The sequence below is a fragment of the Pseudomonas sp. SJZ077 genome, from assembly GCF_007993905.1.
In the GTDB taxonomy this organism is placed as follows: domain Bacteria; phylum Pseudomonadota; class Gammaproteobacteria; order Pseudomonadales; family Pseudomonadaceae; genus Aquipseudomonas; species Aquipseudomonas mandelii.
In genome coordinates, this window is the sequence record NZ_VIUJ01000032.1 from 1 (window position 1) to 56,396 (window position 56,396).

Annotated in this window: 55 protein-coding genes and 1 pseudogene (1 of these 56 running past the window's edge); 36 read left to right on the plus strand and 20 right to left on the minus strand. The window is 58.8% G+C overall.

Translation table 11 applies throughout. From position 1 onward, the window contains the following. Window positions 1-265: 265 nt before the first annotated feature. Window positions 266-428, plus strand: a pseudogene (locus FBY01_RS29950) (NADPH:quinone oxidoreductase); the annotation flags it as partial. Between the two features lie 66 nt (window positions 429-494). Here FBY01_RS29950 and FBY01_RS29955 read toward each other — a convergent pair. The 4 genes from FBY01_RS29955 to FBY01_RS29970 form a co-directional block, all read right to left on the minus strand. Next, complete coding sequence (locus FBY01_RS29955) at window positions 495-1,298, minus strand: 2OG-Fe(II) oxygenase (protein WP_145310895.1); 804 nt, start codon at window positions 1,296-1,298, stop codon at window positions 495-497. 83 nt (window positions 1,299-1,381) lie between these two features. Then, window positions 1,382-2,188, minus strand: coding sequence for a glycosyltransferase family 2 protein (locus tag FBY01_RS29960; protein WP_145310893.1), 807 nt, complete (start codon window positions 2,186-2,188; stop codon window positions 1,382-1,384). A 736-nt stretch (window positions 2,189-2,924) separates the two neighbouring features. Further along, a complete protein-coding gene (locus tag FBY01_RS29965) occupies window positions 2,925-4,058 on the minus strand; it encodes an aminotransferase class V-fold PLP-dependent enzyme (protein ID WP_145310891.1) in 1,134 nt (377 codons plus the stop codon). A 490-nt stretch (window positions 4,059-4,548) separates the two neighbouring features. Next, window positions 4,549-6,258 (minus strand): penicillin-binding protein 2, encoded by a 1,710-nt coding sequence (locus tag FBY01_RS29970; RefSeq protein ID WP_145310889.1) that lies wholly within the window; start codon window positions 6,256-6,258, stop codon window positions 4,549-4,551. Between the two features lie 501 nt (window positions 6,259-6,759). Here FBY01_RS29970 and FBY01_RS29975 point away from each other — a divergent pair. The 3 genes from FBY01_RS29975 (at window position 6,760) to FBY01_RS29985 (ending at window position 8,365) form a co-directional block, all read left to right on the plus strand. Next, window positions 6,760-7,230 carry a hypothetical protein gene (locus FBY01_RS29975; protein ID WP_145310887.1) on the plus strand — a complete coding sequence of 157 codons (471 nt, stop codon included), beginning with the start codon at window positions 6,760-6,762 and terminating at the stop codon, window positions 7,228-7,230. 161 nt (window positions 7,231-7,391) lie between these two features. Beyond that, window positions 7,392-7,742, plus strand: a complete 351-nt coding sequence (locus FBY01_RS29980; RefSeq protein WP_145310885.1) for a hypothetical protein — start codon at window positions 7,392-7,394, stop codon at window positions 7,740-7,742. A 401-nt stretch (window positions 7,743-8,143) separates the two neighbouring features. After that, window positions 8,144-8,365: a hypothetical protein gene (locus FBY01_RS29985; RefSeq protein WP_145310883.1), complete on the plus strand. Its 222-nt coding sequence runs from the start codon at window positions 8,144-8,146 to the stop codon at window positions 8,363-8,365. Between the two features lie 218 nt (window positions 8,366-8,583). Here FBY01_RS29985 and FBY01_RS29990 read toward each other — a convergent pair whose 3' ends face one another. Next, entirely contained in the window at window positions 8,584-9,066 is a 483-nt protein-coding gene (locus tag FBY01_RS29990) for an HIT family protein (protein WP_145310899.1), read from the minus strand. 232 nt (window positions 9,067-9,298) lie between these two features. Here FBY01_RS29990 and FBY01_RS29995 point away from each other — a divergent pair, with 232 nt between their 5' ends. Then, window positions 9,299-9,643: a VOC family protein gene (locus FBY01_RS29995; RefSeq protein ID WP_145310882.1), complete on the plus strand. Its 345-nt coding sequence runs from the start codon at window positions 9,299-9,301 to the stop codon at window positions 9,641-9,643. 135 nt (window positions 9,644-9,778) lie between these two features. Here FBY01_RS29995 and FBY01_RS30000 read toward each other — a convergent pair whose 3' ends face one another. Then, complete coding sequence (locus FBY01_RS30000; RefSeq protein WP_145310879.1) at window positions 9,779-10,027, minus strand: hypothetical protein; 249 nt, start codon at window positions 10,025-10,027, stop codon at window positions 9,779-9,781. A gap of 207 nt (window positions 10,028-10,234) precedes the next feature. Here FBY01_RS30000 and FBY01_RS30005 point away from each other — a divergent pair, with 207 nt between their 5' ends. From FBY01_RS30005 to FBY01_RS30030, 6 genes are all read left to right on the plus strand, one after another. Then, a complete protein-coding gene (locus tag FBY01_RS30005; RefSeq protein WP_010459105.1) occupies window positions 10,235-10,576 on the plus strand; it encodes a hypothetical protein in 342 nt (113 codons plus the stop codon). 247 nt (window positions 10,577-10,823) lie between these two features. Then, on the plus strand, window positions 10,824-11,822 hold the full coding sequence (locus FBY01_RS30010) for an acyltransferase (RefSeq protein ID WP_145310877.1): 999 nt from the start codon (window positions 10,824-10,826) through the stop codon (window positions 11,820-11,822). A gap of 198 nt (window positions 11,823-12,020) precedes the next feature. Next, the gene (locus FBY01_RS30015; RefSeq protein WP_042932166.1) at window positions 12,021-13,010 is read left to right on the plus strand and encodes an MBL fold metallo-hydrolase; all 990 of its coding nucleotides are present in this window, start codon (window positions 12,021-12,023) and stop codon (window positions 13,008-13,010) included. Window positions 13,011-13,391: 381 nt separating this feature from the next. Further along, window positions 13,392-13,556, plus strand: a complete 165-nt coding sequence (locus tag FBY01_RS30020) for a DUF2986 domain-containing protein (RefSeq protein WP_010459110.1) — start codon at window positions 13,392-13,394, stop codon at window positions 13,554-13,556. A 90-nt stretch (window positions 13,557-13,646) separates the two neighbouring features. Further along, window positions 13,647-14,237 carry a DUF4157 domain-containing protein gene (locus FBY01_RS30025; protein WP_145310875.1) on the plus strand — a complete coding sequence of 197 codons (591 nt, stop codon included), beginning with the start codon at window positions 13,647-13,649 and terminating at the stop codon, window positions 14,235-14,237. 19 nt (window positions 14,238-14,256) lie between these two features. After that, window positions 14,257-14,715 (plus strand): metallophosphoesterase family protein, encoded by a 459-nt coding sequence (locus FBY01_RS30030; RefSeq protein ID WP_102593366.1) that lies wholly within the window; start codon window positions 14,257-14,259, stop codon window positions 14,713-14,715. A 93-nt stretch (window positions 14,716-14,808) separates the two neighbouring features. On the opposite strand, the gene FBY01_RS30035 is transcribed toward FBY01_RS30030, so the two are convergent. Then, entirely contained in the window at window positions 14,809-15,873 is a 1,065-nt protein-coding gene (locus tag FBY01_RS30035) for an alpha/beta fold hydrolase (protein ID WP_042932165.1), read from the minus strand. Window positions 15,874-16,153: 280 nt separating this feature from the next. Between FBY01_RS30035 and FBY01_RS30040 the strand changes: the two genes are divergently transcribed. The 6 genes from FBY01_RS30040 (at window position 16,154) to FBY01_RS30065 (ending at window position 21,696) form a co-directional block, all read left to right on the plus strand. Further along, entirely contained in the window at window positions 16,154-17,089 is a 936-nt protein-coding gene (locus FBY01_RS30040) for a Ppx/GppA family phosphatase (protein ID WP_145310873.1), read from the plus strand. A gap of 118 nt (window positions 17,090-17,207) precedes the next feature. Then, window positions 17,208-17,636 (plus strand): DUF1801 domain-containing protein, encoded by a 429-nt coding sequence (locus FBY01_RS30045; RefSeq protein ID WP_145310872.1) that lies wholly within the window; start codon window positions 17,208-17,210, stop codon window positions 17,634-17,636. Between the two features lie 304 nt (window positions 17,637-17,940). Continuing rightward, window positions 17,941-18,945 (plus strand): PdxA family protein, encoded by a 1,005-nt coding sequence (locus tag FBY01_RS30050; RefSeq protein WP_010459116.1) that lies wholly within the window; start codon window positions 17,941-17,943, stop codon window positions 18,943-18,945. Between the two features lie 41 nt (window positions 18,946-18,986). Next, window positions 18,987-19,865, plus strand: coding sequence for an alpha/beta fold hydrolase (locus tag FBY01_RS30055; RefSeq protein WP_010459117.1), 879 nt, complete (start codon window positions 18,987-18,989; stop codon window positions 19,863-19,865). A gap of 62 nt (window positions 19,866-19,927) precedes the next feature. Beyond that, complete coding sequence (locus FBY01_RS30060; RefSeq protein ID WP_102593370.1) at window positions 19,928-21,208, plus strand: MFS transporter; 1,281 nt, start codon at window positions 19,928-19,930, stop codon at window positions 21,206-21,208. Between the two features lie 152 nt (window positions 21,209-21,360). Beyond that, entirely contained in the window at window positions 21,361-21,696 is a 336-nt protein-coding gene (locus FBY01_RS30065) for a hypothetical protein (RefSeq protein WP_010459119.1), read from the plus strand. Window positions 21,697-21,847: 151 nt separating this feature from the next. Here the strand turns inward: FBY01_RS30065 and FBY01_RS30070 are convergent, their stop codons facing one another. Together FBY01_RS30070 and FBY01_RS30075 are read right to left on the minus strand one after the other, a co-directional pair. After that, entirely contained in the window at window positions 21,848-23,524 is a 1,677-nt protein-coding gene (locus FBY01_RS30070; protein WP_145310869.1) for a diguanylate cyclase, read from the minus strand. A 143-nt stretch (window positions 23,525-23,667) separates the two neighbouring features. Beyond that, window positions 23,668-24,561, minus strand: coding sequence for an AraC family transcriptional regulator (locus tag FBY01_RS30075; RefSeq protein WP_145310866.1), 894 nt, complete (start codon window positions 24,559-24,561; stop codon window positions 23,668-23,670). A gap of 138 nt (window positions 24,562-24,699) precedes the next feature. Here FBY01_RS30075 and FBY01_RS30080 point away from each other — a divergent pair, with 138 nt between their 5' ends. From FBY01_RS30080 to FBY01_RS30090, 3 genes are read left to right on the plus strand one after another with little or no spacing between them, the layout of a single operon-like run. Beyond that, on the plus strand, window positions 24,700-25,443 hold the full coding sequence (locus tag FBY01_RS30080) for an SDR family NAD(P)-dependent oxidoreductase (RefSeq protein ID WP_145310864.1): 744 nt from the start codon (window positions 24,700-24,702) through the stop codon (window positions 25,441-25,443). A gap of 18 nt (window positions 25,444-25,461) precedes the next feature. Beyond that, window positions 25,462-25,863, plus strand: coding sequence for a VOC family protein (locus tag FBY01_RS30085; protein WP_145310862.1), 402 nt, complete (start codon window positions 25,462-25,464; stop codon window positions 25,861-25,863). Continuing rightward, window positions 25,860-26,828: a trans-acting enoyl reductase family protein gene (locus FBY01_RS30090; RefSeq protein ID WP_145310860.1), complete on the plus strand. Its 969-nt coding sequence runs from the start codon at window positions 25,860-25,862 to the stop codon at window positions 26,826-26,828. The genes FBY01_RS30085 and FBY01_RS30090 overlap by 4 nt, the downstream gene beginning before the upstream one ends. Here FBY01_RS30090 and FBY01_RS30095 read toward each other — a convergent pair. Beyond that, window positions 26,825-27,130, minus strand: coding sequence for a hypothetical protein (locus tag FBY01_RS30095; RefSeq protein WP_010459128.1), 306 nt, complete (start codon window positions 27,128-27,130; stop codon window positions 26,825-26,827). The genes FBY01_RS30090 and FBY01_RS30095 overlap by 4 nt on opposite strands. 172 nt (window positions 27,131-27,302) lie before the next feature. Between FBY01_RS30095 and FBY01_RS30100 the strand changes: the two genes are divergently transcribed. The 4 genes from FBY01_RS30100 to FBY01_RS30115 all read left to right on the plus strand — a co-directional run bounded on the left by FBY01_RS30100 (window position 27,303) and on the right by FBY01_RS30115 (window position 30,067). Then, a complete protein-coding gene (locus FBY01_RS30100) occupies window positions 27,303-27,683 on the plus strand; it encodes a cytochrome c family protein (RefSeq protein WP_145310858.1) in 381 nt (126 codons plus the stop codon). Window positions 27,684-27,874: 191 nt separating this feature from the next. After that, window positions 27,875-28,126, plus strand: coding sequence for a hypothetical protein (locus FBY01_RS30105; RefSeq protein ID WP_145310856.1), 252 nt, complete (start codon window positions 27,875-27,877; stop codon window positions 28,124-28,126). A 134-nt stretch (window positions 28,127-28,260) separates the two neighbouring features. After that, window positions 28,261-29,469 (plus strand): MFS transporter, encoded by a 1,209-nt coding sequence (locus tag FBY01_RS30110; protein ID WP_145310854.1) that lies wholly within the window; start codon window positions 28,261-28,263, stop codon window positions 29,467-29,469. A gap of 118 nt (window positions 29,470-29,587) precedes the next feature. Next, the gene (locus FBY01_RS30115) at window positions 29,588-30,067 is read left to right on the plus strand and encodes a VOC family protein (protein ID WP_145310852.1); all 480 of its coding nucleotides are present in this window, start codon (window positions 29,588-29,590) and stop codon (window positions 30,065-30,067) included. Window positions 30,068-30,092: 25 nt separating this feature from the next. Here FBY01_RS30115 and FBY01_RS30120 read toward each other — a convergent pair whose 3' ends face one another. The 8 genes from FBY01_RS30120 to FBY01_RS30155 all read right to left on the minus strand — a co-directional run bounded on the left by FBY01_RS30120 (window position 30,093) and on the right by FBY01_RS30155 (window position 42,234). Continuing rightward, complete coding sequence (locus FBY01_RS30120; protein ID WP_145310850.1) at window positions 30,093-30,956, minus strand: hypothetical protein; 864 nt, start codon at window positions 30,954-30,956, stop codon at window positions 30,093-30,095. A gap of 63 nt (window positions 30,957-31,019) precedes the next feature. Beyond that, window positions 31,020-31,922 (minus strand): twin-arginine translocation pathway signal, encoded by a 903-nt coding sequence (locus FBY01_RS30125; protein WP_256664566.1) that lies wholly within the window; start codon window positions 31,920-31,922, stop codon window positions 31,020-31,022. Continuing rightward, entirely contained in the window at window positions 31,919-32,572 is a 654-nt protein-coding gene (locus tag FBY01_RS30130) for an alginate O-acetyltransferase AlgF (RefSeq protein WP_083377096.1), read from the minus strand. The genes FBY01_RS30125 and FBY01_RS30130 overlap by 4 nt, the downstream gene beginning before the upstream one ends. 8 nt (window positions 32,573-32,580) lie before the next feature. After that, entirely contained in the window at window positions 32,581-35,124 is a 2,544-nt protein-coding gene (locus FBY01_RS30135; protein WP_145310848.1) for a bacteriophage N4 adsorption protein A, read from the minus strand. Next, window positions 35,121-37,235 carry a glycosyl transferase family protein gene (locus tag FBY01_RS30140; RefSeq protein WP_102593378.1) on the minus strand — a complete coding sequence of 705 codons (2,115 nt, stop codon included), beginning with the start codon at window positions 37,233-37,235 and terminating at the stop codon, window positions 35,121-35,123. Before FBY01_RS30140 ends, FBY01_RS30135 begins: the two co-directional genes overlap by 4 nt. Window positions 37,236-37,247: 12 nt before the next feature. Continuing rightward, a complete protein-coding gene (locus tag FBY01_RS30145; protein ID WP_145310846.1) occupies window positions 37,248-39,461 on the minus strand; it encodes a hypothetical protein in 2,214 nt (737 codons plus the stop codon). A gap of 41 nt (window positions 39,462-39,502) precedes the next feature. Continuing rightward, window positions 39,503-40,741: a non-hydrolyzing UDP-N-acetylglucosamine 2-epimerase gene (gene wecB / locus FBY01_RS30150; RefSeq protein WP_256664570.1), complete on the minus strand. Its 1,239-nt coding sequence runs from the start codon at window positions 40,739-40,741 to the stop codon at window positions 39,503-39,505. Window positions 40,742-41,346: 605 nt separating this feature from the next. Beyond that, window positions 41,347-42,234, minus strand: a complete 888-nt coding sequence (locus FBY01_RS30155) for a LysR substrate-binding domain-containing protein (protein WP_145310844.1) — start codon at window positions 42,232-42,234, stop codon at window positions 41,347-41,349. A 134-nt stretch (window positions 42,235-42,368) separates the two neighbouring features. On the opposite strand from FBY01_RS30155, the gene FBY01_RS30160 reads away from it, so the two are divergent. Genes FBY01_RS30160 through FBY01_RS30175 form a run of 4 tightly spaced genes read left to right on the plus strand, consistent with a single transcriptional unit; the run spans window position 42,369 to window position 46,575 of the window. Then, window positions 42,369-43,421, plus strand: coding sequence for an agmatine/peptidylarginine deiminase (locus FBY01_RS30160; protein ID WP_083377092.1), 1,053 nt, complete (start codon window positions 42,369-42,371; stop codon window positions 43,419-43,421). Window positions 43,422-43,425: 4 nt separating this feature from the next. Then, window positions 43,426-44,334 (plus strand): N-carbamoylputrescine amidase, encoded by a 909-nt coding sequence (aguB, locus tag FBY01_RS30165; protein ID WP_145310842.1) that lies wholly within the window; start codon window positions 43,426-43,428, stop codon window positions 44,332-44,334. Window position 44,335: 1 nt separating this feature from the next. Further along, window positions 44,336-45,433: an extracellular solute-binding protein gene (locus FBY01_RS30170; protein ID WP_083377091.1), complete on the plus strand. Its 1,098-nt coding sequence runs from the start codon at window positions 44,336-44,338 to the stop codon at window positions 45,431-45,433. Next, window positions 45,430-46,575 (plus strand): agmatine/peptidylarginine deiminase, encoded by a 1,146-nt coding sequence (locus FBY01_RS30175; protein ID WP_145310839.1) that lies wholly within the window; start codon window positions 45,430-45,432, stop codon window positions 46,573-46,575. Before FBY01_RS30170 ends, FBY01_RS30175 begins: the two co-directional genes overlap by 4 nt. Window positions 46,576-46,624: 49 nt before the next feature. On the opposite strand, the gene FBY01_RS30180 is transcribed toward FBY01_RS30175, so the two are convergent. Further along, window positions 46,625-47,575, minus strand: coding sequence for an AraC family transcriptional regulator (locus FBY01_RS30180; RefSeq protein ID WP_145310836.1), 951 nt, complete (start codon window positions 47,573-47,575; stop codon window positions 46,625-46,627). 294 nt (window positions 47,576-47,869) lie between these two features. Here FBY01_RS30180 and FBY01_RS30185 point away from each other — a divergent pair, with 294 nt between their 5' ends. The 6 genes from FBY01_RS30185 (at window position 47,870) to FBY01_RS30210 (ending at window position 53,127) form a co-directional block, all read left to right on the plus strand. Beyond that, window positions 47,870-49,177, plus strand: coding sequence for a sugar ABC transporter substrate-binding protein (locus tag FBY01_RS30185; RefSeq protein WP_145310834.1), 1,308 nt, complete (start codon window positions 47,870-47,872; stop codon window positions 49,175-49,177). A 196-nt stretch (window positions 49,178-49,373) separates the two neighbouring features. Then, window positions 49,374-50,147 carry an L-iditol 2-dehydrogenase gene (locus FBY01_RS30190; RefSeq protein WP_145310832.1) on the plus strand — a complete coding sequence of 258 codons (774 nt, stop codon included), beginning with the start codon at window positions 49,374-49,376 and terminating at the stop codon, window positions 50,145-50,147. Window positions 50,148-50,374: 227 nt separating this feature from the next. Beyond that, the gene (locus FBY01_RS30195; protein ID WP_145310829.1) at window positions 50,375-51,301 is read left to right on the plus strand and encodes a Gfo/Idh/MocA family protein; all 927 of its coding nucleotides are present in this window, start codon (window positions 50,375-50,377) and stop codon (window positions 51,299-51,301) included. A gap of 91 nt (window positions 51,302-51,392) precedes the next feature. Further along, entirely contained in the window at window positions 51,393-51,695 is a 303-nt protein-coding gene (locus FBY01_RS30200; protein WP_010459152.1) for a helix-turn-helix transcriptional regulator, read from the plus strand. A gap of 64 nt (window positions 51,696-51,759) precedes the next feature. Next, the gene (locus tag FBY01_RS30205) at window positions 51,760-52,743 is read left to right on the plus strand and encodes a zinc-dependent alcohol dehydrogenase family protein (RefSeq protein WP_077750112.1); all 984 of its coding nucleotides are present in this window, start codon (window positions 51,760-51,762) and stop codon (window positions 52,741-52,743) included. 33 nt (window positions 52,744-52,776) lie between these two features. Continuing rightward, window positions 52,777-53,127: an antibiotic biosynthesis monooxygenase gene (locus FBY01_RS30210; RefSeq protein WP_145310827.1), complete on the plus strand. Its 351-nt coding sequence runs from the start codon at window positions 52,777-52,779 to the stop codon at window positions 53,125-53,127. Window positions 53,128-53,186: 59 nt separating this feature from the next. On the opposite strand, the gene FBY01_RS30215 is transcribed toward FBY01_RS30210, so the two are convergent. After that, on the minus strand, window positions 53,187-53,882 hold the full coding sequence (locus FBY01_RS30215; RefSeq protein ID WP_221109150.1) for a tRNA (adenine(22)-N(1))-methyltransferase TrmK: 696 nt from the start codon (window positions 53,880-53,882) through the stop codon (window positions 53,187-53,189). A 276-nt stretch (window positions 53,883-54,158) separates the two neighbouring features. Between FBY01_RS30215 and FBY01_RS30220 the strand changes: the two genes are divergently transcribed. Together FBY01_RS30220 and FBY01_RS30225 are read left to right on the plus strand one after the other, a co-directional pair. After that, window positions 54,159-56,018: an ABC transporter ATP-binding protein gene (locus tag FBY01_RS30220; protein WP_145310822.1), complete on the plus strand. Its 1,860-nt coding sequence runs from the start codon at window positions 54,159-54,161 to the stop codon at window positions 56,016-56,018. 254 nt (window positions 56,019-56,272) lie between these two features. Further along, window positions 56,273-56,396, plus strand: partial view of a cupin domain-containing protein gene (locus tag FBY01_RS30225; RefSeq protein ID WP_010459158.1) — the start only. It continues 371 nt past the right edge of the window; only the first 124 of its 495 coding nucleotides appear in the window; the start codon lies at window positions 56,273-56,275; the stop codon falls past the right edge of the window.

Genomic DNA, 56,396 nt, shown 5'->3' on the forward strand with positions numbered 1-56,396 from the left:
TCATGTGTGGACTCCTTCTCACGGTTGACTGCGGTTCGTGCCTTCAGTCTGGCACTCAAGATGCCGAGGTGAGGAGGAGTCCATCCCATTGCTTTGGGTCGATGTCTGCCCTTCGCGACGGGCAGACATCGGCCAAAAGCAGTCGGTCGGTCTAGTCTCCGAAATCTTTGGTTATTCAGAGCGTTCAAGGTTGTTCTAGTGAAGTCACATCGCAATTGTCATCCGGTTGGCCGAGTATCACCGCATAAACCCGGCGGTTACCCTTACCAGACACGACGTATCTGACGTTGTCGAAGAAGTGGGACCGGGTGTGATGGCCTTGGCACCAGGAGACGAAGTCTGGTACACCCCGGCCAGGAAATTATGCCGAGTGCCACGCTGCTGCAGAAAGCATTATCGGGAAGAAGTCTCCCTCGCCGAGCCATCTTTAGGCGGTAAGCCTGAGCCTGGTCGGCGGAACGGCGGGGGGGAGGCGTCCTCTCTAGCGATATAGCTTAGTTTCTCTTCTTGATTAGTTTGTTCAAATAGTACTTGAGGCTTAAACGATCTTTGGGCCTTGGCTTGTAATGTGTTTTATTTCTTTGTGCGGGGTCGGCCGCCATGGTTTGTGCGGTGTAATAATAAAGCGCTATAGACCTGCGCGTGATGTGCTCCGGAGTCGTTAAAGGCTCGGGGTGCCCATGATTACTGTCTTTGTCTGTGTTGAAAATGACACAGCGGTTATAAATTGGCAGGACTTTTTTAAGACAAGTCTTCATGTCGACATCCCAAAGTTCCAGGTTGCCGCCGTACTCCTCTTGCCAGTCTTCATTCAGATAAATTATGGCATTCAACCTGCGTTCAATATTAAGCTTTTTGTTGAGTCTGAAGTCCGAGTGAACACCTAGGAAGCCACCACTTTTCGTTTCATGCAGCCCGCCACCGATAAAGTAGGGGTCGGGTATCAAACCTTCGATGCCCGTGAGCTTTTCAAGAAACTGCAACATGGGGGCCGAGTTAAAGGCGTTGAAAACAGTCTTCAAATAGGGGGCGCATTCGTTGGGACTGATTTGTCGTTTGCGCTGACCTTTATAACCACGCTCGTAGAGCATTTCGTTGTTAGTTGGCTCGACTGGGAAGTGCGAACAGATACTCGCAATCAGGTCTTCCTGTAAAAAGTTATCGATGACTATATGCGGAAATGGCGTAGCCTGGATATAGCTACTGGCTAGCGAGTCACCCAAAGCGCTGGCGGCGCTCTGGTCGAAATCAAGCTCCGGGGAGAGGGTGATTGGTAGTGTTTGAGTGATGGGGGCCATTACCGCTCCAATAACTTAATATAAAAACCTAAGGATAATTTCAAGCCGTGTCGCACACACTACTCGCTCCGTGCCTTCAACGCTTAGCTTTGGCTGTTGTCTTTGTTAAGGCGCTTGAGAATGTTGTTGTACATTTTGGTTCGCCTATGAGTCTTTTCATAGCCACCAGCCGCTGCGACAGTGCCGGACTGAATGTGATCTAGATAGCTGAAAATTTTACGCGGCGATAACATTTCAATGACATAGCCAAGCTCGGTCATGCGGTCTTGGAGGGTGTAGCCGGGCACACGATCATCCATTGAGAAACGCAAGCCGTGCTGTTTGATAAGTTTGCAGTTCCACAATGTACAGAAACTCTTCAAGTAGACTTCTCTGTACGGTTTTGGTTCTCTGGAACGTAATCCCAAGGAGATTTTCAGGCGTCTGAAATGGTGCTTTAACAATCGTGAGCTAAACCGCCAAAGGGTTCTCGTGGTCCCACGATTTAGTTGCTCTACACAACCGACGGCTACAATGTTGTGGTTTTTCATGCATTTATTTAGCATCATTGGAAAAACATTTTTATCGAAAATAAATGTATCGGTGTGCATCAGGAGTAAATAGTCAGACTCAATCCGCTCCAACACCATGTCAAGTGCTTTGCCATGGGCGATATGGCCCTGCTCTGGTTCAGAAACAGTACGCTCGATTAAGTTGATCCAGTCAAGAGTCCGCAAGTACTCAGTACTTTCATCAGCGGAATAGTTGTCTACTACCCATATTGGAACGATACCACCCACATGCTGATGCAATAAATCCAAACATATCTTGGTAATTTCTGGTGTCTTGTAATTTACTATCACTATACTGAAGTTCTTAGCGCTTTCACCCAGAAAACTAGTGTTATTCATCGCTCAGGCACCCAGCGGTATTGTATGTAAATATAGAAATAACTGACCTATGGGCAGTTGCCGCTTATTTGTCTGCGAAAATTTTGCGTGACTATAAAACACAATTTGTTAATCCGTTTTGTCATACACTGAATAACCATAGCTTACTCAGACGTGATGGGCAGGAATAAATGCGGACTCCATCGTATAAGGACCTACTCCATCGGTAAATATCCGTGAATTAATTCGTCACATAAGGAGGCTGGTCAGGCGAGCTTCTCGGGGAAGGGTGAGCTGAGCTTACGTGTGGCGTTCACATTCGGTGTGTTAGCACCTACAGAGTCTTCCCAAGCAGGGACGTCATGCGTGTGCCGCGTTTGAGCGTGCATAGGGTGCACGCGATCCATTTTTAGGGTACGCCCACATCAGTGAATGTAACTTGGGGTTAAGGCACAAGCAGCGTCTGCTCTTGGCCGATTTTTGCCCGTTGCCACCGTCTGCAATGGGGAAATCCAAGACATTCAGCCGCCAATCATCCACCCCGCGTAAGGCTTCGTTGGAACCCTTTTCTGAGAGCGCTGAAGGGTGCACGTGTCAGTAAGACGCGTGCACGGGCGTTCCCTTGTGGTTCTAACATGACGTCCGGGCGACTAGCGTCAAATTTGTCGAAGATTAGCGCCATGGGCCGGCAGTGCCCGGGGCAGGATGCCTTCCTGGAATTCACAAGTCCGGCAGTTGCTGCGGGCACGATGAGGGCTTAGTTAACCAACACCTCGTCCAATGCCTGCTCGAGGGTGCGGACCGTGCGCTCGATATTGTGCAGCTTTTCGAGTCCGAACAGACCGATGCGGAAGGTCTGGAAGTCGGCCGGCTCGTCGCATTGCAACGGCACTCCGGCGGCGATCTGCAGGCCGTGGTTGGCAAATTTCTTGCCGCTCTTGATATCGGCATCATCGGTGTAGCTCACCACTACGCCAGGCGCCTGAAAGCCCGCTGCGGCCACGCTCTTGATGCCTTTGCCGGTCAACATTGCCCGCACCCGATCGCCCAGGGCCTGTTGTTCGTCGCGGACCTTGTCGAAACCGTAGGCTTGCGTCTCTTTCATCACTTCGTTAAATCGTGCGAGGGAATCGCTGGGCATGGTCGCATGGTAGGCATATCCGCCCTGTTCGTAGGCCTGCATGATCTGAAGCCACTTTTTCAGGTCGCAGGCGAAGCTGCTGCTTTGCGTCCGCTCGATGCGCTCGAGAGCCAACGAACTGAGCATCACCAGTGCGCAGCAAGGGGAGGCGCTCCAGCCTTTCTGCGGTGCGCTGATCAGCAGGTCGACTGCGCATTGCTGCATATCAACCCAAAGCGTGCCTGAGGCGATGCAGTCCAGCACGAACAGGCCACCCACCGCGTGCACGGCGTCGCCGACGGCCCGCAGGTACTCGTCGGGCAGGATAATCCCTGATGAGGTTTCAACGTGGGGGGCGAAGACAATCTGCGGCTTCTGCGCCTGAATGGCTGCCAGCACTTCGTCCAGAGGGGGCGGGGCGTAGGCCGCCTGGCGACCAGTCTCGACCGGTCGGGCTTTCAGCACCGTGGTGGCCGCCGGGATGTTGCCCATCTCAAGGATCTGGCTCCAGCGATAACTGAACCAGCCGTTGCGTATCACCAGGCATTGCTGGTCGGTGGCAAACTGGCGCGCCACCGCTTCCATGCCAAATGTGCCGCTGCCCGGAACCACCGCAACAGCCTGGGCGTTGTAGACCTGTTTCAAGGTCCTGGAAATGTTCTTCATCACGTCTTGAAATGACTGCGACATGTGGTTGAGCGAGCGGTCGGTGTAGACCACTGAGTACTCGACCAACCCCTCGGGATCGATACTGGGATATACCTTTGACATGGGGTGACTCCTTTGGCAGAGATGTCAGTGGTATCGACCCTGCCCTAAGCCTTGGCAAATGACAAGATTGCTCGGGATCGAATTGCGACTTCTGTCGAGCGGCTGGCATCACCTGTGGGCGGCAACGGGTTCTAACTGCGTAGATTGCGCACATGAAATACAACGGTAATAAGCAGGCAATTACCGATAACGAGTAAAACGGTGCAACTGCCCCCAGTCCGGTTGGCCGACAACGATGGTGCAACGCGGCAATCAGGTTACAACCAGTCTGTCCACTGACTGCTTATGACCGATTACAGCCTGTCGCGAAGGGCAGCAACCGACCCTCAGCGGTCGGTGGCGCGAGGTAATAAATGGCCGTGCTCTGCCGATCACTTCTTCGACGTGAATTGGCGGGTAGAATGCTAACGCGGATCAGCACACAGGGATTTGTGCTGATCAATAATCCGCACGACCGTCAGCGGCCTTACTGCTCTGACCCGACGGGTATCTAGACCGGGCCGGAACGTTCTGCGCCAACAGTGCGAGATACTGGTAAAGTTTGACTTTGGCTACTCGGTACATTTCTGATACGAAGGACATCATCAAGTACCTCCTTGAAAATCGGTGCTGCAATCGCTCCCCCGAAGTAACCCTTGGCGGAGGGCTCGTCTACCCATATAGCCATAATGAACTCAGGTGCATTGGCCGGAGCGATACCCACGAATATGGCTCTGTAGGTATTGCTTTGATATCCGCCACCGGATGCCTTGCGAGAGGTCCCGCTTTTACCCGCAATGACATAACCGTCGATAGCTGCGCGCTTTCCGCCTGCTCCAGGTCCATCGACTGCATGCACCAGCATGTCCAAAATACTGTTGGCAACCTCCGAGCTTATGACATTGCGGGGTTGCTGTGTCTCACCTTTTATTATCGATAATGGAACTAGGTTTCCATCATTGGCAAAGACGGTATATGCCTGAGCAAGTTGAGCCAGATTGACCGATAAGCTGTAGCCGTACGAAAGGCTTGCTGTGGCGATATCTGACCATACTCGCCTGGTTGGAACCGTCCCCACACTTTCCCCCGGAAAGTAGATCGAGGTGTTATCTCCGAATCCCAGCTCGATCAGTAATCGCGAAATGGCTGCTCCTCCCGTCGGTATCGCAACCTTACTCATACCCACATTAGAAGAGCGGCGGATAATACCCGGTAGGTCTAACTGTTTATCCCTACCTACATCTCGAATCGTATATCCATCAATCTTGATGAAGCCAGGTGCTATTTGAATAATTGCGTTCTTGTCAACGACGCCTGCTGTCAGAACAGCGGCCATACTGAATGGCTTTATCACTGAGCCTGGTTCATATACATCAGTAAATACGCGGTTTCGGATGGCGTCCGCGCTAAAGCTCTTACGCGCATTTGGATTGAATGAGGGCATCGTGGATAATGCTAATATCTCCCCTGTTTTGGCGTGGATTAGAATGGCACTTGCCGACCGGGCTGCATTCTCCTTAACGCTCTTCGATAATGCTTTTTCAACGTAGTACTGAAGCGTGGAGTCAATGGTTAAAAATAGATCGTCTCCAGGTATGACGGGTTTGTGCACAAGGATTTCGCGGGTGACTCGCTTGTGTAGGTTTAAGGTCCGTTCTTCCAGGCCGGCCATGCCGGAAAGTTGCTTGTTATACAGTAGCTCGATGCCTTCAATGCCTTTTTGATCAATGTTGGTAACGCCTAACGTCTGAGCCAACATCGAAGACTGGGGGTAAAATCGTTTGTAATCCTGGCGTTCATAAATGCCGGGAATAGATAATTTCAATATCTTGCTTGCCACCTGCGGATTAACCCTTCTGGCTAGATAAGCGAAGGACTTGCCTTGTGCATTCAAGCTCAAATGACTAATTAACGAGGCATCAATATCAAGATGCTCATTTAATAATATTGCCTGCTGCTTGGTTGGGGTGAACTGTTTAGGGTTTACCCACAAGGTGCTGACGGGTGTGGAAACCGCCAAGGGCTCATTGAATCGGTCAAATATAGTGCCGCGGATGGGGGCGATTTCACTAAGTCGCGTTGAGCGTTTGCGACCTTCGTTATTCAGGACTTCATGAGAAAAAATCGCAAGATAAGTAATTTTCGTCGCAAGTACGATTGAAAGGGCGTAAAAAATAGCTAAAACAATCGTAAATCGCGGATTTTGCCCGAAGAGCCTCATATAACATTCCATTTAAACGTACGGCAAAAAACCAGCTTAACTAACTAATTATTATTTTGCTTTGTAATATAAGGAAACGATTTTTCGAATGCGTATTGCTCTTCAGCTTATTGGTGGTGTGGTCTTGAATTGCGGGAATGATTACGCTGGCAACCCGGTCAGTAAAAGGGGACAGATTTATTTTTTCTGAGATGGAAAATGTCGTCGCGAAATACCGAGCTGCCGGCAACGATTGGCGGGTGCTAAATAGCGAGCTAAACCTTGGCGCAAAACTCTAGAGGGCCAAGGCATATATATCGTTAAAATCAAGCCTGACGACCCAAGATTCCGCTATGAAATGCCTAATGGAAAAGAAAATGGTGCGTACCCGAACGAATGGGTTCCTGGCGGGGAAACCAAAAGTGGGACAAAAGAAGCTGCTCTGATCGGATCAGAGAGCGTTTCCCATAATAGTGACGTGGGAACGCTGTTGAAAAATTTTGATGACTGGGAAAAGCTTCAATGAAAACCACTTTCGAAACGGCTCTAGATCAGCATGAAATCGCCGATTTTTTCAAAGGAAAAGGCATTTACTTCGCGAGGGGATCGGATTGGGGCGATCATCTTTATATCTGCAACTGGCAGGAAATGTGCGGCGTACTTAAAACGCAAAGCGCAGCGCGCAGCTTACTGACAAATATGTTTGAAGAGTATGCAAAGTACCTCGGCGAAAATTACGAAGACGCGGCAGGATTACTTTCGAACATCACAGCCTATTACGTAATAAAGCACAAGTTTGAGTTTTTATCTGCCGACAACTATGACCTTGTTAGCAGTCTCGACAGCAAAGCAAAAGAAAAAACAGGCAAGCTATTTAGACTTCTAAGGAGCGAGCATGACAAACAAAATAAAGACCTGCCAAACTACACATTCGAACAAGAAATCCAAAGGCTGGAAAAACTTGGTTGCACTACCGAGCTCGAATCCCTTTAAAGATTTAAATAAATAAAAACAAATAAAATAGGACAGGGCTAACTACGCTCCGCGTGCGCGACGTCGCCGATGAACACCTCTACAGGTCGCACGATGGTAACTACCAGAAAGACACCATGGGCAAACCACTTAACCCTCTTATCTCTGAGGACTTTTAAACCATGACCAAAATAAGCATTGCAGCGGCATCACCGACGAGTGATGAGGAAGCCACGAAATTTCTTCACCAACGCTTCAAAATGTCCCTTATTGGCTCTCAGAAGAAACTTGCCATGGGTGATAAGGGCTTCTTCTATGCCGGTGGGCTCTATGGAAATGATCACGTGCAACGCGAGAAAGAGATTCGCGACATCATCAGCTTCTTCCAGCTCAAAAAAATCGATTTGCTGATATTGGAAATTGATGATGATCAAGACTGGGGGGATCTGGGTATGGCGAACCTCGGTCAGTACGCTATTCCAGCTCAGGAATTGTTGAACGCCCTGGATTCTTCTGCGGGACTTTATCAGTAGCTCCTAGCTTATGGAAAGTAATCCCCGCAGTACACGCGGGGATTGAAACCATCTCACAGACCGGAATGGCTCCCTACATTTACCCTATTATTCAGAGTTTTCTGCAACAACTGAATCGCCACATAGATACCAAATCTGCTTGATGGCCGTAGTGCTGCCCCCGCCCCTGCATGGAGTGATGGTTGCCTGCGATTGAAGTTCGACACGCTGCAACTCTATAAGGACGACGTGCCAACCGTAAAAGTCCCATATTAGCTTGATGGTAAAAGTCCGAGTCTGGAACGCTTCACGAAAGCGTATGCTGGCTAAGGTGCAGGTGGTGGGCGATAACTCATTCCGAAACCAGGTACTACCACTATCATCAAAGTGGATGAGGTCACTGTCTTGCCGGAGAATTAACAGTGCTAACCGATCTAGAGGCGCGCGTAGCGCTCAAAGAACTGATTGAAAAATACCTCAAGGGAAACAATCCCGATTACGACCGTCTGATCGAAATTCTTCAGGATCCTTCGCGGCAGGTTCCGATCAGAGGTGTGCTTCAGAACATTAGACGGTACAACAAGGTCCAGTACACGCAGCAGGAGCTAGAGCTGATCGACGACCTTTTGTACATGTATGGGTGAGACAAAGCGTGTTGGTAGCGGGCGAATGGTTGAAATATGCACGCCGTCGATCAGCGTCAGCTTAAGCTTGGCGAGATCAACGCAAGCCGGTCGGCTCATTCTAGCCCCCATTCTGATATCTAGCATTACCCGATAGCTATCACTGATGACGGGCAGAAATCGACCAATAGCTACCGTTCACGAAGGACATCGACCCCAAACGAACAAACCCGCTCCCCCTATCTGAATGCTATTCGTAAATCATCAATAACCTGCTTGATTGACGGCCCTTGAACTTCAGGCGGCTCAGGGCTTTCTCCAAATTCACGCCAGATGAACAGCGTGAGTTCCGCTCCATCAGTCAGTGACTGGGCATTTTCGTCGCTGGCGAAAGTCTGCAAAAGCCTGTACCGGGCATCTTTCCAGAAAAGCGTCTCGACCCAGGCGTACACCGGAATGAAGTGAAAGTGGATGGGGTAGCCAGGGGCGTGACCGAATCGGCTGATGTAGAGCCATTTCGGCTTCAGCTGCCATTCAAGGGTTTTCTGGATGTTGGCCATCAGCCCACCCAACTCTGCGAGTGCACCTTCGGGAAGTTCAGCCAGTGAGTTGACCTGAGTTTTCGCCCCCAGCATCAAATAGCCGGGAAGCGCCGACGACCTATGATGATTGAGAAGCCAATGGGTGGTTTCAAGAATGACGAATTGTGGTGCTATTTCCATGTGCTGATGTCCATGGTCATGGGGCACACAGAGTATCAAGGCATCGACTGTTGTGAAGGCCACCTCTGTGCCTATGCGCTTCTCACATCGGATTAATGCCGATTCATCACTGTTTTTCAAAGGCTCGGGGCACATTCTTGGCCAAACCCCGACGCCGTACTGTGCGTCATTCTCCACCTGACGAAGCGCAAAAAAATGCGTATTCACTGACGTTTCAGTCGGCACCAATGATTTGAACAACGCCCGCCGTTTCTACGACAGCTTATTGGGCGAATTGGGCCAGAAGCGTATTGCCGACCTCGGCGACAACGGTTCTATTTGGGGCGAGAACGCACCGTTCTTCTTTGTTCTGATACCGGCGAACGACGCACCTGCCAGCGTCGGTAATGGGGTGACCATCAGTTTCGAAGCGCCGCCCCGTGCCGCCATCGACGCGTTCCATGCAGCCGCCTTGGCCGCTGGCGGTACCTGTGAATGCCTGCCGGGACCCCGTGGCTGGGCACCGAATGCCTACGCTGCCTATGCCCGTGATCTGGACGGCAACAAGAGGGCGGCCTATTGCTTCAGTCCCGATTAAAACCCGGTTCGCCTTGATTTTCGCCACCATGATCCTGTTGGACATACCCAGCAGGGCGTAGCGCGATTACCCCACTAGATGATCCACCAACGGGTGGACCGTCTCATCGACCGAGACCGGTGGCTGGGCCCGCTGTCATTGGTCGGGCGCTAGCCACGTATCCACCACCCGCCGATCCAGCTCCTCCCAACCCGCCATGCCCAACACTCGCGTGGTGTTCAACCCGCGCAAATAACCGCGCAGCTGGTTGGCGGTGGCGCGGACCAGCTCCGGGTCGAGTGGGTTTTCGCACAGCAGTACGGTTTCGTACTGGATCAAGTACTCGGCCACCCGGTCACGGAACTCGGGCAGGACGGCGTCGCGGATCAGGTCAAACGTTCTCAAGGAGAGGCCTCATCAATGTATTTCGGTTGTGATTGAGTGTGTACGAGTCTGCACGGCGCGCAACTATTGCGTGAGGTAATAGTGACAATCACGAAAGACAAGTTCTGCTTTTTCAGTAATCACCGGAAAATCGCCGCCATCGAACACAGCCCGTGACGCTGACCCGTCACGCGATGAACCGGACTTTTTATTTTCAGGATGACATCCATGCGCCCTTTATTTGTGCCTGCCATGGCGTTTGCCTCTTTATTGCTCGCCGGTTGCGCCTCTGCGCCGAACGACCCGACGCTGACCCTGCAGACCAGTAAGACACCTGCGCAATACGCCGACTGCGTCGTACCGAAATTGCAGGGCAGTGCGTTGAGCCCGACCGTCTCGCAGACCCAGCGCAGCTACCGGATCGTGGTGCCGAGCAAAGTCTCTGCGGACAACGTGCTGGAAGCCTACAAGTCCGGCAGTGGCGGCAAGGTGTTCATCTACGAGCGGCACTTGCTGGCCTCGAACTTCCTGCCGTCGAGTTTCGGACGCGCCGCCCAGGATTGCATCTGACCCCGGCCCGTAAACGTTTTTCAAGCGCTCCTTTGGTTGGCCGCAACCAACCAATTTTTTGCCCCGCACCGCCTTTCGGTCGCGGGGCTTTTTTTTGTCAGGGCCAATTCGAATCGCCATACGGCATCGATTGCCGGTCGATCTCACATGAATGAAAACAGGTTCCCGCGGCACGAAATAATCCTGTTCTCAGGACGCAAAGCATCGTAGTTTACGCGCCATAAATACAAGGACGTCAGGAGTGTAAGTGGGCGCTTATCGTTTGCTGTTGGCTATTCTTGTAGCCGTTTCTCATATGGGCAAAACGTTCGCGGGGCTTAACCCTGGCGTGGTTGCCGTGATTTCCTTTCTGATCATCAGCGGCTTTGTAATGACCTCGCTCATTGAGCGCAATTACAAGGCGCCGCAGAAAATCGGGCTGTTCTACATGGACAGGGCCTTGAGGCTTTACCCTCAATTCCTGTTCTACTTCCTGGCATCGTGCGCCGTGATTTATTGCCTGCTGCCCGGCACGCCTCAAGCCGCCGAGCTGACGCTCGGGAACATCGCGGCGAGCCTCACGATGGTGCCCCTCGGCTTCTACATGTTCGGGCTCGCCGGGCCGCTGATTCTGCCGCCGGCCTGGTCTCTGGGGCTGGAGATGTGTTTCTACCTGGTGATTCCATTCCTGTTGATCTACAAGGTGAGGGGCGTTGCGTTTGTCTTGTCTGTCGCCGTATTTATGACCGCGTGTCTTGGTTTCCTCAACACCGATGTGTACGGCTATCGCCTGTTGCCGGGCGTCTTGTTCATGTTCCTGTGCGGCAGCTACCTGTACAAACCGCAGGCGAAGGGTTTAGCGATCGCTGCCGGCACTGCCGTGGTGGCTGCCTTGATGTTTGCGGCCATCGAAGCGGGACTGATTGAGCGCCGACCGTTTAACGCGGAGGTGACGGCGGGCATCGCCTTAGGCATCCCGGCCGTGTACGTGCTGACGAAACTCAAGTTTCACCGGGTTGACGAATTCCTCGGGGACATCAGCTATGGCGTGTTTTTGAATCACTTTGTGGTGATGTACTTCCTGCGTGCTTTCTGGCCGGTTGCCTACGACGCGCACATCGTTGCCGCCGTTCTGATCCTGTCGTTCGGGTTGAGTTGCGTTTCGTACTACAGCATCGAACGGCCGGCGCTGAAACTCCGCCATGCGCTTCGGGCGGGCGCGAGGTTCAGCGTGGGTAAACGGCGAGGCGGCGAAAAGGTGGCTTAGTGCGTGTGACTTCGTAGAGCCCGTCTCCACACTTTTGCATGAAACGATCACGCTAAGGTGCAAGCTCACCATACCCAGGTATGGTAGCTGGCGTGGTGCGTCGCGATGCAGACTCGATTCCTGAACGATCAGTCCCTTTCACCTCGAGAGAGTGGCTTTCGCTTAAGACCCCTTGAGTCAGGCAATCGGAGAATAACCATGACGACCCATCTGAACATCCCCACCCCAAAGGATGGAGCATCTCAGCCAGTGAGCGGTCAGCCGGACTCCGGCTTAAGCTTGTACACCACCTCGAATTTCGGCGGAACGGGGGCGCAAGAGATGGTTTCTTCGCGCTATGCCCTGCGAGTCGGCGAGATTGACGTACTGGTGATCAGCGATGGGGTGCTGCCGCTGCCGACGTCGACGATGTCCACCAATGTCGACCCCGCCGATCGCGAGGCCTGGTTCAAGGATCAATACCTGGGGCCGGACGCATTCGATTGGCCGCTCAACGTTCTGGTGCTGCGCAGCGGCGACCAGACCATCCTGGTCGACGCTGGGCTGGGTGGGCAATTCCCCGGCTTTCCGCGGGCCGGGCAGTTCCCCAAGCGTCTGGAGTCGGCCGGCATCGACCTGGCGTCGGTGACCGACGTGGTGATCACCCACATGCACATGGACCATATCGGCGGGCTGCTCGTCGATGAGGTGAAGAACCGGTTGCGTCCTGATGTGCGAATTCACGTTTCGGCGACCGAGGTCGATTTCTGGGCGACTCCCGACTTCACCCAAACCACCATGCCGACGCCGGTGCCCGACGTTTTGCGGTCCACGGCCCAGCAGTTCATGGATGCCTTCCACAACCAGCTGAAGACGTTCGAAGACGAATATGAGGTGGCACCGGGCGTGGTCGTCAAGCTGACCGGCGGCCACACTCCGGGGCACAGTGTGGTCTACGTGAACTCCGGCGGTGAGCGGTTGACGTTCGCAGGCGACGCGCTGTTCCCGGTCGCCTTCGAGCACCCTGAATGGCACAACGGCTTTGAACATGACCCGGAGGAAGCGTATCGCGTGCGCGTTCGCCTGATGCGCGAGGCGGCGGCGAGCGGCGAGCTGTTTGTCGCCACACACCTGCCGTTCCCCTCCGTTGGTCGAGTGGCCATCGACGGTGATGCCTTTCGCTGGATCGCGGCCATCTGGGACTATTGATCGCTCGCCGGAGCCGGACCTCCGTTCAGGCCAAGGCCGCCCGCTGGTGCGGGAAAAGCCGGCTTGGCGGGGGGGCGCACCCTTTGCCGGGCCAGCACTAAGCTGGCCCAAGGCGTATCAACACGGCGCAATGCCGGGCACACGGTCCCTCGATGCGATCTCGAACGACGGCATCGCCTATCAGCCTACGGAACCGCCATTGCTCGACCCTCACCTTCTGAGAGAGGCCAACACTGCGCTTCTCCAGATCACAGGCGCATTGCGGGTCGTTCAGCAGCACCTGTCTATTTTCCGCGTTGTGCACCCTGTGCGCCCCCCGGGGATCGGGTCCGGCCATTTAAGCTGATATCATTCGGGCGCTGACACACCGAGTGGAAAACCATGAATCGTCAAAAGAAAATCAAGCAGCTATTAAAGGCGCATGCCAAAAAAGCCAGTGCCAAACTGGCACCGGCAAGCAAGTCTAAATACATCAGCAAGGCTGATCGATTGAAGCTCGCGGCTGAATCCACTCTCGACCCCACCACTTCCTCTGAGAGCGAGTGAGTTGCAGGAAACAGTGGTCTGTCGTGTCCAGCGATGTTTTGCCGACACGCCGATTCACTGTTAGCGCCGCATCCGTCCCTGGAGCGTCCAATGCCGCCCATCATCACGCGCCTGGTGGCGCTTGTTGTTCTTTGCCTGACGCTTGAAGTGCCAGCCCAGACCGGCGCCTGCCCGGCTGGCGAGAAGCAAGTGTGCCTGGACGGCTGCATCTGCCTGCCAGACATGGGACTGACGGATGACCTTTACCAGATCGCCGCGCCAGCCTTGGCGCTGTGGCTGACCCAAGCCCGCGCCGACGCCGCCGTCACCGGCCTGCAACCCATTCCACCGCACATCCGGGAGCAATTGCTGCGCTGGTACGATCCCGTCGTCCTTGATGCCGCACGCTACAAAGTCAGCGATAACGGCCAGTTCAACGCCGCCACTGCCATGCTGCAAAACCCCGATGTCGGTGCCGTGACGCTGATCGACATCATCCTCTTCCGGGATGCTGAAACCGCAGAACAGAACATCGTGCTCTGGGCGCACGAGCTCAAGCATGTGCAGCAGTTCCAGGAATGGGGGGTAGAAGGATTTGCCCAGCGGTATACACAAGATTTCAATGCGGTAGAGGCGCCGGCTTATGCCATACAGGCTGAGGTCAGGCGGACGTTGCGGGACGGAGCTGTCACTCATCCTTGAACCTGATCTGGAGCGGCGCATGAAAGTTGGTGTGATTTCCGATACTCACGGCTTGCTCCGTGCCGAAGCCCTGGCTGCCCTGGCGGGTTGTGAGCGGATCATTCACGCGGGTGACATCGGCAACGCCGACATTCTCGATCAACTCAAGGCTATCGCTGCGCTGTACGTTGTCCGTGGGAATAATGACCTGGACGCCCCGTGGGCAGAAAAACTTCCTGACCTTCTTCGTTTTGATCTCGACGGATGGGAAACGCTGCTGGTGCATGACATCGCCGATGTCCCGGCCGCGCTCGACTCAGCCATCAAGCTGGTGATCACCGGTCATTCGCACAAGCCACGGATAGAGTGGCGTGGCGACCGGCTTTACCTCAATCCCGGCAGTGCGGGGCGGCGGCGTTTCAAGCTGCCGGTGACGCTGGCGCTGCTGGATGTGTTCGAAACGTCCCTGGAGCCGCGTCTGGTGTCTTTGCTGGAATGATGTTCAGAACGGGGTCGGCGGAATTTTTTCCAACATAAAACGGCTCGTTGATAAAACGAGCCGTCGTTGTGAAAGGACTATTTCAGATCGGCCTCAAAGGTGATCCGCATCAATCACCGCCTTGGCGAACGCCTGTGGATCTTCCTGCGGCAAGTTGTGACCGATGCCGCCGCTGATCAGCCGGAATTCGTATTTGCCGGTAAAGCGCTTGGCGTAATCCTCGGGGGCTGGGTGCGGCGCACCGTTGGCATCGCCTTCAAGGGTGATGGTCGGCACGCTGATGGACGGCGCCGTGGCCAGTTTCTGTTCGAGCGCCTCGTATTGAGGCTCGCCCTGGACCATGCCCAGGCGCCAGCGGTAATTGAAGACGGTGATCTCGACGTGGTCGGGGTTGTCCAGGGCCTTGGCGCTGCGGTCAAACGTGGCGTCATCGAACGCCCATTTTGGCGACGCCAGTTGCCAGATCAGCTTGGCAAAATCATGAGTGTTTTTCTCGTACCCGGCACGACCACGGTCGGTGGCGAAGTAAAACTGGTACCACCATTGCAATTCGGCCTTGGGTGGCAGCGGGTTCTTGCCGGCCGCCTGATTACCGATCAGGTAGCCGCTGACCGAAACCAGCGCCTTGACCCGCTCTGGCCACAGCGCCGAGACGATGCCGGCGGAACGTGCGCCCCAGTCATAGCCACCGAGCACCGCTTGTTTGATCTTCAGCGCATCCATGAAATCAATGACGTCACTGGCCAATGCGGCCGGTTGGCCGTTGCGAAGGGTTTTATCGGACAGGAAATGCGTATCGCCATAACCACGCGCATATGGCATCAGCACGCGATAGCCCTTCGCTGCAAGCAGCGGGGCGACTTCGTCATAGCTGTGAATGTCATACGGCCAGCCGTGCAGAAGGATCACCACCGGACCATCAGCCGGGCCTGTTTCGGCGTAGGCCACGTTCAGCAGTCCGGCCTTGATGTGCTTCAGCGGGCCGAACGGGGAGGGTGTGGCCTGAGCGGCGTCGGCCTTGATCGCCGCCGGCTGCACGGTGGCGCTCGTTTGTGCGTGGGCCGCACCGAGCGCGCCGAACAGGGCGAATGCCAGGATCGACGAGCTGACCAGGTGGCGACGAGTCATGCCGGTTTTGTTCTGCATTGCCATCTTCATGGTGATGTCTCCGTTGCAAGGCGTTGGCCAGGGGTTCTGGCTGAGCCCCTTGAAACCTTGAAAACATTTGAACGCGGCGACGTATCTGGCCTGTGTCGAAACGCAGGCCCGGTGAAAACGCATGTATCAAGAGGGTAGCCGTACACACTCTGATACACAGCGACGCAGGGGGGGCGGTGTCATCTTGGTGTCACCTAAGGCATGGCAGGATCATCACAAACCATCTTCAATACCCAGCGCACCCGCCCGCGGGCTGATGAATCTGCCAGGAATCCCCACCATGAAAGGGAACGCCTCTCTGTTTGCGGCCATCGACCTGGGCTCCAACGCGTTTCGCCTGATGATTGGCCAGTCGGTCAGACGCAACCAGCAGATCGTGATCCAGGAAGTCAAAACCCTGCGCGAGCCCGTCCGTTTGGCGGAAGGATTCCAGGGCGGCGCGCTGGATGAGTTGGCGTTGGATCGAGGGTGGCAGGCGCTCGCGCGATTCGGCAAAAAGCTGCGCGGCTTCGAGGCCGGACGGGTGCGGGCCGTGGCGACCAGCGCGGTGCGCGAAGCCGACAATGCCCAGTTGTTTTTGACCAGCGCCGAGCGTCACCTGGGGTTTCGGATTGACGTGATCTCCGGGCATGAAGAAGCCCGGCTGGTGTATGCCGGGGTTGCCCACACGACACCGAGTGCCGCGAGTATGCGGCTCGTGGTGGACATTGGCGGCGGCTCCACCGAGTTGATTCTGGGGCAGGGCGCACAGCCCCTGTTGACCGAAAGCATTGCCATTGGCAGCAGCACTTTTGGCACGCGTTATTTTCACGGAGGCTGCATCACGGCTCAGGGACTGCTGGAAGCCGAGCGCGTCGCCACGGTGCAGTTTGAAAAGGTCGCACGTCGTTACCGGGCGCTGGGTTGGCAGCAGGCCATCGGCTCTTCAGGCACCGCGCGGATGCTCGCCAAAGTCCTCAAGGCCAACGGCTTGAACGATGATGACCAAGACGGAATCACCTACGGCGGCCTGCTGCGCCTGTCGTTGCGCCTGCTTGAAGCGGGGCAGGTCAATCACCTCAGGCTGGCGGGTTTGCAACCCCATCGCCTGAATAGCTTGCCTGGCGGACTGGTGGTTATGCTGGCCGCGTTCAAGGTCTTTGGCCTGTCGCAAATGACGCCTTCGGAAGCGGGTTTAAGGGTCGGGGTGTTACATGGGTTGATGGCCAGGCACTGATGGGGTACTGCAGTCATTGCGGGCCAGGGATGCAAGCCGTCAGTCAGCGCTACTCAAGCGCAGGCGAACGCCAACTATCATGAATCGGGCGAACCATCCTGAAGGAGGCGGTAACCCCATGACGAAGGAAACCATCAGTGCAAAGGACGGAGAGGACGAAGGCGCCTCTGCGCTGATAGACGCGAGAATCAAAGAGCTGAGTGACTGGCGGGGCGAAACGCTCGCCAGGATTCGAACGATCATCCAGCACGCCGACCCCGATGTGGTCGAGGAATGGAAATGGCGGGGCGTTCCGGTGTGGTCACACGCGGGCATCATCTGCACCGGCGAGACGTACAAGAACGCCGTGAAGATGACCTTCGCCAAGGGCGCTTTTCTGGAGGATCCTTCGGGACTTTTCAATGCCAGTCTTGAAGGCAATACCCGACGGGCGATTGATGTGCATGAAGGCGATGAGATTGATGAGAGTGCGTTGAAGGCGTTGATCGTTGCCGCCGTCGTCCTCAACAGTTCGCGAAAAACCGCGGGTGCCAAAACGGCGAAATGAGAGCAAGGGAGGTGGGGTTATTCATCATGATCCCATTGCGCGTGCTCGTTTGCTTCTCCAGCTCTTGTAGGGCACTTCGTCGGTATCCGTAGGTACCGCCCGAATACCTCGCTTCACCACCTCCGGCTACACCCCTCTCAAACCACATTCTGTGAACCCCCACCCCACGTTTTGCACCTTGAAGGCCCGGCCCGTCGGCCTAGGATGGGCCTCAGTGGTTGCACCGGACTTCTGGCCTGCGTTCCGCCATCGGCGCTGCCCATAACAATAAAAGACACACCTTGCCTGGACTGGAGAAGAACTGATGAAACCCCTGATTGGACTTATGCTGGGCGATGTCACCGGCATTGGCCCTGAGTTGGTCGTCAAGCTGTTGTCGACGCCTGAAGCACGTGAGCGGGCGGATGTGGTGATCATTGGTGACGAGCGAGTGCTCGAGCTCGGCATGCGTGACGCCGGGCAGCGCATTCCTTACCAGAAGATTGTGCACCTGCGCGAGGCCGACCATTCCCAGGCCGCCGTGCCCTTGATCGATTTACATAACGTGGATCCTGCGTTGTATGAGCGCGGTCTGGTCAACGCGGAGTCGGGTCGTCTGACCGGCGAAACCCTCAAGATCATGACCGACATGGCCCTGGCCGGTGAGCTCGATGGCATTTGCTTCGCGCCGCTCAACAAGGCCGGGCTGCATCGCGGTGGCTGGAAGTACCACGACGAACACCAGATGTTTGCCGCCTGGACCGAACACGTCGGTTACTTCGGCGAAGTGAACATCATCCCGCAGTTTTCGACCTTCCGCGTGACCTCCCATGTAGCGCTGCGCAAAGCCGTCGACATGGTGCAACCGGACCGCATCGAAGGGGCGCTGCAACTGGCCCATGACACGTTGCGAGCGCTGGGCAACAACGCGCCGCGTATCGGCGTCGCGGCACTCAATCCCCATGGCGGCGAGAACGGCCTGTTTGGTGATGAAGAGATCACGATCATCCGCCCGACGCTCGAAGCCTTGCGCCTCAAAGGCCTGGCCTGCGAGGGGCCGTTCCCATCGGACACGGTGTTTATCAAGGCGCGCAACGGTGATTTCGACGCAGTGGTGATCATGTATCACGACCAGGGCCAGATCGCGACCAAGCTGCTGGGCTTCTCGTCCGGCGTGACCCTGACCGGCGGCCTGAAGACTGTTTACGCAACTCCGGCACACGGCGTGGCTTATGACATCGTCGGTAAAGGCATTGCAGACGTCGGCGCGATGGCGGCTGCGTTCCGGGTCGCCGCTGACAACGCTGCCGCGCGTAAATCCAAGCGCTAAACACCCGCCAAGTGATCGAGAAGAAAATCGAGGCTGACACCATGTTCGAGCATTTCACCAAGACCATTACCAAAACCAGCGGTGCCGAGATTGTCACCGTCGTGGGCGGCGAAGGCCCACCGTTGCTGCTGATGCACGGCAACCCGTTCAATCACCTGTCCTGGCACAAGATCGCGCCGCGCCTGGCCAGGGATTTCACCGTGGTCTGCACCGACTTGCGCGGTTACGGCGACAGCTCCAAGCCCGAGGGCGGTGGCGATCATTCGGCCTATTCCTTCCGTGCCATGGCCCAGGACCAGGTTGAAGTCATGCAATCGCTGGGTTTCGAGCAGTTCTACGCCGCCGGTCACGACCGTGGCGCGCGGGTCCTGCATCGCATGTGCCTGGATCACGGCGACAAGGTGCTCAAGGCCGGTTTCGTCGACATGCTGCCGCAGCATTATTTGTTGAATAACGTGACACGCCAGTGGGGCAAGTTTTCCTGGCACTGGTTCTTCATGACCCAGGACGCCCCGACGCCAGAGCGAATGATGGACGCCGATCCTGAGTTCTTCATCCGCCGCAAGCTGTCGAAGACCGATCAGGGCACCAGTTTCTTTGGGCCCGAAGCGCTGGCCGATTACATCCGCTGCATCAAGAATCCGGCCACCACCCACGCTATGTGCGAAGACTATCGCGCCACCTTCGGCATCGACCTGGACATGGACACCGCCGATTTCGACGCGGGCCGGCGGATCGACAATCCGGCACTGATTCTCTGGGGCGAAAAGGGTGGCGTCGGGCGCAACCATAACGCCGCGGAAATCTGGAGCCGCTACGCCACCAACATCGTGCAGACCGCCACCGTGCCCTCAGGCCACTACCTGCAGGAAGAATGCCCGGACGAGACCTACGAGGTGTTGCACGGCTTCTTCAAGTAACGCAATGACAGGCGGTCCGGGATGACCGCCTGCCCACTAGAACTATAAAAAAGGTGGAAAAAATGATTCCGACTACGCTCGCGCAAAAACGCAGGGCAACGCTGACGTTCGTGTTGCTTTGCATCATGGCGTTCATCATGTACGTGGACCGCACCAACCTGGCCGTCGCCGCCCCGACGATCAGCAAGGAGCTGGGTTTCAGCAACACCAACCTGGGCATGATGTTTTCAGCCTTCGCCATCGCCTACAGCTGCTTCATGATTCCCGGCGGCTGGTTCAGTGACCGTATCGGCTCGCGCAAGGCTATGTTGCTGTACGGCATAATCTGGTCGGCCGCGACCATTGCCACAGGGCTGGTCAGTGGTCTGGTGGTCTTGGTGATTGCACGTTTCGTGGTCGGTATCGGCGAAGCGCCGATCTACCCGACAGCGGCGCGCATGATTGCCCGCGCCATCCCTATCACCCAACGCGGCACAGCCCAGGGCATGATGCATGCGTCGGGACGCCTGGCCAATGCACTGGCGCCGTTGATCGTGACGTTCATGATCATTCAGTTTTCGTGGCGACTGACCTTCGTCATTCTCGGCGTGGTGACGTTGATCTACATGTTCGTCATGTATTTCAGCCTGAGCGAATCGAAGAAACTGCTCGAAACCGCCGCTGTGCCGCTACCACCCGTGGCGGCCAAACCGGTGAATTGGCCGCAGATGCTGCGCAAAGTGTGGCCGGCCGCTGCCACTTGTTTCTGTCACGGTTGGGTGCTGTGGTTTTTCCTCAACTGGATTCCATCGTTCTTCACCCAGCGCTACGGCATGGACCTGACCCACACCGCGTTGTTTTCGACCTTTGTGCTGCTCGGCGGGACCGTCGGCACCGCGGTCGGCGGCATGCTCTCGGACTGGCGCTTCAAAGTCACCGGCAACCGTCTGCGCTCACGCCGTGACTTGATCATCTTTGGCTTCCTGGCCTCGATCATCGGCTTGATTCCGCTGATGTTCACCCACGACCTGATCATCTGCGCCTGCGGCCTGAGCTTCTCGTTCTTCTGCTCGGAACTGGCCGACTCGCCGCTCTGGGTCATTGGCACCGAGGTGTCCCACGAACATTCGGCGACTTCCAGCGCGTGCACCTTCACCGGCATGGCCCTGGCGGGCGCCGTGTCACCGGTGGTGATCGGCTGGTTGCTGGACATCACGGGGAACAACTGGGCCGTGGCGTTCGGCGCTTCCATCGCCGTGGTGCTGATGGGGCCGTTGCTGGCGATGTTTATCAAGCTGGACGACGAGACTGCTCCCGAGCCTGTTTCATCTGCGCGTTCACCGGCTGCGATAACTCAGAGCTGAGACGCGACGCTTCACTCTCTCGAACAATAGCCGCCGCCAACCAAGGGGCGGCCAATCACCTGCTTTAGCTGATACCAATTGGCCACCTCATCCGTTAGAGTGTGCGCCGCCCGAGAGATGGATCCCGGGCAATATCTCATGGAGCTTTTTCAGTGAAGTACGTTAGTAAAGTTGTCGCAGTAGCCCTGTTCGGTCTGGTTCTGGCGGGTTGCACCGGCACGCCGATGAACACCCAGCATTATGAAAGCAGTCAATACACCGTCCTGGGCCACAGTGAAGCGAGCGCCACGGGCCTGCTGCTGTTCGGCGTGATCCCGATCCAGCAGAACAACCGTTTTGTTCGCGCTCAGAACGCGGCGATCAAAGCCAAGGGCGGTGACGCGATGATCAACACCCAGGTGCAGGAAAACTGGTTCTGGGCGTGGGTCCTGACCGGCTACACCACCAAGATCTCCGGTGATGTGGTCAAGCTGAAAAACGTTCAGTAAGCCCAATACCCGGTCTTGATTGCGGATGCGCAATTGTGGCGAGGGGATAAGTCCCCTCGCCACAGGTTGTCGCTCAGCTGAAGATGTTCTTAAGTAAATAGCCTTGCGGTTTAACCGGGTTTACATCAGTGGAAGCTGGAGGTCAGTGGCGCTAGGTCACGCGAGCCTGCGGAGCCACCCGATTCCTTCCCGACCACTTCGCCTGATAGAGCTGTTGATCGGCACGTTTGATCAGCGCGGTGGTATTGCTGTCTGATATCTCGGCCAGGCCAATGCCGATGCTGACGGTGACGTGCCCGACCGTAGCAAAAATGGCTGCGGCAATCGCGGCGCGAATCTTCTCGGCAACGACCTCGGGGCTCTCGGGTTCCTCGACTTCCGGTAACAGCACCGCAAACTCCTCGCCACCGTAACGGGCCACGAAGTCAGTGGCGCGGGTGTTGTCCTGGATCAGCCGGGCGAGTTGGTGCAGCACCTCATCGCCGATCGCGTGGCCGTGGGTGTCATTGATTTGCTTGAAGTGGTCGGCGTCGATGAACAGCAACGCAAAGGGCCGTCCGGTGCGTTGAAACAGCAGGTTGCACTCATTCAGTTTCTCGTCGAATCGGCGCCGGTTGTACACGCCGGTCAGTGCGTCGTGGGTGGCCAGTTTCAACAGATCGGCGTTGGCCTGGGTGAGGGCGGCGGTGCGTTGCGCGACCGTGGCTTCCAGCGACGCATTGGCTTCCTGCAACTCGCGCTCCTTGCCGAGCAAAGACTCCGTCATGCCCTGGAGGGATTGGCCCAGCTGGGCAATTTCTCGCACCGAATGGTCCCGCGGAAACGTCACACCCGGTTGTTGGTTTTGTACCCGTTTGGCTGACTTTGCCAGCTGTTCGATCGGGCGGCTGAGGTACAGCGCCAGGTAGTACGCCACCAGAGCAAACACGATGGCGGCAATGACCCCCAACACCAACAATTTGTAAAACAGGATACGTGCGGGTTGAAGCGCGATATCCAGTGGCTGGCGGACCGCGATGTACCACGTCAGGCCCGTGCTCGAGGGCGTGGGGACCGCGACCACGCTGGTCAGGTAACCGTCGCCGACTGACCAGCCGGCGGTATCGGAATGGTTTTCCCGGGCGACCGGCATGTTCGCCACACGTTGCCCCATGAGCGCTTCCGGATAGAGCACTTTGCCGTCGTGGTCGACGATCAGCGCCTCCACCTCGGGCGTCATGTCCTTGCGCAGCACGGCCGCGTCGACAATCCGCGTCGCCCAGCTCCAATGGGCATGGGCGCCCAGCACACCGATCACCTGGCCCTCGGCATTGCGGATCGGCGCGGCGAAATCGATGAAGCGCAAAGGCTCGCCACTGGCGGTTCCGGGCAGCAGTTTGGCCAGCAGGACCGCTTCATGAGGATCGCCGGTATAAGCACCGCGCAACCCGGCCTGGAACCAGGGGCGCTCTTTCACCGATTGATTGACCAGAAGACCGTTCACGGCTTGCCGTACACGCCCGTTGGCGTCAGCCACGCCCATCCAGGCGTACTCGGCGCGGGATTGCGAACGCAGCTCCATCGACGACAAGATATCCGGATCGCCCAGGTCGCCGTGCTTGAATAACGGCGCTCGACTGAGCAGAGACACTTCGAGCTGACGCTCATGCAGTTGTGCGCCCAATAGCTCGGCCGCCGACCTTGCCGTACTCAACAACGCATTGCCGCTGGCCTGCTTCATTTGCTCGGTGGCAATGTGGCCCACGTAGAAACCCACACTCACCAGCGTGAGCAACGACAGACCGGCAAACCAGAGTGTCAGGTGGCTTCGCAAGCTGGCTTTGATCATGGAAGACACCTGACGGTTTGAAGTCGCAGCATGGTATGCGCAATGGTCGGGTGGGGGCCAGTGGCGGCGCTTTCATGGCATCGATCGGTACACGCATTCGCCAACGCGATGACAAGAAACGAGTCAGTCGGACCGAAGCGCCCTCAGTCGGCACGTCCGCGCAGTTGCGCGAGAATCCGCGCGGCATCTCGGGCCGGAGGCAAACCGAAGACGCGGGCGTAGTCCCGGCTGAATTGGGTAGCGCTTTCATAGCCGACATCGAACGCGGCGCTGGTGACGCTTTTAGCGTTCGCCACCAACAAAGTCCGCGCCTGAAGCAGCCGCACGCGTTTTTGATACTGCAAGGGGCTGAGCGTGGTGACGGCTTTGAAATGGCGGTGGAACGCTGACACGCTCATCGACGCTGTGCGGGCCATGTCCTCGACCCGCAGCGGCTCGGCGAAGGCGCGGCGAATCCACTGGATCGCGAGGCTGACACGGGCCATGGCCGTATCGGGCGCGGCAATCTCGCGCAACATCCAGCCGTGCGGTCCTTGCAAAACCCGATAGAGAATCTCCCGCTCGTACACCGGGCTCAGGGCCGCGATGTCCGCCGGCCGGTCCATCAATCGCAACATGCGCACCCAGGCGTCCATCAGCTCGGGTGTGACTGCGGCCACTGAAAAGCCGGCCTCCTGTTCTGACGGTGCGACAGGTTTTGGCAGGTCTGTCAGTAACGTTGCCAGTACGGCAGGGTCCAGCGTCAAGGCGACGGCGAGGTACGGCTCGCCGGACGTGGCCGGGTGCACACTGCCGACCGCCGGCAGTTCAATCGACATCACGAAATAGGTCGCCGGGTCATACCTCAGTGTGCGATCACCGACGGTGATGGTCTTACTGCCTTGCAGGATCAGGTTGATCATCGGCTCATAGACAGCGGCCAACTGATGTTCGGGAATCGCACCCTGGACCATGGCCACGCGCGGAATGCCCGTCTCTGTACGCCTGTTTTCGGCCCTGGCGGCAAGGGTTCTGAGTTCATGCAGTTGGTTTTCCATGGGGAGACATCTGACCGCAGGGGGACGCACGGCGCAAGCGAAAAGCAGAAACAGGCAGGATTGGAGTAGTAACGGCTGCGCTCGCCCGAGGGTCTATGGTTACCGTGGTTGCTCATCTGATTGACAGTGGAGCAAGCCATGAGCGTTATCGTCATTACCGGCGGCAGTCGAGGCATTGGTGCCAGCGCCGCAGTGCACTGTGCCCGGCGTGGAATGGGCGTCATCCTGACCTACAAGAGCAACGTGCAAGCGGCGGATTCGGTGGTTCAGCGCATCAAGTCCGAAGGTGGTCATGCCGTCGCCCTTGAACTGGATGTCTGCCATGCCGGAAGCTTCGGCGTGTTCGTCGATGCGGTACGACAGGCGCTGCAATCGAACTGGCAAACCACCACCTTGGGTGGTCTGGTCAACAATGCCGGCCACGGTCTGTTCAATCCGCTTGAGGCGGTCACCGAGGCGCAGTTCGACGACCTCATGAACGTTCACCTCAAGGGCCCGTTCTTCCTGACCCAGGCCTTGCTGCCGCTGATGGAGGAGGGCGCAAGCATCGTCAACCTGACCAGCGCGACGACACGGGTGGTCACCCCAGGCGTGGCGCCTTATGCCGCTTTCAAGGGCGGACTGGAAGTACTGACCCGCTACATGGCCAAGGAGTTTGGTGAGCGACGCATCCGTGCCAATGCCGTCTCGCCCGGCGCCATTCGCACCGAACTGGGCGGCGGCTTGAGCGAAGAATTCGAGACGCTGCTGGCCTCGCAAACGGCGCTCGGTCGCATCGGCGAACCGGACGACGTCGGTCGAGTGATCGCCACGTTGCTGTCCGAAGAAAGTGCCTGGATCAACGCGCAATCCATTGAGGTTTCCGGCGGTTACATCATCTGAACCAGCGAGGCGCATTCCATGCTTGATCATGTGTTTATCTCAGTCAGCGACACCCAACGTTCCGTCAATTTCTATACCGCGGCGCTCTCACCGCTCGGCATCACTCACTCGCTCGATTTCGACGGCAAGGATGGCCCACCGGGCCACCCGGACCTCAAGGGTTTCGGTGCGCAAGGCCGGGTGTTTTTCTGGCTGCGTGAAGGGGTGGTGGAGGGGCGGGCTGCGCATGTCGGGTTCGTTGCGAACAGCAGGGGCGAGGTCGATGCGGCCTATGCCGCTGCGATGAAAGCAGGCGCTACCAATAACGGCGCTCCCGGCGCACGGTTGCATTACGACCCGAATTATTACGCGGCTAACGTCCTGGACCCGGATGGCTACAGCCTCGAATTCGTCTATAAAAACTGGCAGCACCCACAATGAGCAAACTTCTGATTTATGGCGCAACCGGGTACACCGGCCGAATGGTCGCGGCACAGGCGAAGGCAGCCGGGCTGGACTTCGAAGTCGCTGGACGTGACGCGACAAGCGTGGCTGCGCTTGCCCGGCAGCTGAGCGTGCCTTATCGCACCTTCACGGCCGACGCTCAAACGGCGCAAGCGCTGAGCGGCGTCACGGTCTTGTTGAACTGCGCCGGTCCTTTTGTGATGACTGCAGAGCCGTTGATGCGGGCCTGCATCGAGGCCGGGGTCGACTATCTCGACATCACTGCCGAAATCAACGTTTACCGGCTGGCGGAGCGGTTGGGCGAGGATGCCGGTGTGATGCTATTGCCAGGCGTCGGCTGGGACGTTGTCCCCACGGACTGCCTCGCCCTGCACGTTGCCCGTCGTGTCGAACATCCGCAATCGCTACGGATCGCGCTGCAGGTTGCAGGCTCCATGTCCCGTGGATCGGCCAATAGCGTTGGCGAGATCATCGGTGCAGGATTGATGGCGCGGGTCGACGGCGTACTCGTTCCTGCGCCGGATGCGCAACCGCGTCACTTCGACTTCGGCGCCGGGCCTGTGCTCTGCGCGCCGCTGTCGTTCGGTGATCTGGTCACGGGTGGGCGCTCGACGGGTATCCCCAACATCGCGATGTTCGTGCACATCAGCGGTGACGCATTCCCCGAGGGCGACTTGTCCCGACTTCCCGATGGCCCCAGCGAGCAAGAGCGCCTGTCGCATCGGGCCTATGCGGTTGCTGAGGTGACGGGGGCAGATGGGCAGGTTGCGCGGTCGGTGATTGAGACTATCAACGGCTACTCCTACACACCGTTGGCCGCGGTGGAAGCGGCGCGACGCGTGTTGGCCGGTGAGCGGCGTTCCGGGTTCGAGACACCGGGTCGTCTGTTCGGAGTCGAATTCGCCGAGAGCATTGCCGGGACGGTGATCGTTGATCTCTAAGGCTGGCGCTGAAGGCACAGCAAACGCTCGATCTGCGCCAACTCCCAGGTGCTGAGCAAACTGACCGGGTCGGTGCCGTAACGTTGCCAGCGGTCGAGTTCACCCTCGCGGCCGTCCGGGGCCTGGCAACGTTGGCAATGCAGCAGGCGGGCGCCGTCGACACCGAGGCTCAGGCGCCAGCCTTCGATATCGACGTGCACGTGGCCGGGCTCGGGTTGTCTGGCGAGGCGCGATAGCGGCCGGAGTTCCAGCGCGGCGTCGCGCAACTGCTGGTAAACCTCGCGGGCGGTCAAGGGTGGCACAGGGCATCTCCGGTGGAATCGCAGGGTTGCACAGGATAGAGTCTGCGCTTGCCGCTGTCAGCGGATAGCGGGGTCGTTATTCCACCCGTCTGCCGGCGGCTTATTGGAAGTAGGTTCAACCGGGTGCGAGCTGATTTACGTGCGCTTGGCCACAAATGATTTGGAGCAGGACATGAATAAAGCCGCAGCCCTCATGGTGCTTATTGCGGGGGTGTTCGGCGCGCAAGTCCAGGCGGCCGGCGATGCTGAAGCCGGCGCGACACTGTTTAAACGGATATGCGGCGGCTGCCATCAAGTGGGGAAGTCGGCGCGGGGTTCGTTCGGGCCGCAACTCAATGGCATTTTTGGACGCCCGTCAGGTAGCACGACGGATTATCAATACTCCGACGCCATGAAATCGGCCGGCATTGTCTGGACCCGCGAGACCCTGATCGCGTACCTCGAAGATCCAAAGGAAGTAGTGCCCGGTACCCGGATGATTTTCTGGGGGCTCAGCGATCCGGAGAAGATTGAAAACCTGTTGGCGTATCTTCAGACCTTTCAGCCGCAGTAGGGCACCCTGCATTGACGCAGTGCGGCTTTCGATCAAACGCTCGGACCCACCCTCAGCAAGGTGACGTGCGTACCATGACGATCTATAGGTAGGAAGGCACCTACAAAAACTCACGAAACCATGATTTTTCACACTCATAATCGAACTGGATAACCGCCCGATGGGGCGCCCTTCGTTATGGCGGCACCCCGGTGCTGGTCCCGCATGCCATTACCCGCTCGCCGAAGGCGTTCTACCAGTTGATTGGCGAGCAGGGCGTCACCTACGCGGCTGACCGTGAGCGTGCTCGTCTGCCGCAGGTGGATATGGTTGGCGGCTGGAGAGAATTATTGCCGGATCTGGCGATAAGTTCGGTTTCTATTCCAGGCACGCATGTGTCCATGATGGAGGACATCAGTCATCGGAAACACCTGGCTGAAGCCTTCAGCCGGGCGCTTTTGTAAGCGCTCGAGCGTAACGCTCATCTGCCTCGCTTGCTGGTCCACATGTGCCATTGAGTCGCCGATAAACCGCCCGCAACAGTTTGCGGGCGTGCAGCGGGGTACCCATCGGCGAAGCATTATAAAAAGGATAAATCATGGCAAATCCCTACCGCGAACTGCTCACCACCCCGGGCGTCATGGGGTTGGTGATCGCGAGTTCCATTGCCCGTCTGCCACAGGCAATGATCGGCATCGGCATCATTACCATGTTGGTGCAGCAGACGGGACTTTATTGGCTGGCTGGCTCGGTCGCCGGTACCTTTACCCTGGCAAATGCGCTGATCGGCCCGCAGGTGTCGAAACTCGTCGATCAGCGGGGGCAGAGTCGGGTGCTGCCCTTAGTCACCACCTTCAGCATTGGCATGTTGCTGGCGCTGATCGTTGCCGTCTCTATGAGGGCGCCGACCCCGCTGTTGTTTATTCTTGCGGCACTGGCGGGCACGATGCCCAGCATGCCCGCGATGATAAGAGCACGCTGGACACAGCTTTTCCGTGGCAAGCCGCAGTTGCACACGGCTTTCTCCCTGGACACGGTGCTGACTGAGCTCGCTTTCATTATCGGTCCACCCCTGGCCATCGGTCTGAGCGTCAGTTTTTTTGCCGAAGCCGGACCGCTTGTCGCGGTCTTGCTGCTGGTCATCGGCGTGAGCGCTTTTCTTCTGCAAAAGCAGACAGAACCTAAGGTCGTCGTGGGCGTCAGGAAGAGCACCGGCTCTACCTTGCTGATTCCCGGCGTTCGCACCATCGTTCTGGCACTCCTGGCGATGGGGGTGATTGGCGGATCAATCGATGTGGCGGTGGTGGCCTTCGCCAACGCACAAGACTGGCCAGCGTCCGCCAGCTTCATCCTCGCAGCCTATGCGTTCGGCTCAATGATCGCGGGCCTGACGTTCGGCGCGTTGAGGGTCTCCTTGTCGATTGAAAAGCAGTTCTTCGTTGGCGTTCTGATCACGGCAGTTACAGCCGTCTTGCCCATTTTCTCGCCGGACGTCTACATCCTTTCCGGGATGCTGTTTGTGGCAGGCATGTCATTCGCACCAACGATGGTCGTCGTGATGAACCTTGGTACGATCATCGTTCCACCGTCCAGGATCACCGAAGGCCTGACGTGGATGACGACGGGCATCAGCATCGGCGTGGCGCTCGGTGGCGTACTCGCGGGGCTGGTCATCGACGCCTATGGCGCACGGGCAGGGTTCGGCGTCGCCATCGGCGCGGGGCTGGTCATGGTGGTGATCGTGCTGTTGGGGCTGCGGACACTTCGCGCCACATCAGCGGTTTGCGCCGAGCCGAGTTTCCAGTAATCAGCACGCTGGACCTCGTCACAGCATTGATCTGCCGACAAGGGGCATGGCCCTCTTCGTGGTCCATCTGGTCGCTCAGCTAGAATGACCATTCATTCCCCATTGATGGAGAACCAGAATGGTCAGCAAAAACACGATTTGCCTCTGGTACGACGGCGCCGCGCTGGAGGCCGCAACGTTCTACGCCAAGACGTTTCCCGACAGCGCGGTGGGCACCATCCTTCGCGCGCCTGGCGACTATCCTGCGGGCAAGCAGGGCGATGTATTGACGGTCGAATTCACGGTGATGGGCATTCCGTGTCTCGGTCTGAACGGGGGCTCGGGGGTCAAGCACAACGAGGCGTTCTCGTTCCAGGTGGCGACTGACGACCAGGCCGAAACCGACCGCTTGTGGAGCGCGATTGTCGGAAACGGCGGCCAGGAAAACGTCTGTGGCTGGTGCCAGGACAAATGGGGACTGTCGTGGCAGATCACGCCCCGCGTCCTGACGGATGCCATCAATAATCCTGATCAAGCAGCGGCCAAGCGCGCGTTCAACTCGATGATGCAGATGGGGAAAATCGATGTCGCGGCGATCGAAGCGGCGGTCAAGGGTTAATCCGACCTGACGCTGATGATCTACGTTATCGCGCCAGTTGCTCCACCAGCTCAGGCGTCACGTAGTGCGGTCCGTCGAACAGGTACAGCGGATAACCGTCATAGGCCGCCAATTGCGGCTTGAGCTCGGCGGCGGTGGCGGAGCGAAATCCGCCGCCGAAGTTGGGGCGGAAGGCTTCGACGATGATGCGCACCCGGTCTTTGCCCAGGCGCTCGCGCAACGCGTCGGCGTAGGTCCTGGCGACCGGTGCGGTGCGGGCGTAGACACCGACGCCGTCCTGGAAGAACACGCCAATGTCATTCGGCAGCCACTGCTTGAGCCATTCTGCCGTGGCGACAGGGCCGATGTTCGCACCGTCATACACGCTGATCCATAACGGTCGTGGCAGCTTGGCCAGCAGGGCGGGCAGTTCTTTGGCGCGGGTCCAGCTGGGGTCGACTTCGGCGGGGAAGTACCAGCCGGTGACGTGCAAGGGCGTCGGCAATTTGGCGATGCGTGCCGAGACTGCCGCCAGTTGCTCGATGTTGTCCCGTGAGCGGTTTTCGCTGAAATAGCCGGCCAGTCCGAGGATGACGTCTTGCGCCCAAGGGGCCTTGGCAATGCGTGCCCAATCGGGCAGAACCGGCACGCTGGGCAGGCCGGAACTGGCAACGAATGCCTGATCGTCGACGACAGTCCATTGCACCAGCAGCTCGCGGGCCCCCAGCTTTTCCCAGTGGCCATTGATGCCGACGGTCTTGTTGTCCGGCTGCCAGACGATGCCGACGATCCCTGGGGTCTGGGCCTTTTTGTCCGTCACGTAGAGCACGCCGGTCCCGGTGCCGAGAATGGCGGCAAACAACAGACCCGCAATGGTCGCGCGACTGGCGGTGTAACCAAGAATGTTCACGGAAGCGCCTTATTGATGCGCTGATGCCATTGGCTCAGCGAGGTGACGCCTTTGGCGTTCCAGTTAGCTGCGGCATCGGGGCCGAGGTGGAACTGGCCCTCGTTGAATTGCCAGACGATCACTTGCGGTTTGTGTTGGGCGAAATCCGCAGAGGTATTGCAGCAGCGTAGCCCATGGGCCGACATCGCCAGGATTCCAGGTCAGCGCGACGGGACGGTCCAGGGCATTGGAAAGCTTTTGCGTAAAGCCCAGGTAAGGTTGGACAAAGCTGTTGCCGATCACCTGAACCGGTGCCGGTGCATCATCGATCAGCAAGTCGTTCTGGGCCTGATGGCGAACGGTGTAGATGTCGCGACCAATCGATTTACGTTTGATCGCCGGCAGGAAATTGCTCGCCAGATCGCCGAACGCGCGTCGGTCGAACCACTCGCCCAGTGCCGCGCCACCGCCGGGTTCGCCTTGCAGGCGGTAACGCTCGGTAATCAGTTGCGCCGTGGCGTCGGCGGTGTTTTCCGCGCTCCAGGCGGTCCAGTGGTAGTCGGCGCGATAAAACGCGGTCTGTTTGCCGTGTTCAGTGCGTTGCAGGACGGGCTTGATGTTCAGCGTGGTCAGGCCTGCCTGAGTCAGCTCGCTCTGTATGTGGTCGTAGCGCTGCATCACGGCCGGGCTCAAGGGCTGATTGGCGGGCAGGCGCGAGGCATAAAACGGCGCTTTCATCGGCACTACCAATACGACCAGACTGATGTGTTCCCGCGCAAGGTTCTGCTGGAGTTGTTTCACCAGCGCAATGTTGCGAGTCGTGCCGGGGTTATCGACCTTGCTCAGGCTTTCCCAGGCCGGGAACAGCCAGCCACCTTCGCCGGTAATGACCGCCGAGGCCGCTTCAACGCCGGTGCCCGACAGGCTCAACAAGACACCGGCGATCAGGGCGGAAACCGGCCAGCGAGATTTCCATTGAAGGGTCATGGCGCGGTCTGGTCGACAAGGCCGATCAGGCGTGGAGCCTGCCGGGAGCCGACCAGGAACAGGCTGTAACGATCGCCGGCCTTGAAGGGCGCCAGCTTGAACGGCAGGCTGATGTTCTGCTCGCAATTGGCAACCAGCGTTGCTTGCACCGGGTTAATCGTGCGCTGGGCCTGACCGTTGAACGGCACTTGATTGAACACCGGGGCATGGTTAGCCAGTTTCACCCCGGCCTTTTCGCAACCGCTGGCCAGGTTGTAGAGGTTGAGTTCGGCACGCAAGTCTTTGCCGCGCAGCGGCGGGTCGATGACCAGGCGGGGTGCCCGCGCCGGGTCACTGTCGAGAATCAGCGTGACCCACGCACTTTTCGGTGCGCTCAGGCCCTTTATCTCGCGACCGTTGACGGTCACTTGCAGCGGTTGTCGCGAGTCCACGACCTGAAAAGGACTGGCCACCGTCGCCTGGGTCGAAAGGGCGAAACTCGCGCCCTGGCCCACCTGGACCTGCATGGCAGTGTCGGAGGGGTTGACCACCCGCACCCAGGCCGAACCCTCCGGCAGTTTTGGCGCGTACAACTGGGCAATTTCAGGGGCGGCGTTTGCCCCCATCGGGATCAGGCCAAGTCCCAACCACAAACAGAATCGAATCTTCATGCAAGTCCTCAATAGGAATAAGTCAGGCGACCGAAGACACCTTGAGCGCGATCATCGCCCAGCACCTTGACGCGGTACTGCAGGGAGAAGTCGAGATAGGAGCGGGGCGCGTTGTACGCATCTTCGCGGAACCAGTAGCGCACGTTGTTGCCGACACCGATGCCACCGGCCTTGCCGGACGATGAGTCCGATTTGCCATCGGAGTCGGTGCCACTGTTCATCTTCGAGTCGTAATCGAACGCGGCCACCACATGGGGGAATGTCACCCAGCGTGAGCCCGCGCCACCGATGGCATAGCTGCGGCCGACCTGCCATTCGCTGTTGAAATAGTCCCGCGAGTCGTTGACGTAATGTCCGGCTTCAGCGAACAACTGCGAAGTCCACCAGCTGGAGGCATCGACCCGCAGATCGGTCCCGACGCTTGCGCCATAGCCCAGACGCAGCAGCCAGTCACCGTCGACGTCCGACGATCCCAAGGGGAATGTGCGCTCGACGGCGGCCATCACGTTCAGTGACGTAAAGGGTTTGACCCGTACACCCACCGCGCCTTGCAGCGCATCGAAACCAGTGTCCGAATCGCTGTTCTTGCTCCACAGCGTGTCGGTGACGCGTCCGTAGAGTTCGACAAAGCGTGCATTGCGATAGCCCAACGGGCGCCAGGACAATTCGGTGCTGTTCTGCAGGCTGTCATTGCTGCTATTGCCGCCGCTCGGCGCTGAGCTCAGGCCGCTGCTGGTGCTGTTGCCGCGGTAACTGGTGGTGTTGGTCAAACCCCAGGTGCGCGACACATCGGCCACGGTGCGACGGGTGTCGAACAGCTGCTGCGGGGACAGGTCCGGTTCACCGGCATTGTTTGCGTCGATGACGCGCTTGAAGTAGCTGACGGCTTGTTCGTCATCATTGACCCGCATCGCGTTATAGGCCGCGTCCTGAGTGGCTGTCGGCGTCAGTCGCGTCTCGGCATCGGCCTTGCGGAACGATGCGTGGGCACCGTCATCGTCGCCGGCCTGGACCGATAAGTATGCGATCTGCAGGTCGCTCATCGATTCCAGTTCACCCGTGTCCCGCGCTTGTTGCAGCCGTTCGCGCGCGGTTCGGCGCTGGCCGATGGCGCTGTACAGACTTGCTTCTTCATAGGCAGGCAGGCTCCCCAGCGCCAAGGCCTGGGTAAAGTCTTCGCGAGCCCCAGCGTCGTCACCCGATTGCTGGCGCAGACGACCGCGTTGGGCCAGCAGTCGGGCGTCATCGCCGCTGAGCTTGAGGCCCTCGCTGGCTGCCGCGATGGCTTCGGGCACTCGCTTCTGGTCACTCAAGGCGCTGACGAGCAACCGTCGGTACGCTGGATTCTGCGGCGCACGGGCAATGGCTTCGTTGGCCAGGACGACGGCCGAGGCGGGGTCCTTGCTGGCGAGTGCGGCGTAAGCCTGGCCGGCCTTGTCGGTGCCGCCGTCGCGCTGGTTGCCCGGCCAGATATCGCAGACCAGGCCAAAAGCGGTTTCCTGACAGTTCAGGGCCGGGGCCGGAAACTGGGCGACAGCGTTCAACCCGTTGTTTTTTTGCCTGAGGGCCATCCGGGCGGCAGTGCGTCGACGGGCCACTTCGCCGCCTTCGTCATCGATCAAAGGTTGCAGCTGATCAAGCGCCCGCTGAGGCTCGCCATGGGCCAGCGCAGCGTCGGCGGCGAAGAAGCGAATGTCGCGGGTTTCGGTTTCCAGCAGGCCATCGATGGACAGGGCGTGATTCAGGTCAGCCTCGGCTGCCGCTGTTTTACCCTGACGATCAAGGGCGTAGCTGCGCAGGATCCACGGCGCGATTTCGCCATCGTCCTGAGCCAGTGCGCCAGACGCGGCCAGCTCGGCCCCTCGGTAATCCTTGGCTGCGAGCAGGGCGCTGATCAGCAGTTGCTGATTGGCGCCGATTTCCGGTGCCCAGGCGACGGCTTTCCGGGCCTTATCCACGGCCAACGGCACCTGGCCTTGCTCCAGGGCGCGATAACTGTCGACGGCCAGCGGTGCGGCCAATTGTCGACGAATCGCTTCGCGGCGCATCAGCAACGTATCGTCGTCCGGGAACACGGCCAATGCCTGAGTGGTGGCCTGATCCGCTTCTTGAAGATGTTGTTGACGCTGCAACGACTCGATCAGCAGCAGTCGATAATCCATGCGTTTGGGTGCCTGAGCGATGGCTTTGCGTGACGCTTGTGCCGCCGCGCCGAAATCATCGCGATCATAGGCCTTGAAGGCTTGGGCGGCGGCGCCGAAGCCTGGAGCCTGACGTGACTGTGGGTAGCGCTTGGGTTGATCACGCAGATCCTTGTCCCGTTGAGCCAGCACGATCAGCCTGTTCAAACGGGTGATGTCGGCGCGCTGACGCAACGCTTCGCGGGCCTTGGCGATGGCCAGGTCGTAGTCTTTGCGCTCGTAGGCGCTGTAGGCCTCGTTGGCAGTGACGTAGGCTGGACCGGTCAACGGTAATGGCAGTGTTTCGGCATGAGCCAGCGCAGGTATCAGGCTCAGCCCCGTGGCCATGAGAGTCAGCAAAGGGCGATTCATGCCGGAAGTTCCTCAGGGTAGTGGCTGTGTTGACGTGCCACGGCCTTTTCGATGGTGGCGCGGGGCAGCACGCCGCTGTCGACCAGATAGTCGCCGATGCGTCCGTGACGCTGCGGGCGGTACTGCAACATGGTGCGGTTGAACACGTCGCGATCCAGCAGGCCCATTTCGATCAACAGGTCACCCAACAGTGGCGCGCGGGCATCTGGTACCGACTGGCCTTCGCGCACATTCATCAGGCGCAACTGCGCAACGATTTCGCTTTCACGGGCAATCAGCTGCACCGGCTCGCTGCCCAGTACCTCGCTGACTTGTTGCAGACCTTCGGCCGGCAACGGACTGGCCACGGCCAGTTGGACTCGGCCGTCGGCATTCAAACCCACTGGCACCACACGCCAGCGCAGGGCGAATTCATCGTCCAGGGTGAGGGTCGACGCCTGCGCCTTGTGGGCCACATCGAACACCCGCGGCAGGTCATTCTGGAAGGCGATGGCTTCGGCCAGTGTCTCGTCGTCCAACCAGCCATTGCTGAGCAAGATCCGCCCCAATGGCATGTGCCGGGTTTTCTGTTCGGCGAGGGCGCTTTGCAGGTCGGTTTCGTTGATCGCCTGCCAGGACAGCAACACGCTGCCCAGCTTGCGCGGGGCGGCGGCGACCAGGTCGGTGGACGGGAAGTCGTGCATGGTCTTGTCCCACACCAGTTTGCGGTTCATGACCTTGCCAACCAGGAACATGCGCCAGGCCCGTGACGCGGCCATGAAGTTGACGAAGTTGCCCACCACCATGCGCGGGATGGACAGCAAACCGTGCTGCCAGCCGTACAGCACGGTGGTGAAATAACAGCGATGCGCGATGCGCCAGGCCAGCGCAACACCGTTGGCCAGCAGCAAGTATTTGATGAAGCCGTTGGTTTCGAACGGCGTGGGGAAACTCACGTCCCACAGACCGCTCTGGCGCAGGATGATCAGGCCCAACAGCTGCACCAGAATCACGTAGGCGATGATGCTGACAAACGCCGTCACTACGCCTTTGCGGTCACGGAACAACAGATATCGGTTGGCCAGCGAACCGTTCCAGCCCATTTGCTCCCAGCCTTGCAGGCCGATGCCCAGTGTCCAGCGGGCCTTCTGCCGGAACGCGGTGCGGAAGGTGTCGGGAAAGAACTCGCGCACGCACAACGGCATCTTCAGCGTCGATTCGTAAGGCTTGCGAAACCAGGATTTGCGCAGCACACGAAACTGCACCGGGAAGCGCACGAAGATCGCGTTCATGCCGACCTTGGCCAGGCGTGCGCCGACGTCGTAGTCCTCGGTGAGGCTGTCAGTGTTGAACGGCTGGTTCTGGGTTTCCCCGGCCAGCACACGCAGGGCGCGATGGGAAAAACAGGTGCCGACGCCGGCAGACGGCACCGTGTCGGTCATGCTTTCACGCACCACCAGGTCCTTGCCGTGCCATTCGGCGAACTCGTCCATGTAGGTGCCGGCCACCCATTCGTACCAGTTGCGTTCCAGCGAAACCACGGGCAACTGGATCATGTCCTTGCGCGGCAGCAAGTAGTTGAACAGGCGCAATTCCATCGGGTGCAGCACGTCTTCGCTGTCGTGCAACACGACGCCGGCGAAGGTCATGCCGTGGGTTTTCTCATGCAGGAAGATCGCCTGGATCACCCAGTTCAGGCAGTCGGCCTTGCAGGTCGGCCCGGCGTGCGGGACTTCCACGCGGTGCAGCTGCTTGTAGCGCCGACGCATGCGCTCCACTTCGTCAATGGTGCGCTGATCGTTGATGTAGGTGCCGACGAAAACCACATAGTTCTGGTAATCGAGGGTCGACACCATGTTTTCGATCATCGGCGCGATGACGTCATATTCCAGCCAGGCCGGGACCATGATTGCCAGCGGCTGCTCATCCCGGGCCATCAACTGCTCGGCGGTCAGCGGTCGGTATTTGCGGTCCGCGGTGAACTTGCGAAACAGGCGGCGCGACCAGTACCACAGGTCAATGAACAGGTCGTCCAGGCTGGAAATCAGGATCAGCACCGCGACCACGATGGTCGAGATCTCCAGAAAGCTGTAGTAGTGAGCCAGCCAATAGGGCCAATAAAGCGACGTCATCGAAGGGTTCCGTTACTGGCGATTGCGACGGGCATTACGGCCAGCCAGCAACAGGATGAGAACCAACAGGATGCCACCCGGAATCAGCCACAACAGCGACGGTGTCCGCCAGGCGTCGAGGCCCTTGGGTTCTTCGTTGTCGATCAATTGGCTGCCGCTTGGATCCTGAGTGTCGAAGGTGGTCAGGGCACCGTTGTCGCCGAGGATGGCCACATCGCCGCGGGTCAGCAGAATCTGTTTGGCGAAGCGTGGCGAGTCATTGCCCAATGCGCGATAGACCATACCGCGCTGGCCGCCGGCATCGACCACTTGCAACGAGGCAAGGTGATTGAGCGGATGCACGTCAAGCAACACTTGATCCTTGTGATTGATGCGCAGGCGCCCCTGCTCATCGACCTGCACGGACTCCTTGCTGCCTTTGATCGGCAGCTCGAAGGCGAGGAAGGCCTTGTCCAGCGTGACCGAGGCTTTCGGATCTGTGATGACCTTCAATTGCGCACGCAGCGGCGAGACCCCGGCGGCATCGGCGACTGAAATCACCTGCGGCAAGCTGCTCGCCGGATGATCGAGGTAGGCCTGAGGCACCAGGAGTTGGGTGTCCACGGCAAAGCGCGCGGCCATGCCGGAGAAGTCATCACCCAGCGCGGTTTTTTCCAGCACGATGTGGCTGGTCGGCAGCACGGAAACCGGGAAGGCTTGCGGCGTTTCCAGGCAGCGATCACTCACGGGCTGGCGCTGGAACGACACGCGCAACACGTTGGTCGCGCCCACGGCGTAACGCGGGATGCGCGCTTCGATGCGTTGTTTTTCACCGTTGGCCACCAGCTGCTGCGCGCCAATCAGGTAGTCATTGAGAAACAGCGAGGCCACCGGCGCAGTGTCTGAAGCGCCGGGCGCGGCAGACACATCGACCACAGCCTTCACCGGCAAGCGACCGTCGTAAGCCACGCTGCCCAGAGGGAATGACGTGCTCCAGTCAGACTTGGCCAGCACGTCGATGGCGCCGGGATTGCCGCCCAGGCGAGACAGGGCGACACGGCCGTCGGTGCTCAAGGGCAGCTGTGCTTCGCTGACGGTCAATTGGCGACTGCGTGCCAGTTTGTTCCAGGCGCTACTGAACAAGGCCAGCGCCTTGTCGGTGGCATGCGGCGCAATCATCAGAACCGGGCGCGTGCCCACGAGGGCCAGGCGCACATTGTCAGTGCCATTGGCGGCAAGGCCGGCATTGATATGCGTCTCACGCCATTGCGTGAACGCGTTGGCCGCCGTGGCATCGAAGCCCTGGATTTGGCTCTGCAGCGCGTCGAGGGACGCATTGATCGCTGTGAGCAGTTGCGGGTCGTTGACCGCCAGATCCGCCTGGACGTTCGGCGTCTGGCCCAACACCAGCAACGCGCCGATCTCCGCCGGGTTCGCCAGGGTGTGTCGACCTTTGCCGTTGAGGCTGGCGAACGCTGGAATACCTTGCAGTTCGGCCGGAATGCGCAGGCCGCTCAGGTCGACGCTGTCTTGTACGGCAGGGAAGGGCAGGATTTGACTGCGCTTGCCAATCCGCTCCAGTGCCACGCCCAGACGCCATGCCGAATCGTAGCTTTCAGCGGATAAGGTGCCGGGCGCGACCATGATCCCCGGTTTGCCAGGCAAGGCCGTCCACGCAGCGCCGACGTCGCGCAACTGGCTGGCGTCATAGCTGTAAGTCAGGCGGGTGTCCGGTTCGATACGCAGAACATTGCCGATGGCGCGTTCGTCTTCGCACAGCACACGGGACACGATCGACGACCAGGCGATGCCCAGGCGTAGCGAGCCGCTGTCCCGCGCTTTTTTGTCCACGCCCAGCGTGACGCTGGCGTCACCCTGGGGTTCGCTGAGCCCTTCGGCACGCACTGGATAACCGTCCAGCGACAGCAGCAGCGTGTTGCGGCCGCCTTCGCCATTGAGGTAACTGGCGTCGAAATTCAACGTCGCATCCGTCAGCGGAACACCTGCCGGCACCGGCAGATACAGTTCGCGGCGGGCATCGGTGGAGCCGAGGATGATCGGTGCATCGATCCCCAGATCGCTCAAGCGCACCTCCCGCTCTTGTCGGGTGTCGGCGTTGAGCCGGTTGATCGCCTGGGTGAGCGGACTGTCCGCGGCCAAGGCAAAGGTCGGCATGAGCGCGAGCAGGCTCACACCACAGGCAAGGGCGCTGAGGGCACCCGTATGGATGGCAACGGAAGACTTCATTCAGGTAGATCTCGAGCTGATAAGGGGAGGAACGGTTTGGTTTATCGAGAGGTAAAAGCGGGGTAATGCTTCTCGGGCGCAGGCTGTGCAGACGGGTATTGCAGGAACTTGGGCAAGGACTGGCCGGCCACGATGAAATCGTCCACCGGACGGCCCATCAGGGCATCGACGATGCGCGCACTGGCCTTGCCGTCGCCGTAAGGGTTGGCCGCCTGGGAGCAGCGGCGCCACAACAGGTCGTCATCGAACAGCGCGTTAACGCCAGCGATGATCGAGCCCGGCGAGGTACCGACCAGGCGCACAGTGCCCGCCGCCACAGCTTCCGGGCGCTCGGTCACATCACGCATGACCAGCACCGGTTTGCCCAGGGACGGCGCTTCTTCCTGCACGCCACCGGAATCGGTGAGGATCACATGGGCCCGTTGCATCAGGCGCACGAAGGCCAGGTAGTCCAGCGGCTGGATCAGGTGCACGTTGGGCAGATCGCCCAGATGCTCGGTGACCGGGCCCATGACATTGGGGTTCAAGTGCACCGGGTAAACGATCTGGATATCCGAACGCCGAGCCAGATGACTCAGGGCCTTGCAGATATCCAGGAAGCCTTCACCGAAATTTTCCCGACGATGCCCGGTCACCAACAGGACCTTGCGGCCGGTCTGCAGGAACGAAAACTGCCGGTCCAGGCTTGCGCGCAGGTCGGCATCCTGCTCAATGCGCCGTGCAGTCATCTGCAGCGCGTCGATCACCGTATTGCCGGTGACGAAGGTGCGACCCTGTAGGCGTTCGTCGAGCAGGTTCTGGCGCGACTCGTGGGTGGGCGCAAACAGCATGTCCGCCCCCAGGTCGATGCAGCGACGGTTCATTTCTTCCGGCCATGGGCTGTAGATATCACCGGTTCGCAGCCCGGCTTCCACATGGCCGACCGGGATCCGTCGATGGAACGCCGCCATCGCGGCCACCATGGCCGAGGTCGTGTCGCCGTGCACCAGCACCCGGTCCGGGCAGGTCATTTCCAGCACCGGGTCGATCGCCCCGTAAAGCGCCGCCGTCAGGGAGTTGAGCGTCTGCTGCGGGGTCATGACATCGAGGGTGTAATCGGCCTTGAGGTCGAACAGGTCCAGCACCTGTTTGAGCATGCTTTGGTGTTGGCCGGTGATGCATATCTGCGAATCAATGCCGGGTTCCGCAGCGAGGGCTTTGACTAACGGCGCCATCTTGATGGCTTCTGGACGGGTACCGAAGATCGAAAGGATTTTAATCCTTGAATGATGACGAGCGATGATGCCTTCCTCGCGCAGTTTCAGTGCGCAGCACAATGCAGGCCCAAGTTTTATTGAACTTGAGCAAGCCGGTGTTATTGAATTTGATTAATGCCGGGGATCAGCGTTGATGCTGATATTCACTTCGTGTGAGGGGGAGAGCGCCTGTAAGCCCGGAAGCGGCGGAATTATTAGCATTGAAGAGAGATGTTTTAAAGCGCTACATGGAATTTATTATTTATTAAATGAGTTTGAAACTTTTATAACTGATCCCTGTCTTTTTTTGGTTTTGTGTTTTTCTGGCGGGATTTTGTTTTAGTTGGTAATAGAATATTAAGTTGTTGTTTTTAAAGGGTTTAAATATTTAAAGTCCATTCGTCGGTGTGTTTGAATTTTTGAATGATTGTTGCAGTCTCGGTCGGTGGCATTAGCGAGTGGTTTTTGTGAAATACAAGTCACTTAAATGGCGCCTGAATAATGTCATGGCGCACTGGAAGTTCTTTTGAACTAATTAAGTTTTTTGTAAGCGACTTCTCTCAATAGCACTAGGCTGAGTGTTCTGTTGTTCAATATGAACTTCATCAACGGACTTGGCTGAGGATACTGGCCATTAGCCGAGTCCCCTTTCATATTGCAAGTGCGGGAGACGTCTGGCTCGTTGCGTCCAGGTTACTTAACAGCCACTCGACGAAGCTTCGCGCCAGCGGATTGTTCTCGCTGTCACGATGGGTCAGCAAGGCCCAGTTCGGGCCGCGAATGGTGTCTTCCACCAAGGGCTGCAACAGTCCGCTGTCACGTGCCGGCCGACTCAGCAACTGACTGACCAGGGCGATGCCGAGCCCCGCGCAGGCGGCGTCCAGCAGCAGGCCGGGGTCGGAGAAATTCAGCCCCTGATCCTTCTGCCCGACATCAATCCCGGCCTCCACCGCCCAATGACTCCAGTCCATCTCCCGCTCTCCGTGAAGGGTGGTGCGCTGCTCGACGGGCACCGTCAACACGTCTGGATGACACGCCGGGTACAGGCGGTCGGCGTGCAACACCTTGAAGCTGCACTCGGCCTGGGAACTGATGTCGTCACGCACCGCGAGGTCGATGGTCTGGGTGGTCATGTCCGGGACTTCATCGGTGCTGAAAATCCACAGGTCGACCTCCGGGTGCCGACGACGAAAATCCCCCAGACGCGGCAGCAACCAATGGCGGGCGAATGTCGGCGTGGTGTTGAGCACCAGTTGGTTGGGTTTCTGGTATTGCCCGAGGCGACGAATGCCGACCGCCAGTTGCTGCAATAACGCCTGGGTGGTGCTGAGCAAATCGTGACCGGCATCGGTCAGGCTGACGCTGCGTCCACTGCGAAAAAACAACGGCTGCTCAAGGTACGCCTCAAGCGTGCGGATCTGCTGGCTGATGGCCGACTGGGTCAGGTGCAACTCGTCGGCCGCCTTGTGAAAACTGCCCAGGCGGGCGGCGGCTTCAAAGCCGCGAAGGGTGTTGAGCGGGGGCCAGTGCTTGAGCATATCGATAAGTTCCTCTAATCACTTTTCTACAAAATCCATCGTTTGTTGGCCTTGTTTTACGGCCGTAGCATGCATGCCAAGACCGCGAAGGCAATTTTCATTGAACACAATGACTTAACTCAAGGGTGCTTGTCATGCAGCAGAACGAACTTCAGAACAGTGGCTGGTGGATGCCGGCAGAGTGGGTGAAGCACGCCGCGACCTGGATGGTCTGGCCACACAACCAGGCGCTTTGGGAGTCGGGCTGGGGCGTCACCTTGCCGTTGGTGCAAGAGGACTTTGCCCGGGTGGCGAACGCCATCGCCCGGTTCGAGCCGGTGAAAATGGTCGTCGACCCGTCGGCCGTTGCGAGTGCCAAAGCGCTGTGTGGGCCCAACATCGAATTGATCGAATTGGCCGTGAACGACAGTTGGTGCCGCGACTCCGGCCCGAGCTTCGTCTGCCATCCGCAACACGGTCTGGGCGGGGTGAGCTGGCGCTTCAATGCCTGGGGCGGCAAGTCGCTGCATAACCTCGACGAAAGCCTGGCGCGCCGCGCACTCAATCGCCTCGGCGTGCCGTGCTTTGGCACCCCGCTGAGCAACGAAGGCGGTGCGATTCATGTCGACGGCGAGGGCACGCTGATCACCACCGAATCGGTGTTGCTCAACCCCAATCGCAACCCCGGCATGACCAAGGCCGAGATCGAGGAAATCTTCACCCGTCTGCTGGGGGTGAAGAAAACCATCTGGCTGCCGGGTGACCCGGACTACGTGACGGGCGACATGACTGACGGCCACGTCGATGGCGTCTGCGCCTTCGCCCGCCCCGGCGTGTTGCTGGTGGATGCCACCCACGACAAAGATTCGGTGTACGCCGAGGTTGCACGGGAAAACCGTCGCGCACTGGAGCTTGCCACCGATGCCCACGGGCGCACGTTCGAGCTGATCGAACTCTATGAAGCCACCGATGCCGTGGACACCGAAGCCGAAGTGTTCTGTGCCTCGTACACCAACTTCTACATCGCCAACCACGCGATCATCATGCCGGCCTATGGCATCGACGCCGACCACGCGGCGGCCGAAGTGTTGGCCCGGGCGTTCCCGGAGCGCGAGGTGGTGCCGGTGCGGATCAATCACCTGGCCCATGGCGGCGGCGGGGTGCATTGCATCACCCAGCAGCAGCCGGCCTGGCCCGTGCAGGAGTGATGCCATGACCCTGTTGACGATTGCTACCACCCAGATGCCGTGCACCTGGGACTTGCCGAACAATCTCGATCAGGCCGAGCGACTGATCCGTGAGGCGGCCGCGAAGGGCGCCCAGGTCATCCTGTTACAGGAGCTGTTCGCTACGCCGTATTTCTGCATTGAACAAAGCCATAAACATTTGGCGTTGGCCGAAGAGTATCGATACAGCGGCGTACTCAAGCGCTTTGCTGCGCTGGCCAAGGAGTTGGGGGTGGTGTTGCCACTGAGCTGGTTCGAGAAGGCTGGCAATGCCTACTTCAATTCCCTGAGCGTGGCCGACGCTGACGGGCGCTTGCTGGGGGTGTATCGCAAGACCCACATCCCCAACGCCATCGGTTACCAGGAGAAGGAGTATTTCAGCCCTGGCGACACCGGTTTCCGTGTCTGGGACACGGCGTTCGGGCGCCTCGGCGTCGGGATCTGCTGGGATCAGTGGTTCCCCGAGACCGCCCGCTGCCTGGCGTTGATGGGCGCCGAAGTCTTGCTGTTTCCTACCGCCATCGGCTCTGAGCCGGGGTGTGCAGCGCTGGATTCCCGTGACCACTGGCAGATGACCATGCGTGGCCATGCCGCTGCGAACATCCTGCCGGTGGTGGCGGCCAATCGCGTCGGTCGTGAGGTGGCGACCACCGATGCGGCCTTGCAAATGAGCTTCTACGGCTCGTCGTTTATCTGCAACCACAAGGGCAAGTTGCTCGCCGAGGCTGATCGCGAGAGCAGCGGCGTGCTGGTCCACAGCCTGGACTTGCACGCCATGCGCGAAGAACGCCTGAGCTGGGGCATCTACCGCGACCGTCGCCCGGACATGTACGGGGCGTTGCTGAGTCAGGACGGTCGTCACCTTCATGCACGCTGGAACACTCAAGGAGTTTGATATGCGCATTCCCCGCAAGCTGTTGCTCGGCGCCTTGGGATGGGCAATCGCCTCGTCGCCGCTGCACGCCGAAGAGAAGACCCTGCGGCTCTACAACTGGGCCGATTACTTCGCCGAAGACACCCTCGCCAGATTCACTGCCGAAACCGGGATCAAGGTGATCTACGACGTCATGGACGGCAGCGAAACCCTGGAGGCCAAGATGCTCGCCGGCGGCAGTGGCTATGACCTGATCTTCCCCGGCGACACCGTCGCCGAACGCTTGATGCGCGCCGGCAGCCTGCTGCCGCTGGATCGCTCAAAACTCACCGCCGTCGACGACATCGAACCCGGTTTGCAGAAGCTGCGCAGGCAGTACGAAACGTCGAGCCAGGCCACCGTCCCCTACACCTGGGGCACCATCGGCCTGACCTACAATGACGAACAGGTCAAACAGCGTTCGCCCGACGCCCCGGTCAACAGCCTGGACATGCTGTTCAAACCGGAACTGGCGGCGAAATTTGCCGATTGCGGCATCTCGATAATCGACTCGCCGGACGAAGTGCTGGCGGTGGTGCTCAACTACCTCGGGCGTGAACCGCGCAGCGCCAAGCCTGAAGACCTGGCCGCAGCGAGTGAGTTGCTGATGAAGCTGCGACCGCACATTCGCAAGTTCCAGTCGCAACCCGTGACCGATCTGGTCAACGGCAACCTGTGCCTGTCCCTCGGTTACAGCGGTGACATGACCCAGGCACAACGCACCTCGGACAGCGCCGGCAAGCACACTCGTTTCGAATATCGCATTCCCCGCGAAGGCACGACCGTGTGGATGGACACCATGGCCATTCCGGTCGACGCCAAACACCCGGAGTACGCCTACGCGTTCATCAACTTCGTCATGCGCCCGCAGAACATGGCGGCCATCAGCAATTTCACCGGCTACCCGACATCCAACGCCAAGGCCCGCCCGGACGTCGATGCGACGATGCGCAACAACCCGGATATTTACCTCGATGAGGCCACCTATGCGCGGCTGATTCCGGGCAAGGACATTCCCCAATCCGACATGCGGGCGCGGATGCGCACCTGGACCAAATTCAAGACGGCGACAGCGAAATGAGTGCTTCAGACAAGGATCAACACCGGCCGACACGGCGGGATTTCATCAAGCAGGTGTCGGTGATTGCCGGTCTCGGCGCTGCAGCTTCCCTCGGCTTCAGCTTTGCGCCCGTGCACGCAGCGACGCAAGGTCGTTGGCGCATGCCGGACGAGGGCGACCGACACGAACGGGCCTTCATCGCGTTCGGCGCACAGAGCGCCATCTGGGAGGATTTCACGCCCGAAGTGCAAGCGACCATGGGCCTGATCGCCCGCACCATCGCCCGCTATGAGCCGGTCACCGTGTTCTGCCGCCAGGGCGAGCGGCGTCTGGCCGAACGACAGTGCGGCACGGCCAATATCACCTACGTCACCACTGAGCTTGACGACATCTGGATGCGCGATATCAGCGCCAATTTTGTCATCGATGGCGAAGGCGGACTCGGCGCCGTTGATTTCAACTTCAACGGCTGGGGCAACAAACAGCAGCATGACGAGGATGCGCAAGTGGCCGCTTTGGTGGCCGAGACTACGCAGGCACGTTATCTGCGCAGCGAACTGGTGGGCGAGGGCGGCGGTATCGAAGTGGATGGCCACGGCACGGGGATCATGACCGAAAGCAGCTGGATCAACCGCAACCGCAACCCCGACTGGACCAAAGCCGAGGTCGAGCAGGAACTGAAAGACCGTTTGGGGTTGCGCAAAATCATCTGGTTGCCGGGCATCAAGGGCAAGGACATCACCGACGCTCACGTTGATTTCTACGCGCGGTTCGTCAAGCCGGGCGTGGTGGTCGCCAACCTCGACAACGACCCCGATTCATACGACCGGAACGTGACATTGGCGCACCTGGACATCCTTAAAAACGCCACCGACGCCGATGGCCGCAAGCTGCAGGTGCATACTTTGTCGCCACCGCTCAATCCGCGCAAAAGTCAGTTCACCCGCAACAACCCGGACTTTGCTGCCGGATACATCAACTACTTTCTGGTGAATGGCGCGGTCATTGCGCCCGAGTTTGGTGACAAAGCGGCGGATACGAAGGCCTTTGAACTGTTGTCGCAGCTGTACCCGGACCGGGAGGTGGTACAGCTCAATATCGACGCCGTCGCGGCGGGTGGCGGAGGGATTCACTGTGTGACCAGTCATCAGCCGGCGGTTTGAGCGCAATGGAAGCGAGTCCAGGTTGAACCGACTGGCTCGCATCGCTCATTCAATGGGCTTTGGTGAACGGCAGGGAGGCGTGGGGACCGTTGCGATTGAACAGGGTCATCGCCGAACCGCGACGGTATTCACTCGGGGTCTGGTCCATTTCGATACGGAAGTGCCGATTGAAGTTGGACAGGTTTTCATAGCCCACTTCAAAACAGATGCCCGCCACTGACATCTCGGTTTGCAACAGTAGCCGGCAGGCACGCTGAACCCTGAGCTTGCGCATCAGGTCGATGAAACCGTGGCCGGTGACTCGCTTGAAGAAGCGCGAAAAACCGGGCTCGCTCATGTTCAGGCGCTGGGCAATCACCGATAGGCGAATGTCGCCTGTGAGCTCGGTCAACAAGTAGTCAAAGGCCTTGTGGATGCGCTCGGAGCTTTGGGCATCCAGGGATGGCGCGTAGTAAGCGCTGGCGAGCACATGGACGTCTTGGGAGGGCGCTTTCATCAGTGCATTGATCAGTTGCAGAAACAGAATCAGGCGTTCGAGCCCCTGAGCGGGGCCAATGTCTTCCAGCAGATGTGCGGCCTGCACAGCCGTTGCGCCGCAGAACTCCAGGCCCCGGCGTGCACGTTCAAACAGGTGCTGAAGCTCGCCCAGTTCGGGCATCGTTTCACGCAAGGCCAGAATCGCGGCACCGTCGAATTGCAGAACCACATCGCGTCCTGCCAGGAACTCGCCGGGTGCCAGATCGCCTATCCAGTCATGGGGCAGATCAGGGCCGATCAGCGCCACATGTCCGGCACCGAATGCGCCGATGTAATCGCCCGCAACCAGCTTGCCGCTGCCTTGGCGGATCAGGTGGATTTCGAATTCCGGGTGGTGATTCCAGCGAGCCAGGGAGTAGGGGTAGTCGTGTTCATACCAGCGAAAACAATGATCGGGCTCGGGAAGAATGACCTCCAGTTCGGCGGGGCGCTGTTCAAACAGCGCGGCTCGGCTATCAGGCATGGCAGGTCTCTTTCTTTGTTATTTGTTGTTCGTATGCAGGCAACATACGCCTTCCTGCCTGGCGCTTGCTAGCTCGGGGATTGCTTGGCACTGATACTTTTTTGATCGCCAGGCTGTGTCCCGGGGACGGTAAAAAAAGTATCGGGTTGCTGTCCTCTGTGCGTTTGTCCGGGGTTTTCCAAGCTGGTGTAATCAAGCCGTCCACCATGGCTGCGCAGCTGTATTTGCCCGGCAATGGTTAACAACAAAAATAATAGCTTCCGTCGTCCAGGGCGCGAAGCGGAGAGCACTACGATGACCATCCCGAACGCACTGTACATTTTTGCCGGCCTGTCTTTTGCCCTCGTCAGTCATGCAGCCGAAACGGTCACCATCGCCACTGTGAACAATGGCGATATGATCCGGATGCAGCGGCTCTCCAAGATCTTTGAACAGCAGCACCCCGACGTGAAGCTCAACTGGGTGGTGCTGGAAGAAAACGTCCTGCGTCAGCGCCTGACCACCGATATCGCGACTCAGGGCGGGCAGTTCGACGTGCTGACAATTGGTACTTATGAAACACCGCTGTGGGGTGCCAAGCATTGGCTTGAGCCGATCACGGCACTGCCGCCGGCCTACGATCTGCAAGACATCTTCCCCTCGGTACGCCAGGGCTTGTCGGTCGACAACACGCTCTATGCCTTGCCTTTCTATGGTGAAAGCACGATCACTTATTACCGCACCGACCTGTTCAAGGGCGCCGGGTTGACCATGCCGGAGCATCCGACCTGGACGCAGCTCGGCGAGTTCGCCTCCAGGCTGCACGAACCCGATAAAGGACAGTACGGCATGTGCCTGCGGGGCAAGGCAGGGTGGGGTGAGAACATTGCGTTGTTGAGCACCATGGCCAATGCCTTTGGCGCCCGCTGGTTCGATGAACAGTGGCACCCGGAGCTGGCCAGCCCGGAGTGGACCGCCGCGGCGCACTTCTACGTCGACACCCTGAAAAAGTATGGGCCACCCGGTGTGTCGAGCAATGGCTTCAACGAGAGCCTCGCGCTGTTCAACAGCGGCAAGTGCGCGATCTGGGTGGATGCCAGCGTGGCGGGATCTTTCACGACGGACAAGGAACAGAGCAACGTCGTCGACCGCGTTGGCTTTGCCCCGGCACCGACGCAGGTCACCGACAAGGGTTCGTCGTGGCTGTATGCGTGGTCGTTGGCGATACCGGCCACCTCCAAGCATAAAGAGACAGCCAAGGCGTTCATCACGTGGGCCACGTCGAAAGAATACATTCAGCTGGTCGCTGAAAAAGACGGCATCGCCAATGTTCCGCCTGGCACGCGTCAATCCACGTACAGCGAGGCCTATCTGCACGCGGCGCCTTTCGCGCAAGTGACCTTGCAGATGATGCAGCACGCTGACCCAGCACACCCCTCGATCAAGCCGGTTCCTTACGTCGGCATCCAGTACGTCACGATTCCTGAGTTCCAGGCGATAGGCACCTCCGTGGGGAAACTGTTTTCCGCTGCGCTGACGGGGCAAATGTCTGTCGATCAGGCACTCGCTGCCGCACAGACCTCCACCGAACGTGAAATGAAACGCGCCGGTTATCCCAAGTAGCCAACGGTGCATCGGGGCCACTGTCCTGGTTTGTCTGGACACCGAGTGGCCTCCATCGCGGACAAGCCACGCGCCCACAGGATTGCGCAATTAATGTGGGAGCGGGTCTGTCCTGATGCGTCTCGCTGCCTGAACGCTACACCCCGCCTGCCCTTGATCGGGCTTACCCGAATGTTAGAAAACGGATGAACCATCAATGAAACGACTCGAAGGAAAAAGCGCGCTTGTCACAGGGGCCGCCCGAGGCATTGGACGTTCCTTTGCCCAGGCTTACATTCGCGAGGGAGCGACCGTCGCTATCGCGGACATCAACCTGGAGCGTGCCCAAGCCACGGCCACCGAGCTGGGGCCTGACGCATACGCTGTCGAGATGGACGTTACCCGCCAGGCGTCCATCGATGCGGCCATCGCCGCTGTCATCGCGCAGACCGGCAAGCTGGATATCTTGATCAACAACGCCGCACTGTTCGACCTTGCGCCCATTGTCGATATCACCCGCGACAGCTTCGAGCGTCTGTTTTCGATCAATGTGGCAGGAACGCTTTTCACCCTGCAGGCAGCGGCCCGTCAGATGATCATTCAGGGGCATGGCGGCAAGATCATCAACATGGCCAGCCAGGCTGGACGAAGAGGGGAGGCCCTCGTGGGGGTGTATTGCGCGACCAAAGCGGCGGTGATCAGCCTTACCCAATCCGCAGGGTTGGACCTGATCAAGCATGGGATCAATGTGAATGCCATCGCCCCAGGTGTCGTCGATGGCGAGCATTGGGACGGCGTCGATGCAATGTTTGCCCGCTATGAGAACCGGCCATTGGGTGAAAAGAAAAAGCGCGTGGGGCAGGAAGTGCCTTTTGGGCGGATGGGCACCGCTGAGGACCTGACGGGCATGGCGATTTTCCTCGCGTCGTTCGAGAGCGAATATGTGGTGGCTCAGACCTACAATGTCGACGGTGGTAACTGGATGAGCTGACCTGTTTTTGCGCCGGCGTGGCGACGGTGCGATGCCTTCGCCATGACGGGTTCAGGGGGGCGTCGGTGGCGGGCCGCTATTGACCCGCAGCGTCCGTTGGCAGGGATAGCATCGCTCACGCTCGCGTGCCAGATGAAACGTCAGCACATCATCAATGACTTCCCCGCCACACAAACGTAATCTTGCCGATTCGCGTATCAAGAAAAACAAAAAATCAGGAGTCATTGATGCAACCGATCCGTCTCGGTCTGGTGGGCTACGGCAAGATTGCCCAGGATCAACACGTCCCCGCTATCAACGCCAACCCCGCGTTCCAGTTGGTTTCTGTCGCCACGCAAGGGCAGCCCTGCGCCGGGGTCGAGAACTTTCGGTCCCTGGGCGAGTTGCTCGACAAGGGCCCGCAGGTCGATGCGATTGCGTTTTGCACTCCGCCGCAGGGGCGCTTCGCGCTGGTGCAACAAGCGTTGTCCGCCGGCAAACACGTGCTGGTCGAAAAACCGCCGTGCGCCACGCTGGGTGAAGCCATGGCATTGGTGAGCCAGGTGCAGGAGCAAGGCGTCAGCGGTTTGTTCGCCTGGCATTCACGCTACGCGCCCGGTATCGAAGCCGCCCGTGCCTGGCTGGCCACCCGCACCCTGCAAAGCGTGCAGATCGACTGGAAGGAAGATGTGCGCAAATGGCACCCCGGTCAGGCCTGGATCTGGCAACCCGGCGGCTTGGGCGTCTTTGATCCCGGTATCAATGCTTTGTCGATTGCAACCCATCTGTTGGCGCTGCCGCTGTTTGTCGAGTCTGCCGAGCTGCGAGTCCCCAATAACTGCCAGTCGCCGATTGCCGCTTCGATCAAAATGTCTGACGCGCGTCACCTCGACGTGCGCGCAGAGTTCGATTTCGACCACGGTCATGACGAACTCTGGAGCATCGAGATTCGCTGCACCGAAGGCACCCTGCGACTGGACAACGGTGGCGCATTGTTGAGTATCGATGGCGTGCATCAAGCCGTCTCGGAGGAGGGCGAGTACTCGGCGGTGTACCGACATTTCCAACAGCTGATTGGCGACAAAACCAGTGACCTGGACCTCCAGCCGCTGCGACTGGTGGCTGACAGCTTTTTTGTCGGCAGTCGGGTATCGGTTGAGCCGTTCTACGATTAACGGCTGCTCGGTCAAAGGGTGAGGCAAGCGTCAGCCGCTTGCTCTCGTATTAATGTATTGACATATCGGTAAATGTCGATATCTTCGAGTTATGGAATTACTCGAAATATTCAAAGCCCTCTCAAACCGTACACGCCTTGAAATCTTGAAAGGTTTGAAGGATCCAGCCAAGAACTTCCCTCCGCAGGATGAAGGTGACGTTCATACGGTGGGCGTCTGCGTCAGTAGTATTCAAGAAGGCGTCGGCCTGTCGCAGTCGACGGTGTCTGATTATCTTGCAACGCTGCAACGAGTGGGCCTGGTCGAGGTCAGGCGCATCGGTCAGTGGACCTACTACAAGCGCAATGAAGCAACCATCAGTGCTCTTGTCGAGCTCATGGGGAAAGAGCTGTAGCTTTTTTTTACCGTAAGATATCTAGAAATCCCGATATCCCTTTTTATCGAAACGAGGATTGACCATGAAAGCGCTCATACTCAAATCATTTGGCGGCCCGGAATCGTTCGAACTTCGTGACGTGCCCAAGCCAGTACCGCACACAGGACAGGTCCTGGTCCGGGTACACGCAACCTCCATCAATCCGCTGGATTACCAGGTACGACGTGGCGATTATCCCGATCTGGTGCAACTGCCAGCCATTACCGGACACGACGTATCTGGCGTTGTCGAAGCCGTTGGGCCGGGTGTGACGACCTTCGCCCCGGGAGACGAAGTCTGGTACACCCCGCAAATATTCGACGGGCCAGGCAGTTATGCCGAGTACCACGTTGCTGCCGAAAGCATTGTCGGGAAGAAGCCTCCCTCGATCAGCCATCTTGAGGCAGCAAGCCTGAGTCTGGTCGGAGGAACGGCGTGGGAAGCACTGGCTGTGCGTGCTGAGCTCCGAGTGGGGGAAAGCATCCTGGTCCACGGCGGCGCGGGAGGCGTCGGTCATGTGGCGATCCAGCTGGCAAAAGCCATGGGCGCAAGGGTGTTCACGACTGTGCGCGAAGCAAACGTTGAGTTCGCTCGAAGTATGGGGGCCGACGTGATCATCGACTACGAAAAGGAGGATTACGTCGACGCCATCATCCGGGAAACCGGTGGTCGCGGAGTCGATGTCGTGTTCGACACCATCGGCGGCAACACACTGTCGCGTAGCCCCGACGTGCTCGCACAACTGGGCCGCGTTGTCTCGATTGTGGACATTGCCCAGCCACAAAACGTCGTTCAGGCCTGGGGCAAGAACGCGAGTTATCACTTCGTTTTCACAAGACAAAACCGCGGCAAGCTTGATGAGTTGAGCGCATTGATAGAACGCGGTCAGCTGCGGCCGCACGTTGGCGCTGTCTATTCGCTTGCCGACATTGCGCTCGCCCATGCCCTTCTGGAGAGGCCCAACAACGGTGTTCAAGGAAAAATCGCGATTGCAGTAGGGCCGTCGTCCCATCTCGTCAGTGCGTAATTTTGACCGTTGAACTCACTTTAAGGGAACGCCATGATTTACGAGATCGCTCTGTTACCCGTGCACAAAGATCAGATTGAAACGTTCAGGCGTGCATTTGCCGAGGTCGCTCCTTTGCTCAGCCGCGCAAAGGGTTACCGCGGTCACTTGCTCGCTCAAGGGATCGAAACTCCCCAGCTATTCAACCTGATCGTGCGATGGCAATCACTCGAGGATCACACGCCGGGCTTCGAGGCGAGTGAAGACCATCGGATATTCATGATGGGCTTGGAGGAATATTTTTCGGAGGAACCGACGGTCTATCACCTCGAGGGTGGACCCTTTGCTACAGGCGAATATGATGATCCGAACAGCGCCGCCGGCATGGGGAATGCTGTTGCCTGAGGTGTTTTTAGCTTTGCCGGATCACCGCTCTGCACTGTTCGCGTAAGCCCTGCACAATCTCAAGCCAGCAGCTCGGTGATCCATCGGGCCTGCCGGGCGATCTCTTGCAGCTTCGCCTCGGGCACGGCCTGCCGCGCACGGGCGAAGTGGGTCAGGGTCTGCTGCTTGTGGCGCAAGATGCGCTGCCACTTGAGCAGGAACGCCGGGCTGCGTGCCTGCATCTGCAGCGGGCCGAAGTACAACTCCTCGGCGGTGTACGTCACCGCAGAGGCGCGCTCGGCGACGATGATTTCGTAGTCAAAGCGGTTTTCCCGCAGCAGTTCCTCGCAGAGGATGCGGTAGCCGTTGTCCATCAGCCATTGGCGCAACGGCTGTTCGCCGCCGTTGGGCTGCAGGATCAGGCGTTCCTGGCCGCTCAGGTGCGCCTTGCCGCTGTCGAGGATGTCGCGGATCGTCTCGCCGCCCATGCCGCAGATGCTGATCGCCGTGATCCCATCTTCCGGCTCGATGGCCGCCAGGCCATTGGCCAGGCGCACGGTGATTCGCAGGTCTTCACCGCTCTCGCGCACGGTGCGTTCAGCCGAGTGGAACGGCGTCAATGCCACCTCACCGGCCACCGCCGATGCGATGACGCCCCGGCGCATCAACGCCACCGGCAGGTAGCCGTGATCCGAGCCGATATCGGCGAGGCGCGCACCGGCTGGCACATGCGCCGCCACGCGTTCCAGGCGCATGGACAATGTCTGTTCGTTCAACCGCAACCCCTTTTCACCACAAACGACCGGCACTTTGGCCGGATCGGGGCGCCATTCTGTCGAGCAACGCCGTGCATTTCAAATTCCTGCGACCGGGGCCATGGATCGCCCGGTGCCTTAGCGCTCGAAGCGAACATGAATCCGAGCACTTTCTGCCATTGCTGAGTCAGTTCGGCGGTGCAATCGGCGAGCAGCGCCCTACCTCAATTTCACAAAACCCTCAAAGCAACCGTTCAATGGCAGAATCTCCCCCACTTGATCGTTTTGGAGAACACCATGCTTCGTGCGTTTGAACGAAGACTCGACCCTTTTCCTCCTGACGAGGTACCACCACCACCCGCCGGTCTGGCTCGTTTCCTGTGGGCCTGTACCCGGGGCGCCCGCGGTTACATCCTTGCGCTTGCGTTGCTCAGTGCCTGTGTATCGATCTACGAAGCCTGGCTGTTTTCCTTCCTCGGTCAGGTCGTGGACCTGCTCTCGACCTGGCAGGCGGGCGGTGAAGCGGCGGCGCAGGAAAGTCGCGTGTTGTGGGGCATGGGCATCGTCATGGTGACCAGTGTCGGGCTGGTGGCGTTGCGCACCATGGTGCAGCACCAGATATTGGCGATTAACTTGCCGTTGCGGCTGCGTTGGGACTTCCATCGCCTGATGCTGCGGCAAAGCCTTTCGTTTTTCTCCGATGAGTTTTCCGGGCGAGTCACTACCAAGGTGATGCAGACGGCGCTAGCGGTGCGCGACGTGCTCTTCACCCTGATCGAGATCGCACCCGGGATCGGGGTGTATTTCATCGCGATCATCGCACTGGCCGGCGGCTTCGCGCTGAAACTGATGCTGCCGTTCGTTGCCTGGGTCGCGTTGTTCGGTCTGGCCATGCTGTACTTCGTACCCCGTCTGGGGAAAGTCGGGCAGGAACAGGCCAATGCGCGGTCGATGATGACCGGGCGTATCTCGGACGCCTACACCAACATCACGACGGTCAAACTGTTCTCCCACTCCAATCGTGAAGCGCACTTTGCGCGTGCCGCGATGGAGGATTTCAAGCAAACCGGCTTTCGCCAGATGCGTCTGGTCAGCCAGTTCGAGATCGTCAACCAGGCATTGGTGGTGGCGTTGATCATGGCAGCCGGTGGTTATGCCCTGTGGCTATGGCACTTGGGTGAGGTTGGCGCGGGTGCCGTGGCGGCAATCACCGCCATGGCGTTGCGGATCAATGGCATGTCGCACTGGATCATGTGGCAAATGACCTCGCTGTTCGAGAGCATCGGCACCGTACAGGACGGCATGGCAACACTGACCCTGGGCGCCAAGGTGCAGGATGCACCGGGCGCGGGCGCGCTGGTGACCTCTGGCGGCGCAGTCACCTTCGATAAGGTGAGCTTCAACTACAATGGCGAACGCCAGGTGCTCGATGGCCTGAGCCTGAGCATTCGCGCGGGCGAAAAAATCGGCCTGGTCGGCCGCTCTGGCGCTGGCAAATCCACGCTGATCAACCTGCTGCTGCGCTTCTACGACGTCGACAGCGGGGAGATTCGCATTGACGGCCAAAACATCGCACACGTGACGCAAGAAAGCCTGCGCGGCTCCATCGGCATGGTCACGCAGGACACCTCCCTGCTGCACCGTTCTATTCGCGACAACATCGCTTACGGCCGTCCCGATGCGACCGAGGCGCAAATTCGCAGCGCCGCGGCCAATGCCCAGGCCGATGGGTTCATTAGCCAACTGAGCGACCGGCAGGGCCGTACCGGCTACGACACCCTTGTGGGTGAGCGCGGCATCAAGCTGTCGGGCGGCCAGCGCCAACGCGTCGCGATTGCCCGTGTGATGCTCAAGAACGCCCCGATCCTGCTGCTTGACGAGGCCACCAGCGCCCTGGACTCGGAAGTCGAAGTCGCCATTCAGGAAAGCCTCGATGAAATGATGCAGGGCAAGACCGTGATCGCTATCGCCCATAGGCTGTCCACGATTGCGGCCATGGACCGGCTCATCGTCATGGATGACGGACGCATCATTGAACAGGGCACTCACAGCGAATTGCTTGGGAAGAACGGCGTCTATGCGCGGCTGTGGCAGCACCAAAGCGGCGGATTCCTGGGTGAGGACAAAGGTGTGTTCGAGGCGATGGATCAGGTGTGAGGGGGGAGGGTGAGCGTCCGGGCGAACTGTTGGTTGGCAACAGCCCGGACTGAATTCATCCCTCCGTTGGAGGTTGTGTCAGCGCAGACGCTCGCGAAGTGAAAGGGCTGGCCATCGCCGTGAGTCGGGGGGGTGTTATGACACCTGTTATTGAATTGATTACATTGCGTATCAACTGAAATACGCATCAGCGGCATTATCACAGGCGATCGCCACCCCTACAGTAGAGAGGACATTTTTCTCAGGGGCCTCCCATGATTCAGAGCATTATGAAAACTGCTTGCCTGACTACGTTTCTTGCCCTGTGTACAACCCTGTCGGTGGTTCAAGCACAACCATTGCCGCTCGGTAAAACCGGTGCTTTGTATAACGAAGACG

What these genes read in the sequence shown, in the direction of transcription:
- FBY01_RS29955 (WP_145310895.1), bottom strand. Translation starts at nt 1,298, where the DNA reads ATGGCCCCCATCACTCAAACACTACCAATCACCCTCTCCCCGGAGCTT.
- FBY01_RS29960 (WP_145310893.1), bottom strand. Translation starts at nt 2,188, where the DNA reads ATGAATAACACTAGTTTTCTGGGTGAAAGCGCTAAGAACTTCAGTATA.
- FBY01_RS29965 (WP_145310891.1), bottom strand. Translation starts at nt 4,058, where the DNA reads ATGTCAAAGGTATATCCCAGTATCGATCCCGAGGGGTTGGTCGAGTAC.
- FBY01_RS29970 (WP_145310889.1), bottom strand. Translation starts at nt 6,258, where the DNA reads ATGAGGCTCTTCGGGCAAAATCCGCGATTTACGATTGTTTTAGCTATT.
- FBY01_RS29975 (WP_145310887.1), top strand. Translation starts at nt 6,760, where the DNA reads ATGAAAACCACTTTCGAAACGGCTCTAGATCAGCATGAAATCGCCGAT.
- FBY01_RS29980 (WP_145310885.1), top strand. Translation starts at nt 7,392, where the DNA reads ATGACCAAAATAAGCATTGCAGCGGCATCACCGACGAGTGATGAGGAA.
- FBY01_RS29990 (WP_145310899.1), bottom strand. Translation starts at nt 9,066, where the DNA reads ATGGAAATAGCACCACAATTCGTCATTCTTGAAACCACCCATTGGCTT.
- FBY01_RS30005 (WP_010459105.1), top strand. Translation starts at nt 10,235, where the DNA reads ATGCGCCCTTTATTTGTGCCTGCCATGGCGTTTGCCTCTTTATTGCTC.
- FBY01_RS30015 (WP_042932166.1), top strand. Translation starts at nt 12,021, where the DNA reads ATGACGACCCATCTGAACATCCCCACCCCAAAGGATGGAGCATCTCAG.
- FBY01_RS30020 (WP_010459110.1), top strand. Translation starts at nt 13,392, where the DNA reads ATGAATCGTCAAAAGAAAATCAAGCAGCTATTAAAGGCGCATGCCAAA.
- FBY01_RS30025 (WP_145310875.1), top strand. Translation starts at nt 13,647, where the DNA reads ATGCCGCCCATCATCACGCGCCTGGTGGCGCTTGTTGTTCTTTGCCTG.
- FBY01_RS30030 (WP_102593366.1), top strand. Translation starts at nt 14,257, where the DNA reads ATGAAAGTTGGTGTGATTTCCGATACTCACGGCTTGCTCCGTGCCGAA.
- FBY01_RS30035 (WP_042932165.1), bottom strand. Translation starts at nt 15,873, where the DNA reads ATGAAGATGGCAATGCAGAACAAAACCGGCATGACTCGTCGCCACCTG.
- FBY01_RS30040 (WP_145310873.1), top strand. Translation starts at nt 16,154, where the DNA reads ATGAAAGGGAACGCCTCTCTGTTTGCGGCCATCGACCTGGGCTCCAAC.
- FBY01_RS30045 (WP_145310872.1), top strand. Translation starts at nt 17,208, where the DNA reads ATGACGAAGGAAACCATCAGTGCAAAGGACGGAGAGGACGAAGGCGCC.
- FBY01_RS30050 (WP_010459116.1), top strand. Translation starts at nt 17,941, where the DNA reads ATGAAACCCCTGATTGGACTTATGCTGGGCGATGTCACCGGCATTGGC.
- FBY01_RS30055 (WP_010459117.1), top strand. Translation starts at nt 18,987, where the DNA reads ATGTTCGAGCATTTCACCAAGACCATTACCAAAACCAGCGGTGCCGAG.
- FBY01_RS30060 (WP_102593370.1), top strand. Translation starts at nt 19,928, where the DNA reads ATGATTCCGACTACGCTCGCGCAAAAACGCAGGGCAACGCTGACGTTC.
- FBY01_RS30070 (WP_145310869.1), bottom strand. Translation starts at nt 23,524, where the DNA reads ATGATCAAAGCCAGCTTGCGAAGCCACCTGACACTCTGGTTTGCCGGT.
- FBY01_RS30075 (WP_145310866.1), bottom strand. Translation starts at nt 24,561, where the DNA reads ATGGAAAACCAACTGCATGAACTCAGAACCCTTGCCGCCAGGGCCGAA.
- FBY01_RS30080 (WP_145310864.1), top strand. Translation starts at nt 24,700, where the DNA reads ATGAGCGTTATCGTCATTACCGGCGGCAGTCGAGGCATTGGTGCCAGC.
- FBY01_RS30085 (WP_145310862.1), top strand. Translation starts at nt 25,462, where the DNA reads ATGCTTGATCATGTGTTTATCTCAGTCAGCGACACCCAACGTTCCGTC.
- FBY01_RS30090 (WP_145310860.1), top strand. Translation starts at nt 25,860, where the DNA reads ATGAGCAAACTTCTGATTTATGGCGCAACCGGGTACACCGGCCGAATG.
- FBY01_RS30100 (WP_145310858.1), top strand. Translation starts at nt 27,303, where the DNA reads ATGAATAAAGCCGCAGCCCTCATGGTGCTTATTGCGGGGGTGTTCGGC.
- FBY01_RS30110 (WP_145310854.1), top strand. Translation starts at nt 28,261, where the DNA reads ATGGCAAATCCCTACCGCGAACTGCTCACCACCCCGGGCGTCATGGGG.
- FBY01_RS30115 (WP_145310852.1), top strand. Translation starts at nt 29,588, where the DNA reads ATGGTCAGCAAAAACACGATTTGCCTCTGGTACGACGGCGCCGCGCTG.
- FBY01_RS30125 (WP_256664566.1), bottom strand. Translation starts at nt 31,922, where the DNA reads ATGACCCTTCAATGGAAATCTCGCTGGCCGGTTTCCGCCCTGATCGCC.
- FBY01_RS30130 (WP_083377096.1), bottom strand. Translation starts at nt 32,572, where the DNA reads ATGAAGATTCGATTCTGTTTGTGGTTGGGACTTGGCCTGATCCCGATG.
- FBY01_RS30135 (WP_145310848.1), bottom strand. Translation starts at nt 35,124, where the DNA reads ATGAATCGCCCTTTGCTGACTCTCATGGCCACGGGGCTGAGCCTGATA.
- FBY01_RS30140 (WP_102593378.1), bottom strand. Translation starts at nt 37,235, where the DNA reads ATGACGTCGCTTTATTGGCCCTATTGGCTGGCTCACTACTACAGCTTT.
- FBY01_RS30145 (WP_145310846.1), bottom strand. Translation starts at nt 39,461, where the DNA reads ATGAAGTCTTCCGTTGCCATCCATACGGGTGCCCTCAGCGCCCTTGCC.
- FBY01_RS30155 (WP_145310844.1), bottom strand. Translation starts at nt 42,234, where the DNA reads ATGCTCAAGCACTGGCCCCCGCTCAACACCCTTCGCGGCTTTGAAGCC.
- FBY01_RS30160 (WP_083377092.1), top strand. Translation starts at nt 42,369, where the DNA reads ATGCAGCAGAACGAACTTCAGAACAGTGGCTGGTGGATGCCGGCAGAG.
- aguB (WP_145310842.1), top strand. Translation starts at nt 43,426, where the DNA reads ATGACCCTGTTGACGATTGCTACCACCCAGATGCCGTGCACCTGGGAC.
- FBY01_RS30170 (WP_083377091.1), top strand. Translation starts at nt 44,336, where the DNA reads ATGCGCATTCCCCGCAAGCTGTTGCTCGGCGCCTTGGGATGGGCAATC.
- FBY01_RS30175 (WP_145310839.1), top strand. Translation starts at nt 45,430, where the DNA reads ATGAGTGCTTCAGACAAGGATCAACACCGGCCGACACGGCGGGATTTC.
- FBY01_RS30180 (WP_145310836.1), bottom strand. Translation starts at nt 47,575, where the DNA reads ATGCCTGATAGCCGAGCCGCGCTGTTTGAACAGCGCCCCGCCGAACTG.
- FBY01_RS30185 (WP_145310834.1), top strand. Translation starts at nt 47,870, where the DNA reads ATGACCATCCCGAACGCACTGTACATTTTTGCCGGCCTGTCTTTTGCC.
- FBY01_RS30190 (WP_145310832.1), top strand. Translation starts at nt 49,374, where the DNA reads ATGAAACGACTCGAAGGAAAAAGCGCGCTTGTCACAGGGGCCGCCCGA.
- FBY01_RS30195 (WP_145310829.1), top strand. Translation starts at nt 50,375, where the DNA reads ATGCAACCGATCCGTCTCGGTCTGGTGGGCTACGGCAAGATTGCCCAG.
- FBY01_RS30200 (WP_010459152.1), top strand. Translation starts at nt 51,393, where the DNA reads ATGGAATTACTCGAAATATTCAAAGCCCTCTCAAACCGTACACGCCTT.
- FBY01_RS30205 (WP_077750112.1), top strand. Translation starts at nt 51,760, where the DNA reads ATGAAAGCGCTCATACTCAAATCATTTGGCGGCCCGGAATCGTTCGAA.
- FBY01_RS30210 (WP_145310827.1), top strand. Translation starts at nt 52,777, where the DNA reads ATGATTTACGAGATCGCTCTGTTACCCGTGCACAAAGATCAGATTGAA.
- FBY01_RS30220 (WP_145310822.1), top strand. Translation starts at nt 54,159, where the DNA reads ATGCTTCGTGCGTTTGAACGAAGACTCGACCCTTTTCCTCCTGACGAG.